Raw genomic sequence first — 57,045 nt, forward strand, 5'->3', positions numbered from 1 at the left:
AAATGACTGTTCTCATCTACTACAAACAACGTGCCGACATCCTCTAAAAACATTGTGACGATGGCATCGTAGACAGATACATGTTCGCGTACAACAACAGGCACCGCCTGATAGTCTTTCACATAGATTTTCATTAAATTTTCCGTAAGAAGCTGGGTGCCGGATTTGCCTGTATAAAAATAGCCGACGCGGGGCCGTGCATCTAAAAAGCCGGCCATCGTTAAGATAGCTAAATCCGGACGCAGCGTAGCTCTTGTTAAATTCAGCCGTTCCGCGATATTTTCACCGGTAATTGGCCCGTTTTCTTTGACAATTTGCAGGATTTTCTCCTGCCGATTATTAAGTTCGATCTCCCTCACCACCTAATGCGCAATAACAGCACAAGTGCCGGCAGCCCGTTACCCCTTTCATTCTTACAGCTGAGCCAACAAGCACCTGTGCCTCCGTCTTTAAAAGTGTTATACCATATAATAAATATTATATACTATTTAACCCGAATGAAAAGAAAAGTTTCATTCGGCCGCTATATTTTGCGCTGGTATAGATGAATGATCAATGAAAGCAAAAAAACAACTGCTCCTTTACTTCACTAAAATTTTATTAAAGTCAGCAAAATTGAGAATAAGCACCGAAAGTTCTCTCATTTGATTTAAACGGTTTTCCCGGACAGCTGCTTCTTCCGCCATAACCATCGTATGGTCAAAATATTGTTCGATCGGCTGCTTTAAGCTTGAAAGCAGAGCAAATTGCTGTTCCGCTGTTTCTGCCGCTTCCAGCCCTTGCTGTACATGAACAAATTCCTTGTATAATGCCTTTTCTTCCTCATTTTCAAAGAGCTGTTCCTTCACTGCTCCTGCAGCGGACGCTTTTTTAGCAATGTTTACAACACGGCTCAATGCTTCCGTCGCCTCTTTAAAGCCGGCTTCTTCCTTATGTGCCATCAGCACAGCTGCTTTTGCAAACAGAGAAGTCAAGGAGCCGATCTGCTCCGCCAGCACAGCGTCAATTAAATCATAGCGAACGTCTCTTTCCTGCAAGCTGTGTTTAATGCGAAGCTTAAAGAACGCAACCAATTCTTCCAAGAGAGCTTCCGTTTCTTTTTCACCGACTTGGTCTGCTTTCACCACATCGATAGCTGCTTGCAGAACCGTTTCAAGCGAAACATCCCACTTCTTCTCTTCCAGAATAAGAACAATACCTGCTGCTTGTCTTCTTAAAGCATAAGGATCTTGAGAGCCGGTTGGAATAATATCGACGGCGAAGCAAGAAACAATCGTGTCCAGCTTATCAGCCAGGCTAACGATGGCTCCGGTAAATGTTTCAGGCGCTTTATCTCCAGCATGGCGCGGTTCATAATGTTCGTTAACGGCCCGGGCCACTTCCGCATCTTCACCTTTTTGCCGAGCATACTTTTCGCCCATGATCCCTTGCAATTCCGGAAACTCATATACCATCTGTGTAACAAGATCAAATTTGCAAATTTCTGCTGCACGATCGATTTTTTCTTTTTCTTCTTTGGCTGTGCCAGTGAGCTCGCCCAGCTTGGCCGCCAAACGGCGAATTCGGCTGACCTTTTCAGCTAGCGTGCCGATTTTTTCATGATATACGATAGCTTGCAGTTTGTTTAAGAAGAAATCAATTTCTTTGCTTTGATCTTCTTTATAGAAAAAGTCAGCATCGGCAAGCCGGGCTCTCAATACCTTTTCATTTCCGCGAGCGACCGTATCAAGCGAACGGCTGTCACCATTGCGGACAGTAACAAAGTGAGGAAGGAGCGTGCCTTCTTTATCTTTTACCGGAAAATAACGCTGATGCTCTTTCATGGATGTAATCAGCACTTCTTCAGGCAATTCAAGAAAATTGCTGTTGAATGATCCGGATAAAGCAGTCGGATATTCTACCAGGTTAGTGACTTCTTCAAGCAAGTCTTCATCGACGGGAATGACCCACTTGTTTTCTGTTTCCAGCTGGGCCAGCTGCTGGCGGATAGACTTTTTCCGCTCCGCCGGATCTGCAATAACAAACTGATTCTTCAGCAGTTCTTCGTAGTCTCCTGGCATCTCCACCGTCACTGAATCTCCTAAAAAGCGGTGCCCTTTTGTTGTCCGGCCGGTAGATACATTTGTGATTTGGAATGGGATCACTTCTGAGCCGAATAAAGCAACCATCCATTTAATCGGGCGAATATACCGCAGGTCATTGTCTGCCCAGCGCATATTTTTTCCAAAATGCAGGCCAATGACAATCTCACGCAGCTTTGGCAGCAAATCAACCGTCGGCTGGCCCTTAATGAATTTATTGACATGAACATATTCTACACCGTTGATTTCTTTAAAATAAATATCATCAACAGTCATCCCTTGACCGCGCGTGAATCCGATCGCTGCTTTGGACCAGGAACCATCTTCTTGAAGGGCGATTTTTTTAGCCGGCCCTTTCGCTTCTTCTTCGATATCCTCTTGCGCTTCCGCCGCCCCTTCTACCAGGACAGCTAATCGACGCGGAGTAGAATAAAGCTTTACTCCTTCAAAAGAGACTTTCTGCTCTTGCAGGAATTCTTCCACTTTCTTTCCAAGCTGATTCATGGACTCCGTTACAAAGCGCGCTGGCATTTCCTCCAGGCCAACCTCTAACAGCATATCTCTCTTATTCATGTTCCGCCTCCCCTTTCTCTTTCAACATTGGGAATCCAAGTTTTTCGCGTTCTTCATAAAATGTTTTGGCAATTTGTCTAGCCAGACTGCGCATACGGCCCAGATAGGCTGTTCTCTCTGTGACTGAAATTGCTCCTTTTGCATCAAGAACGTTGAACACATGAGAGCATTTTAGAACATAATCATAAGCAGGATGAACAAGCCCTTCGTCCATTTGGCGCTTCGCCTCTTTTTCATAAATCGCAAAGAGATTAAAAAGCATGTCAGCATCTGAAGTTTCAAAGGTATATTTCGAATGCTCGAACTCCGGCTGATAGAAGATATCTCTGACAGTGAAGCCTTCTGTCCATTCCAAATCGAACACATTTTCCTTTTCTTGAATATAAGACGCCAGACGCTCAATTCCATATGTAATCTCTACCGAAACTGGCTTACATTCGAGTCCGCCAACTTGCTGAAAATAGGTGAATTGAGTGATTTCCATTCCATCAAGCCATACTTCCCAGCCAAGCCCGGCACAGCCGAGAGAAGGATTTTCCCAGTTATCCTCTACGAAACGGATATCATGGTCAAGCGGTTCAATGCCGAGTGCCCGCAAGGAATCCAAATACATTTCCTGAATGTTATCCGGTGAAGGCTTCATAATCACTTGAAACTGATGATGCTGGTATAAGCGGTTCGGGTTTTCCCCGTAGCGGCCGTCTGCCGGTCGCCGGCTCGGCTCTACATAAGCCACGTTCCAGGGCTCGGGGCCGATCGCCCGCAAGAACGTATAAGGGCTCATCGTGCCTGCTCCTTTTTCTACGTCGTATGCCTGCATTAAAATACAGCCGTGATCAGACCAGTGTTTTTGCAAGGTTAAAATCATTTCTTGAATATTCATATCGATGCCTCTCTTTCTATAATTGGTGAATGGCGCTCCCTGTTGCGAAGAAAACGAAGCACCATTGCTGTACTAAATAACTTAGCGGCTGGAGCATCTGTAACAAACCAAAAAACTCCCGTCTCTATGCACATCATTGTACATAGGGACGAGAGTTACCCGCGGTTCCACCCTATTTGCCGTATACTAAAACACGGCCTCTTTTCCAACATGCTGCTCCAGACCGCCCTTCCATGATGCTCTTTCCCCGGCTTTCACTGTCCCGGGTTCGCTTGTAAAAGAGGAAAATCATGTACTCCATTCCTTCACTGCAGCTAATCATTATTTGGATTGAATATAAAAAACTTAATCGAAAACAGGCCGTTTGTCAATCCTCTTCTTGCTCTTTATTCATAAGAAAAGACTGCATTCTCTCCATCTGGTCAAGAAACCTGCGCGATTTTAAATAAATGCCGGAATACTCATCGTAGTAGAGAGAAATCGCCGTCCGCAATTCTTTTTTTGTCTCTTCCTTCACCTTGATATCGCCCAGTCTTTTCAGATCGAAAAAATAAAACAGCCGCAACAGTTTAATTGCAGCTTGTGATAACGGCAGCAAATATGGATCTACTTCAAAGCAGCGATGGCATAAAAAGCCGTTTTCCCGAATGGAAAAGGCAAAACGGCCTTCCCGGCTCCCGCAATGAGCACAGCCGGACAGCTCCGGGTGCAAGCCGATCACCTGCAGCATTTTCATTTCAAAAATGGCTGTGATAACTTCTGCGTCATACCCCTCGTTCAAGTAATGAAGACATTGCTCAAAAAGCTCATATAAATATGGATTCGGCTTTTTTTCTTCTGTGCTTTTGTCAAGCAGTTCGGCCATGTAGGCCGCATGTGCAGACATAAGCAAATCTTCCCGGATATGGCGCATGGATGTCATCATTTCCCCCTGCTGCAATGTACCGAGACCGCTGCCGGACTGAACAAGAAAGCTTCCATGTGTAAACGGCTGGGTGACGGAAGAAAGGCGGCTGTTGGGCTTCTTTGCTCCACGCGCCATAAAAGCGAGCTTGCCCTTCTCCCGTGTGTAAATGGTTACAACTTTATTAGTTTCTCCATAATCGGATGTTCGAATTACAATCCCTTCAATCTTTTGAAGCATGAGAAGGCCATCCTTTCACCCTCCTCAATTCGTCACTCCGGCAACCGGGAAGTCGGGATCAGCCAATTGTTGCTCTTGTTCAAATGGGGGATAGCTGCGGCCTTGTTCAATCTCCTTATACAAAAGGTACATTTCCACACTTCCTGTCTCCGAAAAGACTTTCCACGTAAAATCTAACATGCTCTTTCCCGCCTTTCTTAATTAGAACTGGCATTTACCTTTGGCTTCCCTATTAGCTTCACCGATTCCTTTTTGATTATGAGGAGCAAAAATTTCTAATTATTGATTGATCAGTATTCATCTTCACGGAACCCGAAGTCACGAAGGTTGGATGCTTTGTTGCGCCAATCTTTTTGCACCTTCACCCACAGCTCGAGAAATACTTGGGAACCCAGCAAATGTTCAATGTCATGCCGGGCCCGCTGGCCGATCTCCTTGAGCAAAGCACCGCGCTTGCCGATGACAATCCCTTTTTGGGAGTCTCTCTCCACAACGATCGTAGCCATAACATTGATAATGTCTTTGTCACTGCGCCGCTCCATTTTATCAATAACCACGGCAATGGAATGAGGCACTTCCTCCCTTGTCAAATGGAGAACCTTTTCCCGGATCAGCTCGGACACAATAAAGCGCTCCGGATGGTCTGTCACTTGATCAGCCGGATAATATTGCGGCCCGGCAGGCAAATTTTCTTCAATTTGTCCAAGCAGGCGCTCTACGTTGTTTCCTTCAAGAGCAGAAATAGGAATAATCTCTGCAAATGAATATAAATCTTTATATCGGTCGATTAATTCCATCAACTGATCTGGATGGATGCGGTCAATTTTGTTGATCACAAGAAAAACCGGCGTTTGGATGCCCTTCAGTTTTTCAATAATAAACTCATCCCCGCGGCCGTATCCTTCTTCGGCATTCACCATAAAAAGAACCAGATCCACTTCCTTTAGCGTATTAACGGCAACCTTCATCATAAAGTCGCCAAGCTTGTGCTTTGGTTTATGAATGCCCGGGGTATCAATAAAGATCATTTGGGCGTCTTCTTTCGTATAAACTCCTTGCACTTTGTTTCTTGTCGTTTGCGGCTTATCACTCATAATGGCAATCTTTTGGCCGATCACCCTATTCAGGAAGGTCGACTTCCCTACATTCGGGCGTCCAATAATGGAGATAAAACCTGATTTATAAGTTGAATTTGTCTCTTGTCTATTCATGTAAATCCTCCGGTGAAAATGCTCCTGGCAATAGTTGTTCAACAGTTGTTTCTTGTACATCTCCCTGCAGGTTCGTTAAGATGACCTTCATTTCAGGCGGACAAAGCTCAGAAATCACCTGACGGCAGGCACCGCATGGAGGTACCGGCCGCTTGGTATCGGCAGCTACCGCCAGCGCAGCGAATTCTTTTTCGCCCTCGGACCAGGCCTTAAATAAAGCGGTTCTTTCCGCGCAATTACACATGCTGTAGGCAGCATTTTCTATATTGCATCCGTGAAAGACCTTTCCATCCTTTGTCAGAAGTGCAGCACCTACTTTAAATTTTGAATAAGGCACGTATGCACGTTCTCTTGCGATGATCGCTTCCTTAACTAATTGTTCTTTTTTCAATGATTCCTGCTCCTCTGCTTTCTATTTTAATATAAAACAGCTTTGTTGTAATCTATTTATGTTTTCTTTTTCTGAAAAATCTAAATTATCTAAAATAAACCAAAGACTTTCGGCAAAAAAATGATTGTTCCGACCAAAGAGGCAAGAAGGGAAAACAATAAAACCGCTCCTGCCGCTACATCTTTGGCCGCTTTAGCCAGCGGATGGCGATCTTCTGTTACTAAGTCGACGGCTTTTTCGATAGCAGTATTGACTGCTTCAAGCGTCATCACTCCAAAGATCATTATTAAAATAAACAGCCACTCGGTTCGCGATAATGAGAAAAATACGCCCGCCGCGACCACTGCGGCTGCCGCGGCCAAATGAAATCGGAAATTAGGCTCTTGCCAAACAATTCGCAGGCCGTTGAGCGCATAGCGGAAGGAAAAGAAGAACCGCTGCAAGCCGATCGCTTTTTTACCGTTCCAATCCATATTCATTTAAGATGTCCCTTTGCTTTTGAAACATGACTTTTTCCTCTTCCTCTGTCATATGATCATAACCGAGCAAATGAAGCAGCCCGTGAACGGCCAGAAAACCCAGCTCCCGTTCAAAGCTGTGTCCATAATCAACAGCCTGTTCCTTCGCTCGCGGCACAGAAATGACAATGTCCCCCAGCATGCGCGGCAGTCCTTCCGCCCCGCTAATTGTTATTTCCCCCTCTCCCATTTCTTCCAAAGCAAAAGAAATAACATCAGTCGGTGCATCTTTCTCGCGATACTCGCGGTTGATTTCCTGAATTCGGGCATTATCAGTAAATGTTACCGAGACCTCGCTTCCTTCAGCCACGCCTTCCTTTTGAGCGGTCATCTCTAGCAATGCCTCCACCAGTTGAAAGGCTTCCGCTGCCAACTCTTCTGTTTCATCCACCATATCTATCACTAAGCCCATTGCTTTCCTCCGTTCTTCACTTTCTTCCTGTCTTTCCTGTTACTATTCAAGCAATTAATTTTTATTTCCGTATAGTATTTATTTCTCTTGTACGTAAAATCATAACAGGTTTCCCCAAAAAAATCATGTACCGCTCAAAGAAAAGAAAAACAGGCAGTCCGCAGACTGCCTGTTAACTATCAAGTTCTTCATAGGCTTGAATAATCCGGGCCACGAGCGGATGACGAACAACATCGCTTTGCTCTAAATAAATAAAAGAGAGAGACGGAACCCGTTTTAAAATTTGCTCTGCTGAGACGAGTCCGGATTGTGCCCCTTTCGGCAAATCAATTTGCGTTCGGTCACCCGTTATCACCATTTTTGATCCAAAGCCAAGCCGCGTTAAAAACATCTTCATTTGGGCTTTCGTTGTATTTTGCGCTTCATCTAAAATAACGAAGGCGTCATCAAGCGTCCGGCCGCGCATATAAGCAAGCGGCGCCACTTCAATCGTTCCCCGTTCAATGAGCCGCTGCGTTTGCTCTGTACCAAGCACATCATGCAGGGCATCGTACAAAGGACGCAAATACGGGTCAACTTTTTCCTTTAAATCTCCAGGCAGGAATCCCAAGCTTTCACCTGCTTCTACAGCCGGCCTCGTCAGCACGATCCGCTTTACTTGTCCCGTTTTTAATGCATGAACAGCCATGACGACAGCTAAATAGGTTTTTCCTGTACCTGCCGGGCCGATGCCGAATACAAGATCATGCTTGCGGATGGCTGTTACATATTCCTGCTGTCCAAGCGTTTTAATACGGATCGACTTGCCTTTCGCATTCTTTGTAATTTCCTGATCATACAGTTCATCTAAATATTCAATCGTTCCATTTTTCGCCATTTGAACAGCGTTCATAACGTCACGCTCTCCAATATTAATGCCTTTGCGGATAATAAGGAGCAAGCGGTACACAATTTCTCTCACTAGCGCTGTATTCGTTTCTGCACCAGCTATATGAAGCGTTTCTCCTCTTGTAATGAGAGACACATCAAACTCTTCTTCTAAAATGGTCAGATTCTTATCCGACACACCGAAGAGCGCAGCTGCTTCATTCGGATTTTCGAGCTGGATATTCATTATGTTTTTTTCTTCTGGCATTCTTTTTGTCTCCTTGAGTGATTGGTTTCTCTACGGCTATATTTTCTAGTACTTGGAAGTGTATAGATAATTTTACTTTACCATTCGTGAACTGTCTCTGCAAAATTTTTTCACCGCGTATCTCTGCTTTCTCGGGGAGCTTTGCTTCAAGATCCCCTCTGGCAATGTCTAATGCCCGAAGTTCAGCTTCTTTTTCGGTATACGACCGGCTTGTCTGCTTGCTTTCATAATAAGTTGTTTCCGCATAGCTGACCGGCAGTTTCATCCCGAGAAACGAAATAGAATGCAGTTGCTCGTCCTTCTTATAATCCGCAAAAGAATGATTTTTAAATCCCCATACCGGCAGTTTAAATGATCCTGCTTCAAGCCGATGTTTTTTCATCTGACGGCCGGTCAACACTTGGAATTCTGTAGAGACGGGCATTTCCACCTTCGCCTTATACCAAGTCTCTGCCCATACTTCACCGTCAGCAGCCACTTCCTTTAACCTGTCTTCTGTGCCGATAAAGCCGGATACAAGCAGCTGGCCTTTATGAACAAATTGGTCTCTTTTGACGGCAGCCTGTCCCTTTTTTACAAACAGCTTGGCGATCACTGCCTCTTTTGCCGCTACAAGATGCCTTGGACCTTTCACTTTCTTTTCCTTTGGAGCAGTTTTTTCCACCACGCGAAAGTGAAAGGTGCTGCCTCTCACTTCTACTCCAACCCACGTCAATCCCTCAATACGGTTCAAAAGCTTATGCTGAACGGTTTCGGGATCGTCTGCGCTAAAGATAAACTTCCCTTTCTCAATGCCCATACCAGCAAGCTCTTTGCGGATTTGGTGCTCCATTTTCGGGCTTGCTCCACCGATATCTATTCGCCAGACAATGTTTGATAGCAGCAGGACGACCACCAGAAAAGCAGCCGCTCCAACTAAAAATCCGGAACTTCTCCACAGTCTTTTCAGCAAAAAAGGGAAGCCTTCTCCCCTGTAGAAGTGCAGATCCCCTTCAAATGTACGTGCCGCCCGTCTTACCTTGTGGATATGCTGAAGGGAACAGGAAAATAAAATGGCCTGTTCGCCTTGTTTGCTTACATTCCAAATGGGAATGCCGGAACGAAGCAAACGGTTAATCAAACGTTCCGCTCCTTGTCCCTGCACCTTCACAAAAATAATCCCTTGAAAAAAAGCAAGCCACTGATTGTTCAAGCTTTTTCCCCCTTACCCATCCAAATAAACGAACTTCTCAATTTTTCCTTCGATTAATATTTCTTCCGGCAAAATAGTCTTAATTGTAAATGACTGGCCTTTAATGAGCAGCTGGCCCTTCGTAAGCATTAACCGCACCTCTTTATCTGAGAAAGCAAGCAATCCTCTATGATTTTCAATATAGATATGAAGCTGGCCAATCATCGTGATCCGGGGAAGGTCCATCATGACATCTTCGGGCAGGTTCAGCGATTTTGTCAGCCAGCTTCTCATTTGCTCTCCCCACTTTTTTGCCATAAAAAGAACCCCCCTCTCCTTTCAAATGTATGAAAGGGGAGGAGGGAACATGTCAGTTTATTTCCGTCTTAATGCTTTAGGAGGAGCAAGAATCTCTGCGAGGATAATTCCCTTTGTTAAATCGTCAGCACCTACTTCTAAATTAGGAACAGAGTCTTTTTTCTGCTCTTTTTTATCTTCTTCCTGAAAACGTCTTAAACGGCCGGAGGTGCTTTCATTTCGGACTGCTTCTTTTCTCGCTTCTTCATTTGTCTGTTTAGGTGTTTGCCGCCGGGCTGTCTGAAGTGCCTCCTTTTTCTGCTCTGCTTGAGCAAACACGTTGGCCCCAGACGGTGACGGCATTTTTTTCTGCTGTGTGTTCTGCTTTTTCGCTTTCTCGTTCTCTCCTTTGAGACGGCCGGTAATCACCGAAATGACACCAATAATAATGGCTATAATAATGGATTCCATGGCGCCCCTCCTTTAAAAAACAAGTGCATTAGCTGTCTTGGCCTTTATTGCCGTCCTTGCCGCCGGCCATCTTGCCGATTGATCCGCGCATGCCAGTATCGGCATCGATATTTTTATAGTTCATATAATCCATCACACCAATATTTCCTGTGCGCAAGGCTTCTGCCATGGCGAGCGGCACATCTGCTTCTGCTTCGACGACCTTTGCCCGCATCTCTTGTACGCGCGCTTTCATTTCCTGCTCATTGGCTACCGCCATGGCCCGGCGCTCTTCTGCCTTGGCCTGGGCAATATTTTTGTCCGCTTCCGCTTGCTCTCTTTGCAGTTCGGCTCCGATATTTTTGCCGATATCTACATCCGCAATATCGATGGACAAAATTTCAAAGGCTGTACCGGCATCAAGCCCTTTACTTAAAACCGTCTGCGAAATCATATCCGGATTTTCAAGTACTTTTTTATGGTTATCACTTGAACCGATGGTACTAACAATCCCTTCACCGACACGGGCAACGATGGTTTCCTCTCCCGCTCCCCCGACGAGACGCTCGATATTGGCGCGCACGGTAATACGGGCTTTTGCCTTCACTTCAATCCCGTCCATTGCCACACCGGCAATAAATGGCGTTTCAATCACTTTGGGGTTAACGCTCATTTGCACAGCTTGCAACACATCACGGCCCGCAAGATCAATGGCCGCGCAACGCTCAAAGGACAATTCAATGTTGGCACGCTGGGCAGCAATTAGCGCATTAACCACACGGTCAACATTTCCGCCTGCTAAGTAGTGGCTTTCAAGCTGGTTCGTTGTAACATCTAACCCTGCTTTCGATGCTTTAATCAGCGGATTAACGACACGGCTCGGGATGACCCGGCGGAGTCTCATTCCAATTAACGTGAAAATACTGATTTTTACTCCTGCTGCCAAGGCAGAAATCCATAGCATAACAGGAACAAACGTAAAGAACACCGATAAAACAATAATACCGATAACAACCGCTGCAATAATAAATCCAAATCCAAGATCCATGACCTTTTCCCTCCTTAATCAATTTCCCGCACGACAATTCGCGCCCCTTCCACTTTGACCACAACCACTTCTTTTCCTGGCGCAATGAAACCGCCTTCACTTACCGCATCAATTCGCTCTTTCTCCATCATCATTGTGCCAGAGGGACGAAATGGGGTTTTGGTGATGCCTGTTTTGCCAAGAAGTTCAGAGCGATTGACGTTGGATACATAGCCGCTTTCTGTGTTCGTAGCATCGTTTAAAATCATCTTTTTAAAAAATTTCATCTTTTTACCAAACACCTTCACCATTAGAATCATTGCTGTGATAGAAATGGCCATTGCTATGACCAAAGAAACGCCCATCCATTTTACATTATCTCCAGCCAGCAAAATACTCCCGGCTAAACCAGAAAAGCCTAATATGCCGGCAATTCCGCCTGGAAGAAACAGCTCAGCAACAACTAACACTGCACCGATGATAAATAACAGCACAGATTCGTATCCTGCAAGACCGGCAACTAAATGACCGTAGAAAAACAGCAGCAAGGAAGCGAGACCAACAGAACCCGGCAAGCCAAATCCTGGCGAATACAATTCCAGAACGAGCCCGAGACTGGCCAGTGACAGCAAAATCGGGACCACAATCGGATTAGTCACAAATCGGGCGACTTTTTCCGCCCAGCTCTCTTCTACCTCTATAACCTGCGCCTCTCCTGCTTTTTCATGCTGTAAAACTTGTTTTAATTCACGGACAGTCGCCTTTGAATAACCGGTTTCCAATGCTTCTTTTGCTGAAAAGGTCAACAATTCGCCTTTCCCAGCCCCATATTCCGGCAAGTTAACCTCCGGATCAGCCATCGCTATTGCGTATTTTGGATCCAGGCCGTTTGTCTGGGCTGCGCTTTTCATCGCTGAGCGCCAATAGCTTTGGGCTTTTTTGTCCGCCATATTTCCCTGCTGGTCAATGATGGCCGCTGCCCCAATCTGTCCGTTCGGCACCATATAAATCGCATCGGTATGAAGAGAAATAAAGGCTCCTGCCGATAGCGCGCGATCGTTAATGAAAGCGACGGTCCGTATATCTGTTTCATCTAACAGCTTGCCAATTTCTCCGGCTGCATCTACTGCGCCGCCTGGTGTATGAATATCGAGGACAATCAGTTGTGCTCCGTTTTCCGCCGCCTCTTCAAATGAACGCTCCATAAAAGCATAAAGCCCTTTTTCCACCTCATGATGCACAGGCACTACATACACCGGCTGCTCCTCAGCCTGCGAGAAAACCGGGAAGCCCAGTCCCATCAACAGGAGCAGCATACCAAATATTAAAGCAAACCACCTTCTTATCAAACTCACCACCCCTCAGCATCCTTTTCCTTCTATACGGTTATTGTAAAGAAAAAGTTTCAAAAATATAACAAAAAACCAGAAATGTCTGAATGGCTTTTGAATAAAAAGGCTCTTTACAGCAGAGAGCAGCTTTTGGTTTCATGCCTGGAATGTCACCTAAAAGAGGATGGCGCTTTCTTGATAAGCATCAGACAAAACACATGATCATACCACCGGTTCATATGGAGCGGCATGATTGTTTAAACGTTTCCCGGCCATCTATGCCAAGGGCCAGATTCTCCGATCAGCGTGTAATTATCGTTCCTGTTTCTTATAGCTGCAATGGTTCCTGCTGAAATTTCGTCATTGGTTAACCATCGGGAACGATTGTTTTCGATCACAAAGCCGAGCTGGACTTGATGGTAGTCACAGTTATCCGGAATACCCAAACTAGCTTTAACCGCATCTGCGTCACGGTTGCTTCCAAGAAGATGATAAAGCTGCCATCTGTTATTATTCTTTGACACTATTTCAGCAACCGTATAAAGGGCACTATTGGCATATGAATGGATCCTAAATCAAACGGGCGCTTCTGTCTTATAGGCGGCAAAAGCGCCCGTCTCCACTCATCCTCATGGCTGTAATCAACGAATATAGGCATAAGTTTCGATGGATTCGCAGATCGCTTGATCATCCGCTCCATTTTGTGCGGATCGCGGGCAACAACCGAAACATAATAATTGTTTTCTGCCAACCAAAGAGACAAACCTGACAGCATACCGGTTCCTCCTATGACTAATGCATGTTTCATCTCTCTCACCCCGTTTAAACAATTGTAAAAATGAGCGGGCCATTCATGAAAACTAGCTCGGTTTATCCTTTTTATATTATGGCTGAGCATGGGCCAAAAATTTATTTTTCATGAACAAAGCGGTCGCTAATATCCTAAAAAGAGCGGCGCTTGTTAAAAACGATCAAATAAAAAAGATGACAGGAGAACCTGTCATCTTTTTTACGAAAGTTTTTGCTGCACGAGCTTATTGACGAGACCGCCGTCAGCCCGGCCTTTTATTTTCGGCATTAATGCGCCCATTACTTTGCCGATGTCTGCTTTAGAGGAAGCATTAACTTGAGCAATCGTTTCCTGAACAATTGCCTCTATCTCTTCGTCTGAAAGCTGTTCTGGCATATATGAGTTCACGTAAGTCAGTTCAGTTTGAATTTTTGAAACGAGGTCAGCACGCCCCGCCTTTTCAAATTCATGGAGGGAGTCTTTGCGCTGTTTCACTTCACGAGAAAGAACCGCCAACTCTTCATCTTCTGTTAATCCTTGGCTGCCTGCTTTAATGGCTTCGTTTTGCAAAGAAGCTTTCAGCATGCGGATTACAGTCAATTTTTCTTTGTCTTTGTTTTTCATCGCTTGCTTGATATCATCATTTAAACGCTCGAGAAGACTCAAAGTAATACCCTCTCTCTCTTTAGAACTTACGTTTTCTAGCCGCTTCTGATTTCTTTTTACGCTTTACGCTTGGTTTTTCATAAAATTCGCGTTTTCTTGCTTCTTGTAAAGTTCCAGTTTTGGAAACAGCACGTTTGAACCGACGTAGAGCGTCTTCAAGCGATTCGTTTTTACGAACAACTGTTTTTGACATATCTCTTTCCCTCCCTCCGAACACTTACGATTACATGTTCCGTAACGGAAATTCCATGTACCAAATAATTATAATACAAGCCGGTATGACGGTCAAGAAATTCCTTTTTAACCACCAATATGTTTATGCGGACTTTTAATAATCTGACGTGCCTTTCAGCCCTTGAACGATTTGCACGCCTGAGCTGGCTCCAATTCTTGTCGCTCCAGCCTTGATCATGTTCAAGGCGTCCTCTTGGCTGCGAACACCTCCGGAAGCTTTCACCCCGATATCCGGGCCGACTGTTTTTCTCATGAAGCGAATATCTTCTTCTGTCGCTCCTCCTGTAGAAAACCCAGTAGATGTTTTTACATAATCAGCGCCGGCTTCAACCGCCAATCGGCAAGCCCGCTCCTTCTCTTCATCCGTTAACAGACTCGTTTCAATGATGACTTTTGTCAGCGCCTTTCCGCGCGCAGAGGCGGTTACTGCTTGAATGTCTTTTAACACCGTTTCATCATCGCCGGCTTTTAAAGCGCCGATATTGATCACCATGTCCACTTCTGTTGCGCCGTTTTCAATCGCTTCTTTTGTTTCAAAAGCTTTCACTGTGGAGGTCGTCGCTCCGAGCGGAAAACCGATTACCGTGCATACTTTTACTTTTGTGCCTTGCAGCTGCTCACTCGCATAAGCAACCCAGACAGGATTAATGCAGACGGAAGCAAATTCATAGGCTCTTGCTTCCTCGCAAAGCTTCTTAACCTGATCCTTTGTCGTTTCCGGTTTTAATAACGTATGGTCAATGATTTTTGCTACATCTCCAAATTGATCTGTTATCAAGTGACTTATCTCCTTTTCAACAAGTTGTACGTACCTCTTTTCCTATCGTACCATCGAATCAGTAAAATGGCGAGTTACTTTAGAAACTTTCACCTTTATTTTCTCTTACCATACCCTTTTTCCGCGAATTTAAAAGCCTTTCATGCACTTTTGCATGAAAGGCCCCAATTTGCCCGCAAAAGAGGTTAAGAGTGAGTAAAATGCTTAGACGGCTCACTCCTGGTTCCATCTCTTCCATCCTATCCAATGAAGGAAATGCCTCCATCGGATAGGATGACGTTTCGAAAACCTCTTCCTCATCTCAAGCGTTTTGTAGGTCTACCCTAACTTTATACACCTGTTGATTGGAATGGAAGGCGCACAGACTCCGGCGGGAGCGGCGGGACAGGCGAGACCCCGCAGGCGCTTGGACGCCCGAGGAGGCTCGCCGCCCGCCCCGCGGAAAGCGAAGCGCCTGGAATGGAAAGTAACAGAACCCATCCGCAAAAAATAAAAAGACCGCTCATTTTCACTCAGCCGCTCGATGACGGCAAGGTTCTTCCATTTCAAACAAATATCGCAAGACGGCTGGCCTCTTCTTTTGCACTTTGTTGATTGGAATGGAAGGCGCGCAGACTCCGGCGGGAGCAGCGGGACAGGCGAGACCCCGCAGGCGCTTGGACGCCGAGGAGGCTCGCCGCCCGCCCCGCGGAAAGCGAAGCGCCTGAAATGGAGAAGCAACAGAACCTATCTGCAAAAAAATAAAAAGACCGCGGACCAACCTCAATTTCATTGAGTTGGTCCGCGGTCTGAGCCCTTCATACGCTTTTGCATGAAAGGCTTTGTTCTGTTATTAAACTGTCGGGTTTAACTCTTCATCCATTACCCGAACGAATTGTCCTTCATTGAACGGATAACCGGCTTTTGTAATTTTTACTTTCACAAGCTGGCCAACCATTTCTTCGGTAGCCGGGAAGACTACCTTTAAATAGTTATCGGTATACCCAGTATACAAGCCTTCTTCAGAGCCTTCTTTAAACGGCTCTTCAGGGATGACCTCCAGTACTTCTCCTTCAAAACGAGAAGCATATTCTTTAGCCAGCTGGTCGGAGAGAGCGATTAAACGGTGAACCCGCTCGTTTTTCACTTCTTCATCAATTTGATCATCCATACGCGCTGCCGGCGTGCCTGTCCGTTTGGAATATGGGAACACATGAAGCTCAGAAAATTTATGTTCTTTAATAAAATGATACGTTTCCATGAATTCTTCTTCTGTCTCGCCAGGGAAGCCGACAATGACGTCTGAAGTAACCGCCAGACCCGGAAGAGCTTCCTTCAGACGGTTTAAACGGTCAGCGAAAAACTCCATCGTATATTTGCGCCGCATTCTCTTTAACACTGTGTTGGAGCCGGATTGAAGCGGTACATGCAGATGTCTGACCACGATATTGGAACGGTCAATCACTTCAATTACTTCATCCGTCAATTGGCTCGCTTCGATAGAAGAAATTCGGATGCGCTTAAGGCCTTTAACTTTTTGTTCCAGATCTGTAAGCAGCATCGCTAAATTATAGTCCTTCATATCCGATCCGTATCCGCCGGTATGAATACCCGTCAGAACGATTTCTTTATAGCCGGCGTCCACTAGCTGCTGAGCCTGGCGAATTACTTCTTCAGGGTCGCGGGAGCGCATCAAACCACGCGCCCACGGAATAATGCAGAACGTGCAAAAGTTATTGCAGCCCTCCTGAATTTTCAGGGAAGCACGTGTACGGTCTGTAAAAGCCGGAACGTCCAGCTCTTCATATACACGGTTTTTCATAATATTGCCGACACCATTGATAGGCTGGCGTTCTCTTTTATACTGTTCGATGTATTCCAGCATTTTTGTGCGGTCTTGTGTACCAACCACAACATCTACTCCGGGAATCGCCATAATTTCCGCCGGAGATGTTTGCGCATAACAGCCGGTTACACAGATTACCGCATCAGGGTTTTTACGTACGGCGCGCCGGATCACCTGGCGGCTTTTTTTGTCCCCCGTATTTGTTACTGTACATGTATTAATAACATACACGTCTGCAGTCGATTCGAATTCTACACGGTCATAACCCTGGCCTTTAAACAGCTGCCAGATGGCTTCCGTTTCATAATGATTTACTTTACATCCAAGTGTTTGGAATGCCACTGTAGGCATAATCGTCACCTCATTAGTTCAAAATGGTAGGAGATTGCAGACAAAGCATAAAGAGGCGCCGTTTCCGTCCGTAGAATCCGCGGCCCAAGCCCGCATGGAACAAATCCGCTGCTCTTTAGCTTTTCTGCTTCCTTCTCTGAAATTCCGCCTTCCGGCCCAAAAACAATCAGCAGTTCGTCGCCCGGCTTCATCTCACTCAGCAAGTGATGAAACGCCGTCTTCTCCCCCTTTTTGCTTTCTTCTTCAAACGCATATAATTTAAATGGATACTGTTCTCCAATTCGAATTAATTCTTGAAAATTCACCGGAACATTCACTTCCGGCACGCGGTTCCGCTGCGATTGTTCCGCCGCTTCTTTGGCAATCTTTGCCCAGCGTTCCGTCTTTTTCGCAGCTTTTTTCTCATCCCATTTAACGATGGAGCGATCCGCATGAAAAGGGACAAACTTGCTTGCGCCAAGCTCGGTTCCCTTTTGAATAACGAGTTCGAGTTTATCCCCTTTCGGCAAGCCGCTCGCAATCGTGACAGCTACCGGCAGCTCTTTTTCATCATGCAGCCATTCCACAATAAAGGCGAGGGCACAGTCGGCAGAAACTTCTTTAATCTCTGCTTCTGCTGATCTTCCATCAGGAAAAACGACAGCAATCCTGTCTCCTTCTTTCGCACGCATCACACGCGCCAAATGATAGAAGTCTTCTCCCGTAATTGTTACTCTGTCATCATTGTCCGGCTTGTCATTTAAAAAATATCGCTGCACAGCTGTCACCCCGTCTGCCAAAATATCGTTCTGTTGAAAATCCATTGACTCATTGTTCGGTTCCTTATTTCTTTCTGGCGATAATGGCCACCCAGTCTTCCATAAGAACCGTTTCTTCTACCTCAAATCCGACTGCCTGCACGGCTTCTTTCACTTGTTCTTTCTTTTGCCCGATGATTCCTGATGAAATAAAGTATCCGCCAGTTTTCACCTTTTTAGCCACATCCCCTGTAAACGAAAGGATGACCTCAGCAAGTATGTTGGCGACCACAACATCGGCCTGTTCAGTAATGCCGTCAAGCAGGTTATTGTGCAATACCGTTACTTTTTCTTCGACCTTGTTTAAGCGAATGTTCTCTTTCGCGGCTTCAACAGCGACTTCATCTAAATCAAGAGCTGTTACTCTTTCAGCTCCAAGCATCGCCGCCCCAATGCTAAGAACCCCAGAGCCCGTGCCGACATCAACCACATAATCTCCCGGATGGACGTAACGTTCCAGCGCTTGCAGGCACATCACCGTTGTTGGGTGCGTTCCTGTGCCAAAGGCCATTCCCGGGTCGAGCTCAATAATGAGTTCATCCGTACTGACAGGTTCATATTGCTCCCAGGTTGGCACAATAGTGAATTTTTCAGAGATTTTAACCGGATGATAGTATTGCTTCCAAGCTGTTGCCCAATCTTCTTCATGTACTTCCGTGATTTTCACTTCATTGCGGCCAATGTCAATCCCGTAACTGGACAGGTTTTTGATCGATTCTTCGATCCCTTCCGCTGTCTCAGCGAGAAAGCTGTTAACAGGCAAATAAGCTTTCACAATTACAATGCCTTCTTCCGGATAATCTTGAGGATTAAGCTCATAAATTTCACCGAACTGATCTTCCCTTTCTCTGATCAGTTCCACTGGATCCTCAATGACAACTCCGCTTGCACCTGCCTCATGCAAAATGTTTGAAATTGGTTCCACGGCTTCATTCGTTGTTTGAATACTAATCTCAGACCACTTCACGCCTTGCCAGCTCCATTCTCATTTAGTCGCGCTTTAACGCACGTTTCACTTTATCAAAAAAGCTGTTTTCCTGCTCATCCAGCACTTCGCCGCTTACTTCAGCAAACTCCCGCAGCAAATGCTTTTGTTTCTCCGTTAACTTCGTTGGAGTAATGACTTTCACTCGAATATGCTGATCGCCTGTACCGTAGCCGCGCACATTAGGCACACCCTTTCCGCGCAGGCGGAATTTTGTATCCGTTTGCGTTCCAGCCGGCACCTTCAGCTTGACTTTACCGTGAATGGTTGGCACTTCAATTTCGTCTCCGAGCGCTGATTGAACAAAGGTGATTGGAATTTCACAATAAATGTCGTCACCTTCCCGCTCGAACAGCTCGTGAGGAAGCACGCGGAAAACAATGAATAAGTCGCCTGCCGGTCCGCCATTGATTCCAGCTTCACCCTGTCCTGCTACGCGCAGCTGCTGGCCGTCATCAATGCCTGCTGGGATTTTCACATGAATTTTTTTGTTTTTCGTGACTGCTCCATCCCCGCCGCAAGTCGTGCATTTGTCTTTAATTAGACTGCCGGTGCCGTGGCAATAAGGACATGACCGCCGGTTAACGATGCGGCCAAACGGCGTGTTTTGTTCAACATTTAACTCGCCGGTGCCGTGGCAGTGGCTGCACGTTTCCGGAGTCGTTCCCGGCTTAGCGCCTGTTCCCTGACATGTGTCGCACGTTTCTTCTTTAGGAATTTGAATATCCGTTTCTTTGCCGAATACAGCGTCTTCGAAGCTGATGGTCATTGTATATTGCAAGTCAGCTCCCTGCCGCGGAGCATTCGGATCTCTTCTGCGGCCGCCGCCGAAAAACGTACTGAAAATGTCTTCAAACCCGCCGAATCCGCCAAAGTCCTGTCCGCCAAATCCTTGATTCGGATCGGTATGGCCAAATCGGTCATATTGCGCTTTCTTTTGATCATCGCTTAATACTTCATATGCTTCCTTTATTTCCTTAAACTTCTCATCTGCACCAGCTTCTTTATTAATATCAGGATGATATTTTTTAGAAAGCTTCCGGTATGCTTTTTTTATTTCCTCTTTTGAGGCGTCTTTTTCAACGCCGAGCACTTCATAATAATCTCGTTTACTCATATCATTGCCCACTCCCCGACTCATTTCACATAAAGGCTATTTTAACATAATTGCTTAGCAATAGTGAACATTATTCATTGAAAAAAGCCAAAGCCAAGAAACCCCTGACTTTGACTTTTCAATGTCTGAAAGGCAGACGTACGCGAAATTATTTCTGATCGTCTACTTCTTCAAACTCAGCGTCAACCACATCATCGCCTTTTTTTCCGGATGCTTGCGCTTCTCCTTCTTGACCTTGCTGTGCTTGTTTCGCTGCTTCTTCATATAATTTTACTGATAAGTTTTGTACAATTTCAGATAGCGCATCTTTCTTCGCGCGGATATCTTCCACTTCATTTTTCTCAAGAGCCGCCTTTAATTCTTCTTTGGCTTCTTCTGCTTTTTTCACTTCATCAGCATCGACTTTGCCTTCAAGCTCTTTTAATGTTTTTTCTGCAGTAAACACAAGCTGATCCGCTTCATTTTTCAATTCCACTTCTTCTTTCAGCTTCTTGTCTGCTTCTGCATTCTCTTCAGCTTCTTTCACCATGCGATCGATTTCTTCATCGGATAAGCCGGAAGAAGATTTGATCGTGATGTTTTGCTCTTTGCCCGTGCCAAGATCTTTCGCGCTCACGTTTACAATTCCGTTTTTATCGATATCAAATGATACTTCAATTTGCGGAATGCCGCGCGGTGCCGGCGGAATATCTGTCAGCTGGAAGCGGCCAAGCGTTTTGTTGGCAGAAGCCATTGAGCGCTCCCCTTGAAGAACGTGAATATCAACGGCTGTTTGGTTATCGGCAGCTGTCGAGAACACTTGGGACTTAGATGTTGGAATCGTTGTATTACGATCAATTAACTTTGTAAATACGCCGCCCATTGTTTCAATTCCAAGTGAAAGCGGTGTAACATCTAGAAGAACGACATCTTTCACATCACCAGTTAACACGCCGCCTTGAACCGCTGCACCCATAGCTACTACTTCGTCTGGGTTTACGCCTTTATGAGGCTCTTTTCCTGTTGCTTTCTTAATCGCTTCTTGAACAGCCGGAATACGTGTGGATCCGCCAACCAAAATGACGCGGTCCAGTTCAGACGCTGAAATGCCCGCATCAGAAAGCGCCTGGCGCACAGGTCCCATTGTACGCTCAACTAAGTCAGCGGACAATTCATCAAATTTCGCGCGCGTTAACGTTAATTCCAAATGAAGCGGTCCTGCTTCACCAGCTGTGATAAACGGTAAAGAGATTTGAGTGGAAGTAACACCAGATAAGTCTTTCTTCGCTTTCTCTGCTGCATCTTTCAAGCGCTGCATAGCCATTTTATCTTTTGACAAATCAATGCCATTTTCTTTTTTGAACTCTTGTACTAAGTAATCAATGATCACTTGGTCAAAGTCATCTCCTCCAAGGCGGTTATCACCGGCTGTGGAGCGAACTTCGAATACGCCGTCGCCCAGCTCAAGAATAGAAACATCGAACGTACCGCCGCCCAAGTCGTACACAAGTACAGTCTGGTCTTCGTCCATTTTATCCATTCCATAAGCAAGCGCCGCTGCTGTCGGCTCGTTGATAATACGCTCGACCTCAAGGCCGGCGATTTTTCCGGCATCTTTAGTTGCCTGGCGTTCTGCATCGTTAAAATAAGCTGGCACAGTAATGACTGCTTTTTCTACCTTTTCGCCTAAATAATCTTCAGCATAAGACTTTAAGTATTGCAAAATCATTGCTGAAATTTCTTGAGGAGAGTATTCTTTTCCCTCTGCCTCTACCTTATGGTTGGTTCCCATATGGCGTTTAACGGAAATAATTGTATTAGGGTTAGTAATCGCCTGGCGTTTAGCCACTTCCCCTACTTGGCGTTCGCCATTTTTGAAAGCGACAACAGATGGCGTTGTCCGGTTGCCTTCCGGATTTGGAATAACTTTTGGTTCTCCGCCTTCAAGAACCGCTACACAGGAGTTAGTTGTTCCTAAGTCAATACCGATGATTTTGCTCATTTGCAATATGCCTCCTTTAGAATATGTAATAGTTATTGATTGACCTTTACCATGGATGGACGAATCACGCGATCTTTCAGCTTATACCCTTTTTGAAATTCTTCAATCACTTCATTAGGGCCGTATTGATCATTGCTATCCGTCATTACAGCCTGATGGACATTAGGATCAAATTCTTTGCCGATCGCCTCGATCACTTCCACGCCTTCTTTCTCAAGAGCTGAAACCAGACCTTTATAGACCATCTCCATTCCTTGGAGAACGGATTGTGTCTGTTCATTCGTCGCTTCCACCTTTAAGGCGCGCTCAAAGTTGTCTAGCAGTGGAAGAAGGTCAGAAATTAAGCTTTGGGCTCGATACTTCTCGCTTGCTTCACGGTCCAGCTGCGCGCGGCGGCGGGAGTTATCAAAGTCCGCAAGGAGACGCAAATAACGGTTTTCCGCTTCTTCAAGCTTTTGCTCAAGCTCATTTATTTTTTCAAGAGAAGCTTCTGCTGCAGGCTGTTCTTCTTCAGCCGGCGCATTTTCCTCTTGTACGGAAGCTTCTGCTGTTACAGGTTGCTGTTCATTTTCTTCTTTCTTCAATTCTTTCTCTTCTGCCATTCGTTTCACCTCCTTTAAAGAATAAAGGGAGGACGGACCCTTCTCGCTTTTTGCACAAAGAGAAGGAAATTAGCCAAAAACCGCTAATTTCCGCCTGCTCCACTTCAGCTATGATAAAAATTAGTTAACGCTTTGGTCATATCATGGCTTAAAAAGTCAACAAGACTGATGACGCGCGAGTATTCCATTCTCGTCGGGCCAAGGATCGCAATCGTTCCGACTTGTTCATTGCCGACGGAATAAGAAGCGGTGATCAAGCTGCAGTGCTGCATAGCAGCATTTTTATTTTCTTTGCCGATCTTGACTTGAATGCCGGCAGGAACACCGCTGATCAGGCGATAGATCCCTTCTTCCTGATCAATCATGTTCATCACTAGCCGGATTTTCTCCACATCATGAAATTCCGGCTGATTCAAAATCTTTGTTTTGCCGCCGAAGAATAGTTTTTCATTCGCATGCAAATCGACAGCTTGCGTAAACATCGCCAGCAAGGCATCATGATTTTGAATGTGCCGGCGAAGCAATACAACAATTTCTTTATATAATTTATCATGCAGCTCAGAAAGAGGTACACCAATAAGCTTTTCATTTAAGATATTGACCATCTTTTCAATATCGGAAGGATGCACCCGCTCCGGCAAAGTAAACGTCCGATTTTCCACATGGCCAGTATCTGTCACGATAATCGCCACAGCGGCATCTTGGCCAAGCGGCACAATTTGCAGCTTCTTCAGCTTATTATCCTTTAATTCCGGCCCTAACACGATGGCCGTGTAATTGGTCAGTTCCGATAAAATCTCTGCTGATTTCTGTACAACTTTCTCAAGCTCATAAATGCGTCCGCCAAAGATAGAGTTGATCGTCTCTACTTCCTGATAGTTCAGCTTTTTGGGACGCAGCAAATGATCTACATAATAGCGGTAGCCTCTTTCTGACGGCACACGCCCCGAGGATGTATGGGGCTTCTCGATGAAGCCAAGGTTCTCCAGCTCCGCCATGTCATTGCGGATCGTAGCCGAGCTAAATGTTATTTCTTCTTTTTCTGCGAGGCTGCGGGAGCCGACCGGCTGAGCAGATCGAATGAAATCATCAATAATTATTTGCAAAATAAAAAGTTGACGATCGGTTAACATCGTTGATCACCTCTGTTAGCACTCGCTTGTTATGAGTGCTAAATCTATAAATAAATTATCAAAATCGGCGGTTAATGTCAACGACAGAGCACCGATTATCCTGCTCTGTTATTCTTCTTCAGCAAGCAAAAATGCTTGGAATACTTCATTCCCTAACAGCTTTCCCTGTGCTGTCAGGCGGATGGACCCGTCTTTATCTGCTGTGAGCAGCCCTCTGGCCGTCATTTCTGCTATCGGCTTCCCGAATAAAGATTGAGGGGACCGGCCAAATTTCTCTTCAAAACGGACAGCCGACACACCTGCTGTCTTTCGAAGACCGAGAAACATCTCCTCTTCCATCTTCTCTTTTTCAGAAAGCTTATTTTCATGAAGCCAAGGGAGGCGTCCTTCCTGTATAGGGGCCATATATTTTTTCAACGGCCCGTGATTGGAGCGCCTGATCCCTTCCATATAAGAATGGGCTCCCGCTCCGAATCCATAATAGTATTCATTATTCCAGTATACAAGATTATGACAGCTTTCAAACTCAGGAATGGCAAAGTTGCTGATCTCGTATTGCTGCAAGCCGGAAGCGGCCATTTCCTCTGCAAGCAGCTCGTACATTGCTGTCTCGGTTTCCACCTTCGGAAGCGGCAATGCATCTTTTCTCATTAAATTATAAAACACGGTCTTCGGTTCGATAATCAGTGAGTAGGCCGAGTAATGGGGAAGCTGCAGGCTCAGAGCCTGCTTCAAAGTATCCCGAAAATCCGCCAGCGTCTGATCCGGCAAGGCATAAATTAAATCAATGCTTATATTAGAAAATCCGGCTTTTTTAGCATTTTCAACTGTGGCAAACACATCGGCGCTCGAATGCGTGCGGCCAATCGCCTGAAGCAGCTGATCATTAAAAGACTGCACCCCAAGGCTCAAACGGTTCACTCCATAATCACTTAGCACCGTCAGCTTCTCTGGCGTTAAATCGCCCGGATTTGCTTCAAATGTAAATTCCCCTTTTTCAAAAGGCAAGTGCTTGCGAATGGCCTGGCACAACTGGTCCAGCTGTGCAGCGGTGAGAGCCGTCGGTGTGCCGCCGCCGACAAAGATCGTATCAAGCCGGTCTGACGGATAACGTTCCATCGTCATACTTATCTCGCCGGCCAATGCCTTAATATAGTCTTCCACGGGCTGATTTTTCAAAAAAACCTTATTAAAATCACAGTAATGACAAATCTGATGGCAGAAAGGAATGTGAATGTAAGCGGAACGTATCATGTAAAAACTCCTCTTTGTTTGTTCAATAACGAGAAAAAGGGGAAGCATCTGCGCTTTCCCTCTCTCATTTCCTTATTTATTATTCTCGTCATCCATCTTCAGAACAGCCATAAAGGCCTCTTGCGGCACTTCAACTGATCCGACTTGCTTCATCCGCTTTTTCCCTTCTTTTTGCTTCTCTAGCAATTTGCGTTTCCGGGAAATATCGCCGCCGTAACATTTAGCGAGAACGTTTTTGCCCATTGATTTAATGGTTGAACGCGCAACAATCTTCTGGCCGATTGCCGCCTGGACAGGAACTTCAAATTGCTGTCTCGGAATGAGGCTTTTCAGCTTCTCAACAATGGCTTTTCCGCGGTCATAAGCAAAGTCGCGGTGGACGATAAAGCTTAAAGCATCAACTTTGTCGCCATTTAGCAAAATATCCATCTTAACAAGCTTCGATGGCTTGTATCCAATCAATTCATAGTCAAAAGAAGCGTAGCCTTTTGTACTTGATTTTAATTGGTCAAAGAAATCATAAACAATTTCTGAAAGCGGAATTTCATAGATTACATTTACCCGGTTTTCATCCATGTATTGCATATCGATAAAGATTCCGCGTTTATTCTGGGAAAGCTCCATGACTGCACCGACATAGTCGTTCGGCACCATAATAGAGGCTTTCACATACGGCTCTTCCACAACATCAATTTTTTGCGGATCCGGCATATTGGAAGGATTATCGACATTAATTTCTTCCCCATTGGTTAAGCGGACTTTATAAATAACGCTTGGCGCTGTCGTAATCAAATCAATTTTAAACTCGCGCTCAATTCGCTCTTGGATGATTTCCATATGGAGGAGGCCAAGGAACCCGCAACGGAAGCCAAAGCCCAGCGCTTGTGAGGTTTCTGGCTCGAATTGCAGCGCCGAATCATTTAGTTCAAGCTTTTCCAGCGCTTCACGCAGGTCATTGAACTTGGATGAGTCAATCGGATAGAGACCGCAATACACCATTGGATTCAGCTTTCTGTATCCAGGCAGCGCTTCAGCAGCCTGATTATGAGCCGAAGTGATCGTATCCCCGACTCTTGTATCTCCCACATTTTTAATGGCAGCAGTCAAGAAACCTACATCTCCAACTGTCAGCTCATCACGAACAGTCGCTTTCGGCGTAAATACACCGACTTCAGTGACCTCGAATTCTTTTCCAGTGGCCATCATTCTAATCTTATCGCCGGCTTTTACCGAGCCGTCTACGACCCGAATATAAGCGACTACTCCGCGGTAGGCATCATATAAAGAGTCAAAGATTAACGCCTTTAATGGAGCGGAAGGGTCTCCTGCAGGAGCAGGAACCTTTTCCACAATTTGCTCCAGAATTTCCTCAATCCCGATTCCGGCCTTTGCAGAGGCAAGCACAGCTTCCGACGCATCAAGACCGATGACATCTTCCACTTCCTGGCGGACACGCTCCGGTTCTGCTGCCGGCAAATCAATTTTATTAATAACTGGAAGGATTTCTAAATCATTATCCAAAGCAAGATAAACATTCGCAAGCGTTTGCGCCTCAATTCCTTGCGCCGCATCTACAACGAGGATCGCCCCTTCACAGGCAGCCAGGCTGCGGGACACTTCATATGTGAAATCGACATGCCCTGGTGTATCGATTAGATGGAAAATATATTCTTCGCCGTCCTTTGCCTGATACTTCAGCTGAACAGCATTTAATTTAATAGTAATTCCCCGCTCGCGTTCAAGATCCATGGAATCGAGCAGCTGGCTTTTCATTTCCCGCGCAGACAGAGCATTTGTATACTCTAGAATCCGATCGGCTAAAGTAGACTTCCCGTGGTCAATGTGAGCAATAATCGAGAAGTTTCTAATATGCTCTTGTCTTCTTTTTTTCTCTTCATTATTCATGTTTTTCTTCACTCCTGTTAGTCGGCGCATGTATACTAGGATTGATTATATCAGCCAGAAAAGCAATTGACAATTCGCAAAAATACAAGAGCCTTTGCTTTCGCCAAGAAAAAACCGCATCCTGAAAAACAGGCATGCGGTTTCTAACTATTAAATAAGGAAGCAGCAGCAAATGTAACGGCTTCAGCCAAAGATTGCCCCGCTTTAGAAAATAGATTAACATTCTCTTCGTCCTGCAGCCTCTCTCGTTTCTTCTGCAGGTCGATTTCCGCTTCATCTTGTTCGAAAAAAGAAAACGGCGGTTCCTCCGTTTGCCCATAAAAGGAAGGCGTTTGAGGATTTTGGCTATGGAAAGAACCGATTAATACACCAATAAAAAAAAGAGAGAGAACAAGGCTTATTTTCAACAGAAAAATTTTCATGGGAAGATCCTTTCTTACCGGCCTTCAGTCAGCTTGTACTGCCTCTGCCTGCCAATAATAGTCTGCGAATACATCCGCGAATGCCTCCGCTGTGCGGTTTAATTCTTCAAATGTATTATCTACCCCGCCAAACTCAATCAGCATGGCTTTATCGGACAGGTCCTGATTGAATTTACCGTTCGTATTTTTCCCCTGTTTTAAGATAACTCCTCTGGATAACCCTTTATATTTCTTCTCTAATAGATTGTGCCATTGCGTGGCCAGCTTGACATTTTTTTCATAGTTTGCATGCTCGCCGCCGACGACAAATACTACCTTCGCATAATCTTTCCCATTTATAGAAGCTGTCGTCACTTCCTTGCGCTGCGAGTCTCTATGAATATCAATAAAATATTGCAAATCTCGATGATTAGACTGCGCGGAAGCAACAAGCGCCCGTGACTCCTGATAAGATTGGCTGTACTTTCTGCCTGACTGGTCCAGCTTAGCAACGATATCCGTTTTGTCGACCGTGGTGCCGATGCCTTTAGCTTCAAGTGCTTTGCGCACCATCTCGCCCACTTTCGTCACGTTTAAGGCAGAGTGATGAGCAGAATCCGCCGAAGACACTCCTTGCAGATGCGGCAAGTATGATTCTCTCGTATGGGTAAAATACAAATACACCCGCTTTTTCCCGCCGGTTGTCAAAGACGGCGGCGGACTGTCTTTCTCTCTGGGAATCTCTTTGGCTGGCTTGACTGCCACATCATTCCCCTTATCAAGGACCCTATCAGGAGGCTCGGATTCAATCGGCATGTTTGTATAGTCGGTTCCTTCTCCGGCTACTAAGATTTCCCCATCATAAATAGAAAAGCCGGGAATTTCTCTTCCTAAAAAGCTGCGCGGGTCCTGAAAGCGGACATTGGTCGCATACCGGAAAGCTACCTCGCTTAATGAAGGCGGCCGCGCGCCCTCAGGCGCATGGGCCGCAAACAGCTTGTTTTCCATTGTATACAAATAATAAAGCGCACCGCCGGGCACATTCTCCGCTGCCTCATTCACAGAGTGGGAAGAGAGGCGATAATTGTAAGTGAGAGACGTTAACATGCCGGCAAATGAAAAAAGTGAGAGGAGAGAGAGTGTAAAAATCATCATTCCCTTTAAGATCGTTGACAAATTAATTGAAAAAAGTTCATACGGCTGATTCTCCTTCATTGCTCCACCCTTTCTGCAAAAGTCTTGTACTATCGTATGACTTCATCAGAAAAAGCAGAACAATTTTTGTTGAGAAGGATGAGAACAATCGTTTCTCTTGGCCGAAGAAAGGCTGCTCTATCGACGGCTAGGAGCCTTGCTCACTTCGTAAAAAACCCAGTATTCCCCTGATCGATTGCCGAGTGCAAAGCAGCATTCAAACAGTTAGCTAACAAGTTAGCGGTGTCCTTAATAAATAAATCAATTTCCTTTGGTGTGACCATCAAATTGTGTCCCAAGGGAGACAACACTTCACGAATCAGCTGCCTCTTTTCCTCCTCAGGCAAGGTGCCGATCATTCCCAGAAAAGACTGTCTCTTCTCCTCATCCGGCAAATGATTCTCCGACAGCCGGTTTCTGCCGAAAGAAAAGCCGGCTGGAGCCAAAGCACCAGAAGGACGGTCCCCTTCTTGGATCTCCTTTCCTAAATGCTTAAGAATAAAATCAATCGTATCACTTGTAATCGATACAGCATCTACCACAGTGGGAACACCGATCGCGATGACCGGAATACCAAGCGTGCTCTCACTCAGCTCTTTTCTTCTGTTTCCTACGCCTGCTCCCGGCTGAATACCTGTGTCGGCGATTTGCACAGTAGCGTTGACCCGTTCAATAGACCGGGAAGCAAGCGCATCAATGACGACTAAAAAGTCGGGCTTTGTTTTTTCTACTACCCCAAACACAATATCGCTCGTTTCAATTCCCGTCATTCCCATCACTCCGGGAATAAGAGAGCTAACGGGCCGGTAGCCTTCCTCCACCCGGTCTGGCTGCAGCTCAAACAAATGCCTCGTTATCATGATTTCCCCGCATACAAGCGGACCAAGCGCGTCGGGTGTAACATCTTCGTTTCCTAAACCAACAACCAGGCAGCTTGCGTCTTCCTGAATGCCTTTCTTTTTTAAAAAAGCGGCAAACTCGCTCGCCAGCACTTTTTCGACTTCATGCTGATGGCTTGTATCATGAGTGCGGATTCCTTGCGATTCTATCGTTAAATAAAGACCGGCTTTTTTCCCCGTTGCCTTTTGCCCTTCCTCATCAATCGTAACGGAAGTGACAGTAATATCATTAATTGTCCGCTCTTCCGTGAAAACGCCCGCTACTTGCTGATTGCCTTGCTGGCGTTCCTCTGCCAGCGTCTTTGCTTCCACAGCTAAATCTGTTCTAACTGCATACCGGCTTAAATCAAGAGATGATTCTTCCATCATATGTGCCCCCTTTTAAATAAACTTTTCTTTTAGTCTGCCCAACTGTGTAAAAGTTCATTCCTTGACACAAATTGCGAATGTAACTATTGCAATCTCCCCTTCTGTTTGATAGAATAACTTTTGTTCTTATAAGGAAAATGGAAGTCGAGTAAAAGATAGAATCTCGATCGCTTTAGGAGGTGACCGGAATGCCAAATATTAAATCCGCTATTAAACGCACAAAAACGATCCAAGATCGTACAGAGCGCAACAACCAGCAAAAATCTGCAATGCGTACAGCTGTGAAGAAATTTGAAACAGCAGCTGCCAACAATGAGGAAAACGCAAAAGATCTTTTCGCTCAAGCAGCAAGAAGCCTTGATAAAGCTGCCGCTAAAGGTTTAATCCATAAAAACGCTGCAAACCGTAAAAAATCTCGTCTATTGAAACAGCTTAACGCGTAATCAATGACCGTTTCGCTCAACAAAAAATCCTTCAAGCCCCGCTTGAAGGATTTTTTGTTTCATTTTCTTTATTCCTCTTTTCCTTGCAAGCCAGGCACCCGCTTGCAAGGAAAACACTCTTCATTTTATGAATTCATTCATCTGCTCATAAGACTTTGCAGCTTAAACAGAAACATTTCAACGATCAGCGGCTTAGCCATTGCACTCGTTTTCATGTCCAGGTCGCTATTGGCCAGCAGCATCATTATAGCTGCAAGCTGCTCATCCGAAAAACTGCGCGCCTGGCCAGCTGCAAGCTTCACCCGGAATGGATGCACTTTTAAAAAGCTGGCTACTTGCTGCTGGCCATATCCTTTTCGCGCCAGCTCCTTCGTCTGATAAATGAGGCGGAACTGATTAGCGATTACAGCAAGGATCTTAATTGGCTCCTCGTTCAACTTCAGCAGATCGTAATAAATACGAAAAGCCTTCTCGGCCTGCCCGGTTACCACCTTATCCACTAAAGAGAAAATATCCTGCTCTAACGAACGGGCTGTCAGCTGATCGACGATATCGACCGTAATCGGCTGTGCACCGGACACGTACAAGGCTAATTTATCCATCTCGGAGGCAAGCATCATTAAATCTGTACCCGCAATCGCAAGAAGATGGTCCAGCGCCTCTTCATCAATTTGCGCTCCGCTGGCTGCTGCCCGGGAACGAAGCCAGGACTTCAATTCTTTATCACTCAGCTTGTTCGCTTCCATGACTTCCGCATTTTTCTTCAGCAGCTTGGTTATTTTTTTGCGTTCATCTAATTTTTCGTAAGGAGCAGAAAAAACAAGGATCGTATAAGGAGCAGGGTTGGCTATGTATTCTTCCAGCTTTTTGATATTATGCTCGATTTTATCCTTCGAACGTTCAGCAGTTAAAAACACTGGATTTTTTAAAATAACAAGTTTTTTTTCTCCCATAAAAGGAAAGATTTCCGCTTCTTCCAGCGCTGTTTCTACAGGGGTTTCCTCAAGGTCGTACGATGAAAAGTTAAAATCCATTTCTTCTTCTGTCAGGACAGATTGAATCAGTCGTTGCTTTGTTTCATGGATTAGAAACGCTTCTGTTCCATACAGCAAATAAAGTGCTGATAATTGTTTTTGCTCTAGTTTTTTCCAAATGGGCATCAATGGCTTTTCTCTCCACTTTCATGTATGATACTCCCATGTTAAAAAAGCTTCTTTCATTTGACAAGGGGAAACTTCTGAAGAAGCCTCCCCGTGATCTATATGAACGCCGGCAACGCTGCCCCGGGAAACAGCTTTACAGACGGTGATCATGTTAATTGTATTTTCACCGAATTTGTCAATCTTATTGCAGTTAACTCTTGTCAAAGCAGGAATTAGCAAGGACAGTCTGGATTTTTTAAAAAGGTTCGTCTATACTATAAATGAAATAGGAGGGGTAGTTGTGAACGAATTTGAAAAAAATGTCCAATCAACGCGTAATGACGCAGTAGATTCTGGAGTAGCTTTTGGTGTTTCTTTCGCTTTTTTTACTATTATCTTCATTATTGCACAGGTTATCAAAGCGATTGGATAACTGCCGCAAAAGCCCGTCAATTGACGGGCTTTTTTCCGCTTCCGACAGCCTCTTGTATAGTTTACGGATAGATGGCTGAAAACGTGCCTGTTTCCCCCGCTCTATACTTATACACCACCTCTCCATGAAGATCTGTACGCCAAATCTCTATTCCATGGGCTTGAAGACGGTCGGTCACTTCTCTGTGCGGATGGCTATACCGGTTGTTTTTTCCAAGAGAGATGACAGCCGTTTCAGGTGCCGCTTTGCTCAGAAAAGCTTCTGTCGTTGACGAACGGCTCCCGTGATGTCCAACCTTTAACACATCAATATCAATAGCTGCATGTTCCATGAGCTGTGTTTCTCCTTGTGCCTCCATATCCCCTGTGAATAGCCATTTCTTTCCCCCAAGCACTGCATAAATGACGAGTGAATCATCATTTCCTTCATACTGCCTGTCTGCAGGCGAAACAATTTGAAAGTAGGCCCCGCCGCTTTGCCAGCTTTCCATGTATTTTCCGTAGCGGATAGAAGCTTTATGCAGGCGCGCCTCTTCGATTGTCTGCTGCATCACCGGTTTTGTTTCTGATCCCGGGCTAATGATGACCTCCCTAATAGAGAAGTGAGGGAATAACTCTTTGGCTGCCCCGATATGATCATAGTCGCTATGTGTCAGAATCAGCTTATCAATACGAGTGACTCCTCTGCCTTTTAAATAAGGAATCAGAACATCGTCACCGATCGAAAAGCTGTTTCTTTGCTTTTGCCATTCCTCCTTCTGAAACGGCAGCAGCCCGCCTGTATCGATCAAATAATTGCCTTTGTTAAACGGAAGGACAATAAAAATCGCATCTCCCTGCCCTACATCGATAAATGACACCTCTCCTGCCGGCGAATAGGTGTGCGCCGTTACAGGAATACCAATGATCATCACCAGAAAAGCGACTACCCGTTTCCCGTCCTGTGTTTTTTCCCATTGCAGAAAAGCTGCCAGCACCAAGAGGCAAATAAGAGTCAACAGAAACTCTCCCGGGCGGCCGGTGACAACGACGGCCCCCGGCCATCTGCTCGCTTCTACCGCGATTTGATCTGCTTTTTCAAGCAGAAGCTGAAGCGGCTCTAATAAAATCACGGCGGAGCTCAGCAAAAAACTTAAAGGAAAAATAATTACAAGCAGGGGCAAAACGAAGAAAGAGTAAAAGGGGACGAAAAATAAATTGGCCGCAAAGGAATAAATAGACACCTCAAAAAAGTGGTACATCAAGACCGGTAAACCGGCTATTTGGGAAACAGAGGTGACTGCCAGCATTTTCCCTAGGAGAGAAGCCGGAGCAGACAAGATAAAAGGAGAGGAAAGAAGCAACGAGAAACTAACGAGGTAAGAAAGCTGAAATCCGGCCTGATAAATCAAGTACGGATCAAGCATCATCACGATGATAAAGCTTGCGCCAAGGGCATCCAGAGGAGTAAATCGCCGCTGAAAGCGAAGGGCCAGCAGGATAAGAATCGTCATTAACGCCGCCCGGACGACAGGGGGAGAGCCGCCGGCTAAGAGCGCATATACCGGAAGAGCGATAAGCAAAGCGATTTGAGCCGTTTCTTTCACTATCCCCACCCGTATCATCACGTAATAAGCCAAAGAAGTCACTAAGCCAACATGAAGGCCTGATATAGCCAGCAAGTGAATGATGCCGAGACGCTGATAAGCGGTCAGCACCTCTTCCTCAGTTAAAGAGCGATCCCCAAACAATAAAGCAGCAGCAACGGGTTGCAAACCTTCAGGAAAAACTGCTTTTAGATGGCTGATTCCTTTTTGCCGCCATTGCAGAATATCCTTCTTGATCGTTTTTCCACCTTTTACACAGGATGATAAGGACAAGCGGTCAACCTTCAGCTGCCAGAAAATATGCTTGTTCTTGAGTAGCGATTGATAATCAAAGCCGTTCCGGTTGCGTTTTCCTCCAGGCTCTTCCAGCTTGCCCGCAACATAACAAACTGTTCCCGGCAGCAATCCCGCCTGAAGCTGTTCCGCTTCTTCAGCAGAAGACAGCCGGTAAACCAGGCGCAGCCTTTCTTTATGATCCGCTGTGACAGTCGCTTTCAGCCGGTCCCCATCAATCATCGTCTCACCCGAAAACGTTACCAGCCATTTCTCTTCATCTCCAGTAAAAGCTGTATTGTTTCGTTCCTCCGCCCATTGTCCGGCTAAAAAGCCGGAGATGGCACAACTAAAAAGAGCTGCCCTTCCCCTCTTATCAAGCTGAATGATAACAAAGAAAACGGCAGCAGTCAGAAGCAAACGAAGGCTTCCTAACGAAGGAAGCGCCCACAATAAACCTAAGAGTACGCCCATTGCCATATAAATAAGCTTTCCGCGCATAACTCCCCCTTCAATAGTTTGATTAAGGTAAATGAACGACTTCGATGTCCTTTAAAAAATGTTTATTCCATTTATTCGGATAAGCATTTCTGTAAACAATCTTTTTGATTCCAGCCTGCGCCAATGTCTTTGCACAGTTTTCACACGGTTCATGCGTGACGTAAGCAGCCGCGCCTTTCAATTTATCCCGCTCTGCGTGCAGAACGGCGTTTAACTCCGCATGCAGGCATCTGATGCAGCGCTTTTCATCTGACAGCAGACAGCCTTCCTCCTCACAATGGGCATGTCCATGAATAGAGCCGTTGTAACCTGTAGAGATGATATGCTTATCCTTCACAATCACACAGCCAACATGCAGACGGTTGCATGTGGAACGGGTCGAAACGACTTGGGCAATATCCAAAAAATATTCATCCCAGCTCTTTCTGTTCATCTGTTCTCACTCTTCCTTCAGCAAATTCATTTTTCTTTAGTGTAGCGGCAATAAAACACTTCCGTCAATCCCTGTTACTGAACAACTACAAGCGGCGCCAGCTTTTCAAAGGTTTTGTCTCCAATGCCCGAGACACTTTTCAAGTCATCCGGCTTTGTAAAGGCTCCTATCGTTTCCCTGTAATCGATAATTGCCTGAGCTTTGGCCTTCCCGATGCCCGGCAGCTGCTGCAGCTCCTCGACGGACGCTTTATTAATATTAAGAGCTGCTCCCCCTCCTGCCGAATGCCCGGCTATGCTCTTCTCCGGGACAGCAGCTCCTGCTGCCTCTTCCGGCGGCGTCTCGCCGACTTTCGGCACATAAATGATCATTTCATCCTGCAGCTTCTGGGCGAGGTTGATGGCTGTCCGGTCAGCCTCCTTTTGAAAACCGCCCGCCTTCGTTATTGCGTCGTTAATTCTCTCTCCGTTTTTTAACGAGTAAATGCCGGGCGCCGCTACAGCTCCTTTAATATCAACCATGAGAACAGCGGGCTCCTGCGGCTCTGACAGCGGAGGTGCCGGCACTGGAGCCATATTTCCTCCGGCCGGCGCTGCTTCTTCCAAGGCTGGTATTTCGGGTGAAGCCTCTTCAGCAGTCAGCTGGTAGAGCCCGAACGCCGCAAGTGCGCCTCCTGCCAAAATGTACATTTTGTACTGGGTGATCCATGTTTTTATATCGATCTTTCTCACCTCTTTCTCATAAACCAGCTTTTTTTTCATACATTGTAAAAGCAGCTTGTATAAGGAGGGAAAATACTGAATGAAAATAGGAGTAGCCGGAACAGGCAATATGGGAAGCATCTTAATTGATGCTTTAGTGGCATCAAAAGCTGTCTCTGCTTCCGACCTGGTCATTATGAACCGAACGCCGGAAAAAGCACAGCAGATTCAGAAAAAGCACCCGGACATTACAGTCAGCAAAGAGTTTGCCGGGCTCGTTCAAGCATGTGAGCTTTTATTTATTTGCGTAAAACCCCACGACATCCATCCGCTGCTTCAGGGCGCCCGTTCTTTGTTTCGCCCTGAACAATGCGTCGTATCTATTACTAGTCCCGTCAGTACCGCCCAATTAGAGTCGGTCCTGCCGTGTTCATGCATGAGAATGATCCCGAGCATCACGAATAAAGTCTTATCAGGAACGGTTCTCTATACCTTTGGAGAAAAATGTGAAGAAAAATGGAAAGTCGAAATGAAAAAGCGGATGGATAAATTGTGCAAAGAGGCTGTGGAAATTGATGAGGCAGTGACACGTGCGGCCTCTGACCTTGTCAGCTGCGGCCCGGCATTTATCAGCTTTCTGACGAGGAAATTCATCGAAGGAGCCGAAACAACCGGAATGGAGGCAGAAACAGCAGAAAAACTGGCAGAATCCATGCTTGCCGGCCTTGGAGAGTTATTTAAACAAAAAGAGTATACACTAGCCGAGTTAGAAGAAAAAGTATGCGTAAAGGGAGGAGTGACCGGAAAAGGGATTGCTGTTTTAGAAGCGGAGACAGGAGATATGTTCACGAAGCTGTTTCAGGCCACCCATAAGAAGTTTGCTGAGGACAAACAGGAAACAGCGGCGCAATTTGGAATCCCTTAATTTATTCGCCGCTGAATTAGAAAATCCTTTTTATTTTTTCGATAGGCGTATAGGCTTTCCCGGCGCTCAATTAAAAAATGGGAGCTTAAGTCCTTTTCATAAAAAGAAAGAGCTGCCCCAAAGGGTCATGAAAAACGACCTTTTGAGGCGGCTCCTTTTCTCTGCCTGTTTTTATTTCAGAGACTTGTTGGACAGGCCTCTCTCCATTTATGGACGGACGGAGCCGCTTGTACAAGAGAAGAAAATTCTCTCACTTGCTTCGTCCGGCGGCTGATCAGTAAAATCGGCTGTTATGGCAATGTTGGTAAAACCAGCTTCCTCAAGCCATGCTTTATACTGTTCAATAGCAAATGCACGCTGGACATGCAGCTCATCAAATCGTTCATATAAACCGAGCTTGTCCTCACGAACGAAAAAGGTCAGTTCATGTTCTACGCTATCGGGATACTCTCCATCAAAACAATTCCAAATATAGGAAACTGAATCATCGACAGCCGTGAATGTACCGTCTTTGAAAATCGCACGCATTTTATATAAGGAGTGAACATCAAATAAAAGCGAGCCGCCTGGTTTCAAGTGCTTTTTCACTCCTTGAAACGCACGCTTGATGTCCTCCTCCTCTGTTAAATAATTAAGGGAATCACAGAAAATCGTGACGGCATCAAAAAGACCAAGATCTTCAAGGCTGCGCATATCCTGCTGGAACAGCGGAATCGTCAGCCCTTTGCTGTCCATTTTCTGCCGGGCCGCCAGCAGCATACTGTCTGACAAATCTGCCCCAGTGACATCCCAGCCGGCTTCTGCAAGCCGCCAGGTAAATTCTCCGGTGCCGCATGCAAGGTCTAACACCTTTTTCCCGGATAAGGCCGATGTATGACGCCGAAAAAAAGCAAGCCATTCTCCGTACGGCACATCCTCCATTAAAAAGTCATACACATAGGCGAAGCGTTCATAGGTCATGAAAGTAATTCTCTCTCCACATCCAGCTCCGGAGCATCTCCCCAAAGGCGTTCCAAGTTATAATAAAGCCGCTCCTCACGATGGAATACATGAACAATAATGTCTCCCAAGTCAATTAATACCCATTGTGCTTCATCAAAGCCTTCCATCCGCTTCACTTCATAACCGAGCTCCTCTGCCTGCTCTTTAATCTCACGGGCAATGGCTTGCACCTGTTTATCAGAGTTTCCATGACAGATCATAAAGTAGTCGGCCATAAGCGAAATTCCCCTCATGTTTAGCACCACAATATTTTCTGCACGCTTATCGTCTGCCGCATTAGCGACCCGTTGTAAAATTTCTGGTTGATCCATTAATTAGCCTCCTCTTTTTTCATCGTTAAATCATTGTACGTATGAAAAGTATCCGGATACACCGGCTGATTTTTCTTCATCAAAAACTGAATCGTGTTTTTTAGTGCCTGAATGAGGGCAGCATCCAAATCTTGCTGTGCCAACTCACGTACTTCCTCGACCCCCGGAAAGCGGCGACCCGGTTCAATATAGTCTGCAACATAAACCACTTTTTCAAGCAACGTCATGCCAATTCTTCCTGACGTATGGTAACGGATCGCATTCAAAACAGCTTCATCCGTCACGCCAGCTTCTTTTTGCACTAAATAAGCGCCTACCGGAGCATGCCATAGCTCTGAATGAAAAGAAAGCAGCTGCGGGTCCATTTTTTGCTGCTTAATGATAGCTGCCATCTCCTCTTTGGGGCGGAACTTAGCATAATCATGAAAGATGGCAGCCAGCTCGGCCTTTTGAACATCAGCCCCGTACTTCTCGGCCAGCGTAATGGCGGTATCTACCACCCCGAGAGTATGTGTATAGCGATGCTCGGTTATTTGATCTCTCACTAGCGAGAGTGCCTCTTCACGCTTCATATAGACGATTCTCCTTTATATAAGCGATTACCTTCTCAGGGAGCAAATAGCGCAGCGTGCCACCGCTTGCAGCCCTTTGTCTGAGCATGGTAGAAGACAGATAGATTTCCGGTGTGTCAACCAACTGCACCGGGTAGGGAGTCTCCACAGAATACCCCGGCCGGCGCACCCCGGCAAATGTAACCATCCGGCTAAGCTCGGCAATTTTGTACCATTTCGGCAAGTATTCAATCATATCGCCGCCGATGATAAAGTAAAATTCCGTTTCAGGCTCCTGCTCCTGCAGCGCCTTCATCGTGTCAAACGTATAAGAAGTGCCTTTACGCTCCATTTCTATCAGCTCAAGTACAAAACGCGGGTGCCCGTCAATAGCAGCTTGGAGCATATGGATGCGGTCTTCATCAGTCACACGATGATCCATCTCTTTATGCGGCGGATGATAGTTCGGCATAAAGCGGACCTCATCCAACTGAAGAGCCTCAAGCACCTCATTGGCTATCATTAAATGGCCCAAATGAGGGGGATTGAATGTTCCCCCTAAAATGCCTGCTTTTTTCTTCATCTTGGCAGCTCGATTTTTTTGCTTTCTCTCGATTCTTTATACAGCACAATAATGCTGCCAATGACCTGCACGAGCTCGGCACGGGCTCCTTTCGCTAATAGCTTTGCCACCTCTTGCTTATCTTCTCCGCAATTTTGCAGCACACTGACTTTAATTAATTCGCGCGCTTCAAGCGCATCGGCGATTTGTTTCACCATATTTTCATTTACCCCGCCTTTTCCTACTTGAAAAATAGGATCCAGATGATGGGCTTTCGAGCGTAAAAATGTTTTTTGCTTAGTTGTTAACATAGTTTCCTCCTAGTTGATGTCGTACAATGTCTGCCATTCGTTCAATATCCGGTGTTTGGCCTGTCCATTTTTCAAAAGCGAGCGCTCCTTGGTAAACAAACATTTTCAGCCCATTTTGTATACGGGCCCCCTGTTTTTTCGCTTCCTGCAGGAGCTTCGTTTCAAAAGGATTATAAATAATATCAGAGACAAAGGCGCCCGTCTTTATATTTTCAACAGACAGCGGAGCTGCTTCAATAAGCGGCAGCATGCCGATTGAAGTGGTCTGGATAATAATATCATATGCCGCCAGCTCCGCTTCCGCTTCCTGCGTTGTTTTTACCGTACCAGCAACAGAATAAGGGCAGCTCTCCGCAAGACTGGCTGCTTTTTCAAGCGTACGGTTGGCAATATCGATCTGATGGACCTTTTCTGAAGCCAGCGTATAATAAATGGCACGCGCGGCCCCTCCTGCGCCGATGAGCAATACCCTCTTGTCTTCAAGCGGCCCGCCGCACTCCTCGCGCAGCCCTTGCACAAAACCTGCTCCATCTGTGTTATATCCCGTCCATCCGCCGTTTTCGCGGACGACTGTATTAACGGCGCCGATTGCCTTCGCAAGCGGATCAATTTGGTCAAGCAAGGGCATAATCGCTGTTTTATGGGGAATTGTCACATTAAATCCTTGCACACCGATCGCCTTCATGCCATGAACAGCAGCGGCTAAATCAGCCGATTTCACATGAAAAGGCTGGTAATATCCGTCGATGCCAAGCTGGGCAAATGCATCGTTATGCATCAGCGGAGACATGGAATGAGCAATTGGATCGCCTATAACCCCAAATAATTTTCTCACGGCTTCTCTCCCCCTTCTAAATTAAGGATTTCCGCAGAAAGACACTAACTCCCTTTGGCACATAAGCGGCTACTTTGGCGCCCGGTTCATTAATGGTCACCCAGCCAAGGCCTGAAAAGACGACATCCATTTTTTCTTCCTTAATCATGAATTCCTGGCGGGTAAATTCCGGAAAGCCTTCCATTTCCTCTCTGCGCGGCGGAGTAAGCAATTCTCCTGCATGAGAAGCATACAATTCATCTGCTTTCTCGAGCTTTGTCCGATGAATCATTAATTCATTGGACAAATAACACGTGAAGGAACGGCGCCCTCCTGAAAGATAATCAAAGCGAGCCAAACCGCCAAAAAATAATGTTTGCTGCTCATTTAACTGAAAAATCTTCGGCTTAATTTCTTTTTTCGGCGTAATGTATTTTAAGTCCCGTTTATCAACAAAGTGAGCCATTTGATGGTGATTAATGATCCCCGGCGTATCCACAAGAAAATGGCCGTCATCTAACGGAATCTCAATCATATCAAGCGTCGTTCCCGGAAAATGAGACGTGGTAATTACATCCTTGTCTCCCGTTCCCTCTTTAATGATACGGTTAATAAACGTGGATTTGCCTACATTCGTGCACCCAACGACATATACATCCTTTCCATTTCGATAATGATCGATCGCCTCCATCGCCTCTTGCATGGAGGCTCCCTTTGCCGCGCTGACAAGCAGCACATCAATCGGCTTTAAGCCAAGCTCTTTAGCTTGTTGTTTCATCCAGTTAATCAACCTGTTTTTCTTCACTGACTTAGGCAAAAGATCTGCTTTGTTGCCAATCAAAAGAACCGGATTCCTCCCGACAAAACGGTGCAAGCCGGGCAGCCAGCTACCATTAAAATCGAAAATATCAACAATTTTTACAATCAAGCTGTCTGTTTGTCCAAGTGTGTTCAAGATGTTTAAAAAGTCGTCATCCGTCAAAGAAACATCCTGAACTTCATTATAGTTCTTCAAGCGAAAACAACGCTGGCAGACAATCTCTTCTTTTTCCAGAGCAGAAGCCGGCGCATAACCAAGGCCGGCCGGATCTTCTGATTGTACGCTGACTCCGCATCCTATACAAATAATCTTTTCGTTATTCACTTACTTTCCTCCCATTGAATTAAACCTTTTCGTTTAAAGAAGTTCATAATCCGCCGTTCAATCCGGCGGTTGAACCGCGTCCAGAAACCATCCGTCTGGGCGACCGGCACCACTAAAATTGTATAAAAGCCATTTCGGTTGCCGCCAAATACATCCGTCAGCAACTGATCACCGATCACGACAGTTTCTTCCTTTTTCGTGCCTAATATTTTTACAGCTCTTCGAAACGCTTTTCCCATTGGTTTGCGGGCTTCAAAGATGTATGGAATATCAATAGGCTGCGAAAAGGTGCTTACGCGTTTTTGATTATTATTGGAAACAATTAGCACTTTAATGCCTACTTTTTTCATTTCCTTGAACCATTCCAGTAATTCCGGCGTTGCATCGGGGCGATCCCAAGATACAAGTGTATTATCCAAATCGGTAATGATGGCTTTCACCCCTTTGGACTTCAAATATTCTGGTGTAATGTGAAAAATGCTTTTAACATGCTCGCTCGGCAAAAATTTCTTTAACAATCCCTACACTCCGTTCTCTAGGCTTTCATTGCCTTTATCATAGCTGATTTTAGCTGTCGTGACAAAATAAAACGTTAAAACACCCAGCAGTAAACTGTAAATTTTTTTAAAAAATGAAAAATATTTTCCGACATTTTTTTCACTTTTAAAATGTGGATAACTTTATACACATTATCCTTTTAGTTTTCTGCCCTTTCCCCCTACTTAAACACAATCTATCCACAATTTATCCACCTAACTCTGTGGATAAAGGAACACTTGTTCTTTTCGTTTATATTTAGTACAGTGGGGTAGTAAACAACTTGAACCTACCATCTTATGCCACTTCACCTATTATAGACCACTTATTTCTTTGGAGGTGAATAAGACATGCACCGCATCTCTGATGATGTTCTTTTAGAAGCTTATGCAAAAGCACGCAAGCTGGATCTTAGCCGTGATTTTATCTTATTAATCGAAGACGAATTAAAAAAGAGAGCTCTTTACTTCCAAGTACAAGCGCACTAATATAGAAAGCACTCGCTCAAGCAGTGCTTTTTTTTATGCAAAAGTGCCGACGGTCTCACCGACTTTTACTTCGCAAGGCACAGCCAATTGTTCATTCAATCTAAATGTACCTGGCTCAAACAAGAGGACAACCGTAGAACCAAAGTTGAAATAGGCTACCTCTTCCCCTTGCTTCCAGGTTGGTCTGTTATGGGAACGCTCAATCGAGTTAACGAACATCGCTCCTACTTTCACTACAGCCAACTTCCCGCCCTCAAAGGTCAGCTCGGTAATTTCACGGTAATTCTTGGCAAGCGGTGCTTTGCCATATTTCAAACCAGGGCTGTTCACAGGATAAGAGTGCCTGCCAAGCGCCCATGTTTCCGTCACCTGTCCATCAATTGGGCTATGGATTCGATGATAATGGCCAGGGCTTAAATAAAAAACAAGAAACGTGCCGTTTTCATAATCAGCAGCTTTTTCTCTGCTGCCGAGCATCTCAGCTACAGAATAAGGCTTCTCCTTGACTACGATCTCACAGTGGCTTGTAATCACCCCTGTTTCTGCGAGCAGGGCATCAACCGGGCTGACCACTTGGTTTTTCCCGTACTCAATCACCCTTGCTTCGGGCAGCAGCTGACGAATAAAGAAATCGTGAAGTGTCTGGTAATGATCAGCCGGATGGGCCATCTCCTCTTCATTGATTCGGTAAGCTTTAATAAAGGGACGGATCATCGGCTTGCTTACAGAAGAGCTTGTATAGCGCTCCAGCAATCGCGAAGACCATCTTTTATTTGTTAACTCAATAAAAAAACGATATAAATGCCGTTGCACGGTTTAACCTCCAAAAATTTAAAAATCCAATCCACTTTATGGTATAATAGATCATCGTTAAAATATTATTATATAATAAACTACCGGCAGATTTCCTGCTAAATTCGAGGAGAGTGTAAATTTGTTTATTTCTCAAGTCATAGACGTCACTATAAAAAAAATAAAAGCTCAAACAGCTAACGTACTCACAATGGGAAACTTGGCTTTAGGCGGCTTTTCCATCCTGATGACGATGCATGGACAACATCATTTGGGCCTGCTGCTTATTTTTGTCGCCGCTTTAGCTGATCGCTTTGATGGAATGGTCGCACGAAAAATGAATATTGAATCTGAACTGGGCAAACAATTGGACTCTATGTGCGATATTATTTCTTTTGGTGTGGCCCCCGCTCTACTATTATATACCGGCGTATTATCTGAATTCGGCTTCCCCGGCTGGTTTTTCACGGTATTTTATATTGGTTGCGGTGCCTTTAGGCTGGCACGCTTCAATATTTCCGAGAATAATGGCTATTTTCATGGCTTGCCGATCACAGCAGCCGGCTGCTTGCTAACCCTCAGCTATTTAGCCATTCCATATCTCCCAATGCCTTTATTTATGGTTATTATTATTTCATTATCCTTATTAATGGTCAGTCCTTTCAAATTGAAAAAAGTATAAAAACCGGATTCTCCGGTTTCAGTTTATCACCAAACAAACGGGGTTCGGAATGAAATCATTCCGAACCCCGTTCTTTTTTCAAAATAACTTTCAAGCCACCTGAGACAAAAATAAGCCTCTCCAGGTCACTTATTCGGGTCATTTCTAGCCCCTGCCAAATCCATCTGGCTATTGTCTTTAGACTCATGACAGCGGAGATGATCGGCCTCTTACACATCTGCCTCATTCATGTGTAACAAATATCCTTTTAATCACACCAACAGGAGCCATGCTTACAGGGCTCATTTTCGCGTACACCGCTTCCGCCAAGTCATCAATAAAAGCGGCAGCAATCATTCGCTTGAAAGCCCCTTCCTCACCTCAAGCGTTTTATACAGCTATCCTCTTTTTATACAACCTGTTGGTTGGAACGAAAGGCGCGCAGACTCCGGCGGGAGCTGCGGGACAGGCGAGACCCCGCAGGCGCTTTTCGCGCCGAGGAGGCTTGCCGCCCGCCCCGCGGAAAGCGAAGCGCCTGGAATGGAAAGAAACTGGACCCTTCCTCAACAAAAGAAAAAAACGGCTGATTTTTCATTCAGACGTTGGATAACGGCACGATTATTCCAGTTTCAAATAGATATCTCTATACAGCTATCCTCTTTTTATATACCTGTTGATTGGAATGAAAGGCGCGCAGACTCCGGCGGGAGCTGCGGGACAGGCGAGACCCCGCAGGCGCTTTTCGCGCCGAGGAGGCTTGCCGCCCGCCCCGCGGAAAGCGAAGCGCCTGGAATGGAAAGAAACTGGACCCTTCCTCAACAAAAGAAAAAGACGGCTGATTTTTCATTCAGACGTTGGATAACGGCACGATTATTCCAGTTTCAAATAGATATCTCTATACAGCTATCCTCTTTTTATATACCTGTTGATTGGAATGGAAGGCGCGCAGACTCCGGCGGGAGCTGCGGGACAGACGAGACCCCGCAGGCGCTTTTCGCGCCGAGGAGGCTTGCCGCCCGCCCCGCGGAAAGCGAAGCGCCTGGAATGGAAAGAAAAAACTATCCATTCACTCACAAGCTAAAAAGACAGCGGACAGCTTTAATTTTCGTTGACTTCAGCTGCAGTCTGCAACCGGAGTTCTCCGGTTTTTTATCCCCATTTCATGTAAGAGCCGACCCGCTCCTCCCGTTTTTCTCTGGAAATATCCAAGGGACAGGCAAATCAGCCGCTCCTTCCTCATACACTTAGGACAATACCAGATTTATTAAAGGAGGAGGTTCAATGCTCGGCATTCTTGCTGCTTTGTCCTACGCAGTAAAAGAATTACTATTTTTCGTCTCTTACGTAAAAAACAACGCCTTCCCTCAGCCTTTATCTCCTAAAGAAGAAAAAATGTACTTGGAGCAAATGGCGAAAGGGGATGCAGAGGCCCGCAACAAGTTGATCGAGCACAATCTTCGGCTCGTGGCGCACATTGTTAAAAAATTTGAAAATACCGGCGAGGATTCTGAGGACTTGATCTCTATTGGAACCATCGGTTTAATTAAAGGCATTGAAAGCTATTCGGGAGGAAAAGGCACAAAACTGGCTACATACGCTGCACGATGTATTGAAAATGAAATTTTAATGCATTTGCGTGCCTTAAAGAAAACAAAAAAAGATGTATCGCTCCAAGATCCGATCGGCCATGACAAGGAAGGAAACGAAATTAATTTGCTCGATATTTTAAAATCGGAAGACGAAGACGTGCTGGAGCACATTTTATTAACGATCGAACTGAAAAAAGTACTGAAATTTTTGCGCGTTCTGGATGAGCGCGAGCAAGAAGTGATTATTGCCCGCTTCGGCTTAAATCAAAATGATGAAAAAACGCAACGTGAAATTGCTAAAGAACTCGGCATCTCCCGCAGCTATGTATCACGCATTGAGAAGCGGGCCTTAATGAAAATGTTTCATGAGTTTTATCGGGAAGAAAAAGGGAGAGGGCATTAAACAATGAAAAAAACGGCTTCCAGTGCGGAAGCCGTTTTTAATTTCTGTCAAAGTCTTTACATCTTTTTTGCTGCCGCGCTGGCGGCTTAGAGACATTCCATTCAGCCAGGAAGCTGAAGAACACTCGCCCGCCGCCTAGGGCGCCTTCTGCTCTTCTGTTTAATCGATTGTAACTGATACTAATATTCCCATAATTGTAGCAAGCAGCAACCCCATAATCATCATGACCATTCTTCCTCACTCCTTACACAGTCAAAAAAGCTATTTGTTATTAATGTACCACAAAAAGAATAAGTTGTAGCACGCTTTTCACAAATTCTTCACAATTCACTGCCGGGCGAGCCGGTCAACGATACTCACAACAAGATTGGCGGAATGACGGGCTGCTTTCGGCAAAAATTGTTCAAACGAAATGTCGGACTCCTTGCCGGCGATATCCGAGATCGAACGAATGACTACAAATGGAGTGCCAAACTGATAAGCAACCTGGGCGATAGCCGCCGCTTCCATTTCAACGGCCTGTAAGCCGGTGAATTTTTCGCCGATCGCCAGCACACGCTCTGGATCGCTCATAAATGAATCTCCCGTTGCAATCAATCCTTTAACCACTTGTTCCTCTCTGTCTTCTGCTGCGCACTCTGCAGCGATATTCACAAGCTTCTCATCTGCTGCAAAAGCGGCAGGCAGCTGCGGAACTTGGCCATATTCATAACCGAATGCCGTCACGTCCACATCATGATGGCGCACTTCTGCAGAGATCACGACATCGCCTACATTCAGTTCAGGATTTAATCCGCCTGCGGAACCGGTATTAATCACAGCATCTGGCCGAAAGTGCTGCAGCAAAATAGCGGTCGTCATGGCGGCATTTACTTTCCCAATGCCGGAACGCAATAAAACCACATCAGCTCCGTTTAATGTGCCCGTTGTAAACTCGCTGTTGGCAATCGTTTCTACCTTCCGATTTTCCATTTGCTCACGCAAAATAACTACTTCTTCTTCCATTGCTCCGATAATGGCTATTTTCATTTTATATTCCTCCGTTTTTTGCACTTACCTGTCCCATTTTAACATTTTTTCGCCAAAATCGCTTGCCACTTCTGCCTCCTATCTTGTATACATAAAACAGAAGCCAGTTCAACCCGAAAGGAGAAAAACTATGCAGTTCCATCTAGATTTAATTGAAGATAAAGTTGAATTTTTTGAAGCCAGCAGTTTGGCGGCTCTAGAAAAGAAAATCGCTGAAAAAATTGAACAAAACCGAGCGATCCTCCTCAGCGTCCACTCTGTTACTCATCAAATGCAAATGGATGCAGACGGGCATAAACACTTTTCCGCAGTCGTTCACTTTAAAGCGAAGTAACACGGCCCTGACAAAAAAAACGGGCTGTCCCAAAAGGTCATGAAAAATGACTTTTTGGGTCGGCCCCTTTTTCTCGATCTGTTTTTATTTTAGAGACTTATTGGACAGTCTCTCTTGCGTCTTACCGCCCTTTATCGTTATGCTCCAGCTTATACATCTTTTGAGGTTTCCAGCCTTCGCCCTCTACCCAGTTAATGTATACGCGGTAAGCATTATCCTGGTCGCTTTTCTTGGAGACTGTTCCAATTGCCCCTTTAGGGCCGTCTCCGCTAATATACCAAACGACCATCTCTTCTTTAGGAATGCCTGTCGCATAAGATAATGCATCTTTTTTCTCTTCCCAGTCTACTGAACCTGTATCAAAGGAAGAAGTATGCTGTCCTGATTGTGAAGTGCCGATGCCTGTCCAATTTGGATCAATGATTTCTTTTTCAACATTCGGCTCATCACTTTCTTTTTCAATGACTTCGCCCTTGTCTTTCTGTTCTTTATCCTTTTGTTCTTTATCTGTTTGATCTTCTTTATCAGCCTTGTCTTCATCCTCTTCTTTCACATCAGAGGTTTTAACATCGGTGGATGGCTCCTCTTTTTCCTTGGCTGCAGACTGCTGTGTTTCTGTTTTCGGCTTCGGCGGCTGCGGATCTTCATCTTTTCCACCGCCAGAAAAAATAGTAAAGCCTACAACAACAATTAAAAGAACAACGACAGCAATGGCGGTATTTAAAATTCGATTGGTTTTTCTTCGCTTAGATTTTCTTTCTGTACGCGATGATTGTGCCATGTTACGACTCCTCTCTCTTCGGCATCATTCACATTTTATCATGACTGCACTGGAACATGAAGCTATTTTAACCGAAAGCTCCGTGAAAGTGTAGTGTTGTTTTTAGAGCCATTCAAATGCCAAACATCTATAAAGAAAGAAGCGAGAAACGGATGGCCCTTTTTCAGCCCTCAGCTTCCCCTCTGTATCACAAGATGGTCATTGAATGATCGGATTGAAAAAAAAGCGCTAAAGGCCTAGTTGCCTTTAACGCTTTTGGTACGTCTATTATTTAATTGAGACGATTTTCACTTTCATCTCGCCGCCAGGTGTTTGAACGATGACTTCATCGCCCACTTCTTTGCCGAGCAGGCTTTTTGCAATAGGAGAATCATTGGAGATTTTTCCTTCGAACGGATCAGCTTCGGCGCTGCCGACAATTGTGTAAGTTTCTTCCTCTCCATCCGGCAGCTCAATGAATACGACCGTTTTTCCTAAGGAAACCACGTTGCTGTTGTCCTCTTCAATAATCTCAGCATTGCGGATCATTGCCTCAATCGTACCAATGCGCCCTTCTACAAAGGCTTGCTCTTCCTTAGCAGAATCATATTCGGAGTTCTCCGATAAATCACCAAAGCTGCGGGCGATTTTAATTCTCTCCACAACCTCTTTGCGCTTAACGGATTTTAAGTACTCTAGCTCCTGCTCTAACTTTTCTTTCCCCTCTTTAGTCATTGGGTATACTTTTTCTGTTGACAAGTCCCTTCCACTCCTTTTCATCTCGACGCCTTCCTTGGTGCAGGAAAACAATAAACATGAGCAGGCTGTCTCATTTAGAGGAGCTTTACTGCATTCATATATAGAGAAAGCGTTTTCCTCTATATATGAGCGCGCCAATTAAGCCCGCTACAATGGTTGAGACAGCCTTTGTTTTTAAAAGATTATGTCTGTTTCATAAAAAGATACTATAAAATGGCTTTTTGTTCAAGAACCGTTTGAATTTTTGTTACCATCAAATCGATGGCCACATGGTTTTGGCCGCCTTCCGGAATAATAATATCCGCATAGCGCTTCGTTGGTTCAATAAATTGGTTGTGCATCGGCCGGACGACATTTAAATATTGGTCAACAACAGACTCAAACGAGCGCTCCCGCTCTTTAATATCGCGGATCATGCGGCGAATAATGCGCAAATCTGCATCTGTGTCGACAAAGAGCTTAATATCCATTAAATCCCGCAAGCGTTCATCTTCGAGCACAAGAATGCCTTCTAATATAATGACATCTTTCGGCTCCATCCGGACTGTCTCAGCTGAACGGGTATGACGGGCATAATCATATATCGGCTTTTCAACGGCTTCATATCGAATCAGCTTCTCGATATGGCGGATAAGCAAATCATTGTCAAATGCAAGCGGGTGATCATAGTTAGTTTTCAGCCGCTCTTCAAACGGCAAATGGCTTTGATCTTTATAATAGTAGTCCTGCTCAATCACCATAACCGAATGCCCTCGAAAATGTTCGGCTATTGACTTTGTAACACTTGTTTTGCCGGAGCCGGAGCCGCCGGCAACACCGATAACAACTGGCTTCTGGTCCATGAAGTTTATTCAAGCCCCTTTCGCATCATGTTATTCGGATATACCGGTTTGGCTGTTTGAAAACGGATCACTTGCAGCGGATGACGGGCAGCGTCCAATTCATTTCCTTGCTCATCCCAAATCGTGCCCACCGTTTGGGTAAAGTTATCAATTTCCGGTCCGAAAAATTCAATTTCATCTCCAGGGCGGAAAAAGTTGCGCTGCTGTAAAGTGACCATCCCTGTCTCTTCTTCATAATCAAGAACAAGACCGGCAAAATCATGGGAAGCTTTTTTGCCATGCACACCGAATAGCTGCTCTTCAACACCAGGCGTTCCTTCAAAGAAGGCAGGAGCCGCCGGGCGGTTCGCACACTTTTCAAGCTCATCCAGCCATTCTTGGCGGATTTGGAAATTATCCGGGTCTGCACAATACGTATCGATGACTTTGCGGTACACACTGACAACAGTCGCTACATAATGAATGGACTTCATGCGTCCTTCAACTTTTAAGCTGTCGATCCCCAATTCAATAAGCTTGGGAATAGACTCAACCAGCTTTAAGTCTTTTGGACTCATTGCAAAAGGAGAATCATCCTTAGAAAATAGAGCTTGTTCGCCGTTCTCTTCTAAAGAATACAAATCATAATCCCAGCGGCATGACTGACAGCATCCGCCCCTGTTCGAATCACGGGCAGTCATATGATTGCTCAGCACACAGCGGCCAGAATAGGCGATACACATAGCTCCATGAATGAACGTTTCAATTTCGATATCTACTTTTTCCTTCATTTCGCGCATTTCTTCACTCGTTGTTTCCCGCGCAAGGACGACACGATGCAGCCCTTCTTCTTTCCAATATTGCACAGCGCGCCAGTTAGATAACGACTGTTGTGTACTTAAATGCACTTCTACTTTCGGGGCCACACGACGGCATGTCTCAATGATGAGCGGATCGGCTACAATAATACCGGTGATGCCGGCATCCTGCAAACCGCGCAAGTAATCTTCCAAACCGTCGATATTTTCATTATGCGCATAAATATTTGTTGTTACGTAGACTTTTGCCCCATACTTTTTGGCAAACTCCACGCCCTCTTTCATTTGTTCCAATGTAAAGTTTCCTGCATTGGAACGGAGCCCATATTCCTGGCCGCCGATATATACGGCATCCGCTCCATAGTGAATGGCAATCTTTAATTTTTCCAATGTGCCTGCCGGCGCCAGCAATTCCGGTTTTTTTACAATAACCCGCTTTCCATCGACAGTCGTTGAAATTTTCTCGTTTATAACCGCACTCACGAGTGTTCCTCCTTTTTTAATAAACTGTTTCCTTGAAGAAGAAGCCTGTATCTAACGGGCGGTGTGCCGGCTGTAAATCTTCAATCTTCTCTAGCAGCTCGTCCTTAATCTCCTCGTACTCTTCTGGACATTCTGCACACAAATCGATCGCCTGGCGGTAAAGCTTCGTCACTTCGAGCAAATATTCGGGTGAGTGAAGGATTCCGTCAATTTTACAGCTGTCAATTCCTGCTTCAATCAGTTCGGCCAATTCATCAATGATGCATATATCATTAGGGCTCATGATGTGTGTGCCATTTGCATCTTCGAAAATTGGATACTTGTTTTCACGTTCTTTATCGTACAGAAGCATATTTTTCGCATCTTTGCGATTTTCAATTTCCATTACTTTGCCCTGGTATTCGAAATAATGGCCTAATAACGGCCGCTTCGATTGGAACATGCATGTCATGCCATGCACCTGTACCTCAATCGCTACCTCGGCATGCTCTTTAACTTCAATAATCTCTTCCATGCTTAATTCCCTTGCAAGAACTGCTCGCACTGCTCCGCGTTTTCCCCAGTAGTTGCAAGTAAAGTAATTTGTTGCTGTAGTTTCAGTATTCCAGTGAAGCGGCATATCAGGAGCTGCTGCACGAACAGCCATTAGAACAGCCGGGTCTCCAAAAACAATGGCATCAGCTCCCGCTTCTTTCACGAATGCGATATACTCATCTAGTTCATTGGCAATGTCATTATGAAAAATCGCATTCACTGCTACGTACACTTTCTTTCCTTTAGCATGAGCCTTCTCAATCACTTGTGCAATATCTGTTCTGCTAAACTCGCCTGCAAGACGCAGTCCGTAGCGCTGTTCTCCAACAACAAAAGCATCGGCTCCCGCTTCTGCAAGAAGATCAATCGCAGCAACACTATGCGGCGTAACAAGTAATTCTGGTTTTTTCACGTTATTTTCCACCTCTTTTGCGGCTGACAGCTAAACCATCGCCTACCGGAAACAATGCCGTATCAAAATCCGGATGATTCATCAGCCATTCATTGTAAGATTGAATTTTTTTTACTAAATTAATAATCCGTTTAGATTCAGCCGGAACACCCGCAACGTAGCCTTTAAATAAGACATTGTCGGTATAAACCGTCCCTTCGGCTGTTAAACATGCGGAATAGCGTTCAAAAAATTTAGTGTATTGTCCTTTGGCCGCATCAATGAAAATAGCATCATACGGCCCCTTTTCTCCAGCTTTATCCACTAGTTCAAGTGCATCCCCGAATAAAACCTCTACCCGGCTTCCGTACTCAGAACGGCCAATATAACTCATCGCCTGGCGATAACGCTGCTCATCCCGTTCAATGCTTACAACCTCCGCATCCGGCAAAGCAGCAGCCATGCGCAAGGCAGAATAGCCGATAGCTGTGCCAATCTCCAGAATCCGCTTGGGCTGCTGAATACGCATAATTTGGAGCAGTGCTTCTATACCAGCCGGCTCCATAATCGGGACACGATGTTCCCGGGCAAAAGCTTCCATTTCGGCAAACAGCGGCTCCCTGGTTTTAATTAACGATTCTATATAATGATCGATCCTGTTTTCCATCATACTCTCCTTTTCGAAAAGGCTTTATGTCAAAGCAAAAGCGCCTTACTTACCCATGGTCTGCCTAAGGAAGCAAATATATTGTCCCCGCGGCAAGCCCATCACGGTCTCGGCAGGAAAGCTTAATCTTCAAAATAGAAGAAGCAAGGTTGCTTTCATCGACAAGAAAAAGAAGAAAGCCCGCCAGCTTTCTGCTTTATGATCAGTTATCGACTTTTCTTCCCAAAAATACTTGAACTATTTTACCACAAAGGCACAGAAAAAGCGATGCTTCTGCCTATTGGTTTTGCTTCTCATAGTGACCAGTAATGTATTTTTCCTTTAGCTTATTATGTTCTTCCAATGTTTTCGCGTAATATACATCCCCTGCTGGAGAAGCAAGGAAATAAAGAAAATCAGTGTCTGCAGGATTTAAAGCAGCTTCCATTGATGAAACACCGCTATTGCCGATTGGTCCTGGCGTCAGTCCCTTTACCTTGTAGGTATTATAAGGAGAATTTACTTCTAGATCCTCATAAAGAACCCGTTTTTTATGTTTGCCGAGCGCATATAATACGGTCGGGTCTGTTTGCAGCGGCATCCCTGCTGCCAAGCGGTTGTAGAATACACTTGAAATCTTATGGCGGTCTGCCTTTTCCGTTGCTTCCTCTTCTATCAAGGAAGAAAGGGTGAGCAGCTTATGCGTACTCATTTGCTTGGCTGCCATCGATGTCCGGTACTGGACAAGCACGCTGTCCGTTTTCTTGAGCATATCTTCTACTATTGCCTTAACCGGCTTTTTCTTGTCTGCATAATGGTAAGTAGCCGGATAAAGATATCCTTCAAGCGGATAGCGAATTTTTTCAGCAAATACCTCCTCCGTCAGCAGCTCGGGATATTTGCTCATCATTTCTTTAATAAATGCCCGATCGTTCATTACTTTGAGCACATCGTTAGCGGAACGGCCTGTCTCTTTCCCGATCGCGGCAGCAATCTGTGTTAATTGGAATCCTTCTGGTATCGTGATTTTCACTTTTCCTTGTCCAATTACCTTTCCCGTTTTCAAGCTTTTAATCAATTCATCCATCGTCATGCTTGGAGTAAATGAATATTCACCCGCTTGAAAGTCGCCTTCCCCTTTATACTTCACGTAATATTTAAAAATTTCTGCATTCTTTACGATTCCTTCGCTTTCTAGTTTTTCAGCAATCACAGATAAGCTTGAACCGATAGGAACATTTATCTGGATCGGATGATGATCTGTTTTGTCAGCAGGCTCTAAGGCAGATTGAATGAAAAAGTAACCGCCTGCTGTCAGTCCGCCAAGAATCAGCAGCAATGAAAGAACGGCAAAAAAAATAGCTTTTTTCAACCGTCTCTTTTTACCCGGCGGCTGGATATAGGATTGTTTCGACATACACTTACTCCTTTCAACAAATAACGACCCTCTCTTTTCTTTTTTATTATACTACATCTTTTAAGAAAAAGGAGAAAGGAAAAAGCCGGGAAGCAATAGCATCCCGGCCTCTTTTGATGATTGGATTATTCTTCTTCTTCCTCAAGAAATGTATTTAGCATTTCTTCAATCATTTCCCACTCTTCATCTGTTTCAATCGGTTGAAGCTCGCCGTCTTCACCGTCTTCTCCAGGAGTAAAAGCAGACGCGTGAATTTCAATTTCTTCGTTGTCGTCTTCTTCCGCCCCAACTGGGAAATATAGCACATAAGACTTGTTAAAGTCATCAGCATCAAATGTGAAAAGCACTTCACATAGCTGCTCGTTGCCGTTTTCATCAATAATTGTAATTTGTCTTTCTCCGTGTTCCATTCTCTTCACCTCATTATTTTTGGCTGTCCAAAAACCCTTGCAAAATCATTGAGGCAGCCATCTTATCAATCACTTTTTTGCGTTTCTTGCGGCTTACATCTGCTTCAAGAAGCACTCTTTCCGCTGCCATTGTCGTCAAGCGTTCATCCCAGAGAACAACAGGCAGCGAAAAGCGCTTTTCTAGCTTTTCAGCGAAGGCTTTTGAGGCCTCTCCGCGCGGGCCAATCGTGTTATTCATGTTTTTAGGCAGCCCGACGACAAATTTTTCAACGCCGTATTCTTTGCACAAGCTTTCAATGCGTCCTAAACCAAAATCATACTTTTCTTCATTGATCCGAATCGTTTCCACGCCCTGCGCGGTCCAGCCTAATTCATCGCTGATGGCGACACCGACTGTTTTCGAGCCGACATCTAAGCCCATAACCCTCATAAAGATTTATTCCTCTCGCTGCTGTTTTAAATATGTTTTCACAAGCTCTTCAATAATTTCATCACGCTCAAGCTTACGAATCAAATTACGTGCATCGTTGTGCCGCGGGATATATGCGGGGTCGCCGGAAAGCAAATACCCGACAATTTGGTTGATCGGATTATACCCTTTTTCCTGAAGAGCCTTATACACTTTAAAAAGTACCTCTTCCACGTTCTGTTCAAACGGTTCCTCCGGAAAATTAAATTTCATCGTTTGATCAAAAGAGCTCATTAATAGCACCTCGCTTTAGGCTTGAAAGTGAAAACTCCCTATTGTACAAGTTATTCCCATTGTACAATAAATTTTCATGGAATCAAACGGATTTAATCCAGTCTTCCACAAAATTAAGTGCTTCCTCTATTTTTTCCGGGTCCTTTCCGCCCGCTTGTGCCATATCCGGACGTCCGCCCCCGCCGCCTCCGCAGCGCGTAGCTACCTCTTTGACCAGCTTGCCGGCATGGTATCCTTTCTCAACTAAATCTTTCGTCACCGCAGCAACAATATTCACTTTATCTCCCGTAGAAGCAGCGAGCACGATAATGCCGGATGAAAGCTTTTGCTTTAACTCATCAGTCATTGAGCGTAAATTGTTCATATCTGTTGCTTGTACACGAGCAGCAAGGAACTTGACTTCATTTGCTTCCTGTACCCTGTCGAGAAGGCTTCCTGCTTCTATATTGGACAATTTTTGGGAAAGTGATTCATTTTCGCGCTGTAATTCTTTAATTTCCGCCTGTAAACTTTCTACTTTTGCCAAAATATCTTTCGGATTCGCTTTTAGCTTATTTGCCGCCTCTTTCAAAAGTGCTGTCTGGCTGTTCAGGAATTTATAGGCTGCTTCTCCGGTCACCGCTTCAATCCGGCGTGTTCCGGCACCGATTCCGCTCTCTGAAACGATTTTGAACAGGCCGATGACGGAAGTATTTGGCACGTGGCAGCCGCCGCAAAGCTCTAAGCTGTAGTCGCCGACAGAAACAACGCGGACAACATCTCCGTATTTTTCACCGAACAAGGCCATTGCCCCCATTTTTTTCGCTTCATCAATTGATTTGTGGGCAATTCCTACAGCCAGACTGTTCCAAATTTTTTCATTGACGATTTCTTCAATTTGCTCCAGTTCCTCAGGTGTCACCTGGCCAAAGTGAGAGAAGTCAAAGCGCAGGCGGTCCGGTTCAACAAGCGAGCCGGCCTGATTAACGTGTGTGCCGAGAGTATCCTTCAATGCTTGATGAAGCAAGTGAGTGGCTGTATGGTTTTTAATAATTTTGTTGCGTGAAGCCGCGTCAACACGGGCAGTAACTGTTTGACCGGTTGTTAATACGCCGCTCTCGATGATGGCATGCTGGATGTTCTGCCCATTTGGCGCTTTTTGAACATCTTGAACAGCAGCGCGCACACCTTCCGCTTCAATCACTCCTTTATCCGCTGTTTGACCGCCGCTTTCAGCATAGAAAGGAGTGCGGCTTAGTATGAATTGAACGGCCTCGCCTGCTTGCGCGCTATCCACAATTTCGCCATTGGCAATGATTACTTCAACTGTAGCTTCAGCTGTCAGCTCATCATAGCCGGTAAATTCACTTTTCACTTTAATCTCACCAAGCACTCCGCCCTGCACTTGCATGGACCCGACATCTTGACGGGCTGCACGCGCACGTTCGCGCTGGTTCTCCATTTCTTGTTCAAAGCCTTCATGATCAATCTCCATGCCTTCTTCTTCGGCATACTCTTCTGTTAACTCAACCGGAAAACCGTATGTGTCATATAAACGGAATACGTCCGCTCCGGCAATTGTATTGGAGCCGTTGTTCTTCGCTGACTGAATGACCGCTGACAAAATGGTTAAGCCTTCATGCAAGGTTTCATGGAAACGTTCTTCTTCGTTTTTAATCACTCGTTGAATGAACTCTTGCTTGTTTTTCACTTCCGGGTAAAAGTCGTTCATAATTTCACCCACTACAGGAACAAGCTCAAACATGAATGGACGATGAATGTTAATTTGCTTCGCGTAGCGGACAGCACGGCGCAACAGGCGGCGAAGAACATAGCCGCGGCCCTCGTTTGATGGAAGAGCTCCGTCCCCGACGGCGAAGGCAACTGTCCGAATATGGTCGGCAATTACCTTAAAGGCTACATCCTTTTCAACTGTTTCACGGTACTTCTCCCCAGAAATAGCTTCTGTCGCTTCGATGATCGGCATAAACAAATCTGTATCGAAATTCGTTGGCACTTCCTGCATAACCGATGCCATCCGCTCAAGCCCCATGCCTGTATCAATGTTTTTCTTTGGCAGCGGCGTATATGTACCATCAGGATTGTGATTGAATTGAGAAAATACCAGGTTCCAGATTTCTAAATAACGTTCATTCTCACCGCCAGGATAAAGCTCCGGGTCGTTTTCATCATTTCCATAGGATTCACCGCGATCATAGAAAATCTCTGTATTTGGTCCGCTTGGTCCTTCGCCAATATCCCAGAAGTTCCCTTCCAGACGGATAATTCTCTCTTCCGGCACGCCCATTTCCTCATGCCAAATCTTAAAGGCTTCGTCATCCTCAGGATGAATGGTGACGGATAGCTTTTCCGGGTCTAAAGCCATCCATTTTTTATCGGTTAAAAATTCCCAAGCCCAATGAATCGCTTCTTTCTTAAAATATTCGCCAATTGA

64 protein-coding genes and 1 pseudogene (2 of these 65 only partly in view) are annotated in these 57,045 nt (G+C 45.3%); 7 read left to right on the forward strand and 58 right to left on the reverse strand.

The features are described from left to right. From ccpN to gpr, 33 genes and pseudogenes are all read right to left on the reverse strand, one after another. Positions 1-362 carry the 5' portion of a transcriptional regulator CcpN gene (gene ccpN / locus B1A98_RS05095; protein ID WP_041097289.1) on the reverse strand. It extends 274 nt beyond the left edge of the window, so only the first 362 of its 636 coding nucleotides appear in the window; the start codon lies at positions 360-362; its stop codon lies beyond the left edge, outside the window. Between the two features lie 219 nt (positions 363-581). Then, a complete protein-coding gene (gene glyS, locus B1A98_RS05100; protein WP_063385540.1) occupies positions 582-2,654 on the reverse strand; it encodes a glycine--tRNA ligase subunit beta in 2,073 nt (690 codons plus the stop codon). Beyond that, entirely contained in the window at positions 2,647-3,537 is an 891-nt protein-coding gene (glyQ, locus tag B1A98_RS05105) for a glycine--tRNA ligase subunit alpha (protein ID WP_041097293.1), read from the reverse strand. Before glyQ ends, glyS begins: the two co-directional genes overlap by 8 nt. Positions 3,538-3,904: 367 nt before the next feature. Next, positions 3,905-4,681 carry a DNA repair protein RecO gene (gene recO, locus B1A98_RS05110; RefSeq protein ID WP_063385539.1) on the reverse strand — a complete coding sequence of 259 codons (777 nt, stop codon included), beginning with the start codon at positions 4,679-4,681 and terminating at the stop codon, positions 3,905-3,907. A gap of 24 nt (positions 4,682-4,705) precedes the next feature. Then, positions 4,706-4,861, reverse strand: a complete 156-nt coding sequence (locus B1A98_RS05115; RefSeq protein ID WP_065849526.1) for a YqzL family protein — start codon at positions 4,859-4,861, stop codon at positions 4,706-4,708. 110 nt (positions 4,862-4,971) lie between these two features. Further along, the gene (era, locus tag B1A98_RS05120; protein ID WP_063385538.1) at positions 4,972-5,892 is read right to left on the reverse strand and encodes a GTPase Era; all 921 of its coding nucleotides are present in this window, start codon (positions 5,890-5,892) and stop codon (positions 4,972-4,974) included. After that, entirely contained in the window at positions 5,885-6,283 is a 399-nt protein-coding gene (locus B1A98_RS05125; protein ID WP_063385537.1) for a cytidine deaminase, read from the reverse strand. Before B1A98_RS05125 ends, era begins: the two co-directional genes overlap by 8 nt. Before the next feature lie 89 nt (positions 6,284-6,372). Continuing rightward, entirely contained in the window at positions 6,373-6,762 is a 390-nt protein-coding gene (locus tag B1A98_RS05130; RefSeq protein WP_276204924.1) for a diacylglycerol kinase family protein, read from the reverse strand. Further along, entirely contained in the window at positions 6,740-7,213 is a 474-nt protein-coding gene (gene ybeY / locus B1A98_RS05135; RefSeq protein ID WP_063385536.1) for an rRNA maturation RNase YbeY, read from the reverse strand. The genes B1A98_RS05130 and ybeY overlap by 23 nt, the downstream gene beginning before the upstream one ends. A gap of 172 nt (positions 7,214-7,385) precedes the next feature. Next, positions 7,386-8,348, reverse strand: a complete 963-nt coding sequence (locus B1A98_RS05140) for a PhoH family protein (protein WP_041097306.1) — start codon at positions 8,346-8,348, stop codon at positions 7,386-7,388. After that, positions 8,299-9,540 carry a sporulation protein YqfD gene (gene yqfD, locus B1A98_RS05145; protein WP_063385535.1) on the reverse strand — a complete coding sequence of 414 codons (1,242 nt, stop codon included), beginning with the start codon at positions 9,538-9,540 and terminating at the stop codon, positions 8,299-8,301. The genes B1A98_RS05140 and yqfD overlap by 50 nt, the downstream gene beginning before the upstream one ends. 12 nt (positions 9,541-9,552) lie before the next feature. Beyond that, a complete protein-coding gene (gene yqfC, locus B1A98_RS05150; protein ID WP_041097310.1) occupies positions 9,553-9,837 on the reverse strand; it encodes a sporulation protein YqfC in 285 nt (94 codons plus the stop codon). A 57-nt stretch (positions 9,838-9,894) separates the two neighbouring features. Then, on the reverse strand, positions 9,895-10,287 hold the full coding sequence (locus tag B1A98_RS05155; RefSeq protein WP_063385534.1) for a hypothetical protein: 393 nt from the start codon (positions 10,285-10,287) through the stop codon (positions 9,895-9,897). Positions 10,288-10,315: 28 nt separating this feature from the next. Continuing rightward, complete coding sequence (floA, locus tag B1A98_RS05160; RefSeq protein WP_063385533.1) at positions 10,316-11,314, reverse strand: flotillin-like protein FloA; 999 nt, start codon at positions 11,312-11,314, stop codon at positions 10,316-10,318. A 14-nt stretch (positions 11,315-11,328) separates the two neighbouring features. Beyond that, a complete protein-coding gene (locus B1A98_RS05165) occupies positions 11,329-12,609 on the reverse strand; it encodes an NfeD family protein (RefSeq protein ID WP_063385532.1) in 1,281 nt (426 codons plus the stop codon). Positions 12,610-12,881: 272 nt separating this feature from the next. Beyond that, positions 12,882-13,148 carry a Rossmann-fold NAD(P)-binding domain-containing protein gene (locus B1A98_RS05170; RefSeq protein ID WP_082821798.1) on the reverse strand — a complete coding sequence of 89 codons (267 nt, stop codon included), beginning with the start codon at positions 13,146-13,148 and terminating at the stop codon, positions 12,882-12,884. Next, complete coding sequence (locus B1A98_RS05175; RefSeq protein ID WP_125474380.1) at positions 13,148-13,432, reverse strand: Rossmann-fold NAD(P)-binding domain-containing protein; 285 nt, start codon at positions 13,430-13,432, stop codon at positions 13,148-13,150. Before B1A98_RS05175 ends, B1A98_RS05170 begins: the two co-directional genes overlap by 1 nt. Positions 13,433-13,633: 201 nt before the next feature. Further along, positions 13,634-14,080, reverse strand: coding sequence for a GatB/YqeY domain-containing protein (locus B1A98_RS05180; protein ID WP_041097319.1), 447 nt, complete (start codon positions 14,078-14,080; stop codon positions 13,634-13,636). Between the two features lie 19 nt (positions 14,081-14,099). Next, complete coding sequence (gene rpsU, locus B1A98_RS05185) at positions 14,100-14,273, reverse strand: 30S ribosomal protein S21 (protein WP_041097322.1); 174 nt, start codon at positions 14,271-14,273, stop codon at positions 14,100-14,102. Between the two features lie 135 nt (positions 14,274-14,408). Next, positions 14,409-15,092: a deoxyribose-phosphate aldolase gene (gene deoC / locus B1A98_RS05190; protein ID WP_082821796.1), complete on the reverse strand. Its 684-nt coding sequence runs from the start codon at positions 15,090-15,092 to the stop codon at positions 14,409-14,411. Positions 15,093-15,924: 832 nt separating this feature from the next. Next, positions 15,925-17,268 (reverse strand): tRNA (N(6)-L-threonylcarbamoyladenosine(37)-C(2))-methylthiotransferase MtaB, encoded by a 1,344-nt coding sequence (mtaB, locus tag B1A98_RS05200; RefSeq protein ID WP_041097326.1) that lies wholly within the window; start codon positions 17,266-17,268, stop codon positions 15,925-15,927. Between the two features lie 5 nt (positions 17,269-17,273). Then, on the reverse strand, positions 17,274-18,026 hold the full coding sequence (locus B1A98_RS05205; protein WP_063385848.1) for a 16S rRNA (uracil(1498)-N(3))-methyltransferase: 753 nt from the start codon (positions 18,024-18,026) through the stop codon (positions 17,274-17,276). Between the two features lie 64 nt (positions 18,027-18,090). Continuing rightward, positions 18,091-19,032, reverse strand: coding sequence for a 50S ribosomal protein L11 methyltransferase (prmA, locus tag B1A98_RS05210; protein WP_041097328.1), 942 nt, complete (start codon positions 19,030-19,032; stop codon positions 18,091-18,093). A 22-nt stretch (positions 19,033-19,054) separates the two neighbouring features. Next, the gene (gene dnaJ, locus B1A98_RS05215) at positions 19,055-20,167 is read right to left on the reverse strand and encodes a molecular chaperone DnaJ (RefSeq protein ID WP_063385530.1); all 1,113 of its coding nucleotides are present in this window, start codon (positions 20,165-20,167) and stop codon (positions 19,055-19,057) included. A 148-nt stretch (positions 20,168-20,315) separates the two neighbouring features. Then, positions 20,316-22,148: a molecular chaperone DnaK gene (dnaK, locus tag B1A98_RS05220; RefSeq protein ID WP_041097332.1), complete on the reverse strand. Its 1,833-nt coding sequence runs from the start codon at positions 22,146-22,148 to the stop codon at positions 20,316-20,318. Positions 22,149-22,180: 32 nt separating this feature from the next. Further along, complete coding sequence (grpE, locus tag B1A98_RS05225; RefSeq protein ID WP_041097334.1) at positions 22,181-22,750, reverse strand: nucleotide exchange factor GrpE; 570 nt, start codon at positions 22,748-22,750, stop codon at positions 22,181-22,183. A gap of 104 nt (positions 22,751-22,854) precedes the next feature. Then, the gene (gene hrcA, locus B1A98_RS05230) at positions 22,855-23,883 is read right to left on the reverse strand and encodes a heat-inducible transcriptional repressor HrcA (RefSeq protein ID WP_063385529.1); all 1,029 of its coding nucleotides are present in this window, start codon (positions 23,881-23,883) and stop codon (positions 22,855-22,857) included. A 108-nt stretch (positions 23,884-23,991) separates the two neighbouring features. Further along, positions 23,992-25,137: a radical SAM family heme chaperone HemW gene (gene hemW, locus B1A98_RS05235; RefSeq protein WP_063385528.1), complete on the reverse strand. Its 1,146-nt coding sequence runs from the start codon at positions 25,135-25,137 to the stop codon at positions 23,992-23,994. Between the two features lie 72 nt (positions 25,138-25,209). Then, positions 25,210-27,042 (reverse strand): translation elongation factor 4, encoded by a 1,833-nt coding sequence (gene lepA / locus B1A98_RS05240; RefSeq protein ID WP_041097340.1) that lies wholly within the window; start codon positions 27,040-27,042, stop codon positions 25,210-25,212. Positions 27,043-27,185: 143 nt separating this feature from the next. After that, positions 27,186-27,464 (reverse strand): hypothetical protein, encoded by a 279-nt coding sequence (locus B1A98_RS05245; protein WP_063385527.1) that lies wholly within the window; start codon positions 27,462-27,464, stop codon positions 27,186-27,188. Between the two features lie 24 nt (positions 27,465-27,488). Continuing rightward, positions 27,489-28,658 carry a stage II sporulation protein P gene (gene spoIIP / locus B1A98_RS05250; RefSeq protein ID WP_063385526.1) on the reverse strand — a complete coding sequence of 390 codons (1,170 nt, stop codon included), beginning with the start codon at positions 28,656-28,658 and terminating at the stop codon, positions 27,489-27,491. Positions 28,659-28,687: 29 nt separating this feature from the next. Further along, positions 28,688-28,771: pseudogene (locus B1A98_RS20985) on the reverse strand (hypothetical protein); the annotation flags it as partial. Between the two features lie 27 nt (positions 28,772-28,798). Further along, positions 28,799-29,902 carry a GPR endopeptidase gene (gene gpr, locus B1A98_RS05255; RefSeq protein WP_063385525.1) on the reverse strand — a complete coding sequence of 368 codons (1,104 nt, stop codon included), beginning with the start codon at positions 29,900-29,902 and terminating at the stop codon, positions 28,799-28,801. A 191-nt stretch (positions 29,903-30,093) separates the two neighbouring features. Between gpr and rpsT the strand changes: the two genes are divergently transcribed. Beyond that, complete coding sequence (rpsT, locus tag B1A98_RS05260) at positions 30,094-30,348, forward strand: 30S ribosomal protein S20 (RefSeq protein ID WP_041097348.1); 255 nt, start codon at positions 30,094-30,096, stop codon at positions 30,346-30,348. 137 nt (positions 30,349-30,485) lie between these two features. On the opposite strand, the gene holA is transcribed toward rpsT, so the two are convergent. Beyond that, positions 30,486-31,508, reverse strand: coding sequence for a DNA polymerase III subunit delta (gene holA, locus B1A98_RS05265; protein ID WP_063385847.1), 1,023 nt, complete (start codon positions 31,506-31,508; stop codon positions 30,486-30,488). Positions 31,509-31,791: 283 nt separating this feature from the next. Here holA and B1A98_RS05270 point away from each other — a divergent pair, with 283 nt between their 5' ends. After that, a complete protein-coding gene (locus B1A98_RS05270) occupies positions 31,792-31,923 on the forward strand; it encodes a YqzM family protein (RefSeq protein ID WP_041097350.1) in 132 nt (43 codons plus the stop codon). A gap of 61 nt (positions 31,924-31,984) precedes the next feature. Here the strand turns inward: B1A98_RS05270 and B1A98_RS05275 are convergent, their stop codons facing one another. The 3 genes from B1A98_RS05275 to B1A98_RS05285 all read right to left on the reverse strand — a co-directional run bounded on the left by B1A98_RS05275 (position 31,985) and on the right by B1A98_RS05285 (position 35,446). Then, positions 31,985-34,282, reverse strand: coding sequence for a DNA internalization-related competence protein ComEC/Rec2 (locus tag B1A98_RS05275; protein WP_063385524.1), 2,298 nt, complete (start codon positions 34,280-34,282; stop codon positions 31,985-31,987). Positions 34,283-34,304: 22 nt separating this feature from the next. Beyond that, positions 34,305-34,715 carry a deoxycytidylate deaminase gene (locus B1A98_RS05280; protein WP_041097354.1) on the reverse strand — a complete coding sequence of 137 codons (411 nt, stop codon included), beginning with the start codon at positions 34,713-34,715 and terminating at the stop codon, positions 34,305-34,307. 74 nt (positions 34,716-34,789) lie between these two features. After that, positions 34,790-35,446: a helix-hairpin-helix domain-containing protein gene (locus B1A98_RS05285; protein WP_158286016.1), complete on the reverse strand. Its 657-nt coding sequence runs from the start codon at positions 35,444-35,446 to the stop codon at positions 34,790-34,792. Positions 35,447-35,516: 70 nt separating this feature from the next. On the opposite strand from B1A98_RS05285, the gene comER reads away from it, so the two are divergent. Beyond that, positions 35,517-36,341 (forward strand): late competence protein ComER, encoded by an 825-nt coding sequence (gene comER / locus B1A98_RS05290; RefSeq protein ID WP_063385523.1) that lies wholly within the window; start codon positions 35,517-35,519, stop codon positions 36,339-36,341. Between the two features lie 207 nt (positions 36,342-36,548). On the opposite strand, the gene B1A98_RS05295 is transcribed toward comER, so the two are convergent. Genes B1A98_RS05295 through B1A98_RS05330 form a run of 8 tightly spaced genes read right to left on the reverse strand, consistent with a single transcriptional unit; the run spans position 36,549 to position 41,554 of the window. Beyond that, positions 36,549-37,301, reverse strand: coding sequence for a class I SAM-dependent DNA methyltransferase (locus tag B1A98_RS05295; RefSeq protein WP_063385522.1), 753 nt, complete (start codon positions 37,299-37,301; stop codon positions 36,549-36,551). Next, the gene (rsfS, locus tag B1A98_RS05300) at positions 37,298-37,654 is read right to left on the reverse strand and encodes a ribosome silencing factor (protein ID WP_041097361.1); all 357 of its coding nucleotides are present in this window, start codon (positions 37,652-37,654) and stop codon (positions 37,298-37,300) included. The genes B1A98_RS05295 and rsfS overlap by 4 nt, the downstream gene beginning before the upstream one ends. After that, positions 37,654-38,226, reverse strand: a complete 573-nt coding sequence (yqeK, locus tag B1A98_RS05305; protein WP_063385521.1) for a bis(5'-nucleosyl)-tetraphosphatase (symmetrical) YqeK — start codon at positions 38,224-38,226, stop codon at positions 37,654-37,656. The genes rsfS and yqeK overlap by 1 nt, the downstream gene beginning before the upstream one ends. Beyond that, complete coding sequence (locus B1A98_RS05310) at positions 38,216-38,788, reverse strand: nicotinate-nucleotide adenylyltransferase (protein WP_063385520.1); 573 nt, start codon at positions 38,786-38,788, stop codon at positions 38,216-38,218. The genes yqeK and B1A98_RS05310 overlap by 11 nt, the downstream gene beginning before the upstream one ends. Then, the gene (yhbY, locus tag B1A98_RS05315) at positions 38,785-39,078 is read right to left on the reverse strand and encodes a ribosome assembly RNA-binding protein YhbY (protein ID WP_063385519.1); all 294 of its coding nucleotides are present in this window, start codon (positions 39,076-39,078) and stop codon (positions 38,785-38,787) included. The genes B1A98_RS05310 and yhbY overlap by 4 nt, the downstream gene beginning before the upstream one ends. Further along, positions 39,065-39,913, reverse strand: coding sequence for a shikimate dehydrogenase (gene aroE / locus B1A98_RS05320; protein ID WP_063385518.1), 849 nt, complete (start codon positions 39,911-39,913; stop codon positions 39,065-39,067). The genes yhbY and aroE overlap by 14 nt, the downstream gene beginning before the upstream one ends. A gap of 16 nt (positions 39,914-39,929) precedes the next feature. Continuing rightward, positions 39,930-41,036, reverse strand: a complete 1,107-nt coding sequence (gene yqeH / locus B1A98_RS05325) for a ribosome biogenesis GTPase YqeH (protein ID WP_063385517.1) — start codon at positions 41,034-41,036, stop codon at positions 39,930-39,932. Then, entirely contained in the window at positions 41,033-41,554 is a 522-nt protein-coding gene (locus B1A98_RS05330; RefSeq protein ID WP_063385516.1) for a YqeG family HAD IIIA-type phosphatase, read from the reverse strand. Before B1A98_RS05330 ends, yqeH begins: the two co-directional genes overlap by 4 nt. A gap of 369 nt (positions 41,555-41,923) precedes the next feature. On the opposite strand from B1A98_RS05330, the gene B1A98_RS05335 reads away from it, so the two are divergent. Then, positions 41,924-42,061 (forward strand): sporulation histidine kinase inhibitor Sda, encoded by a 138-nt coding sequence (locus B1A98_RS05335; RefSeq protein ID WP_061786744.1) that lies wholly within the window; start codon positions 41,924-41,926, stop codon positions 42,059-42,061. A gap of 33 nt (positions 42,062-42,094) precedes the next feature. Here the strand turns inward: B1A98_RS05335 and B1A98_RS05340 are convergent, their stop codons facing one another. Continuing rightward, positions 42,095-42,874, reverse strand: a complete 780-nt coding sequence (locus B1A98_RS05340; protein ID WP_041097375.1) for a phosphatidylserine decarboxylase — start codon at positions 42,872-42,874, stop codon at positions 42,095-42,097. 121 nt (positions 42,875-42,995) lie between these two features. Here B1A98_RS05340 and pssA point away from each other — a divergent pair, with 121 nt between their 5' ends. Then, a complete protein-coding gene (gene pssA / locus B1A98_RS05345; protein ID WP_063385515.1) occupies positions 42,996-43,535 on the forward strand; it encodes a CDP-diacylglycerol--serine O-phosphatidyltransferase in 540 nt (179 codons plus the stop codon). Positions 43,536-44,795: 1,260 nt separating this feature from the next. Further along, positions 44,796-45,506: an RNA polymerase sporulation sigma factor SigK gene (sigK, locus tag B1A98_RS05355; RefSeq protein WP_063385513.1), complete on the forward strand. Its 711-nt coding sequence runs from the start codon at positions 44,796-44,798 to the stop codon at positions 45,504-45,506. 327 nt (positions 45,507-45,833) lie between these two features. Here the strand turns inward: sigK and mtnN are convergent, their stop codons facing one another. After that, entirely contained in the window at positions 45,834-46,535 is a 702-nt protein-coding gene (gene mtnN / locus B1A98_RS05360) for a 5'-methylthioadenosine/S-adenosylhomocysteine nucleosidase (protein ID WP_041097383.1), read from the reverse strand. A 130-nt stretch (positions 46,536-46,665) separates the two neighbouring features. On the opposite strand from mtnN, the gene B1A98_RS05365 reads away from it, so the two are divergent. Then, positions 46,666-46,869, forward strand: a complete 204-nt coding sequence (locus B1A98_RS05365; RefSeq protein WP_041097385.1) for a DUF2536 family protein — start codon at positions 46,666-46,668, stop codon at positions 46,867-46,869. A gap of 121 nt (positions 46,870-46,990) precedes the next feature. Here the strand turns inward: B1A98_RS05365 and B1A98_RS05370 are convergent, their stop codons facing one another. The 11 genes from B1A98_RS05370 to alaS form a co-directional block, all read right to left on the reverse strand. Further along, complete coding sequence (locus B1A98_RS05370) at positions 46,991-47,650, reverse strand: YrrS family protein (protein ID WP_063385512.1); 660 nt, start codon at positions 47,648-47,650, stop codon at positions 46,991-46,993. A gap of 267 nt (positions 47,651-47,917) precedes the next feature. Continuing rightward, complete coding sequence (gene greA, locus B1A98_RS05375) at positions 47,918-48,388, reverse strand: transcription elongation factor GreA (protein ID WP_041098219.1); 471 nt, start codon at positions 48,386-48,388, stop codon at positions 47,918-47,920. 206 nt (positions 48,389-48,594) lie between these two features. Further along, on the reverse strand, positions 48,595-49,230 hold the full coding sequence (udk, locus tag B1A98_RS05380; protein WP_063385511.1) for a uridine kinase: 636 nt from the start codon (positions 49,228-49,230) through the stop codon (positions 48,595-48,597). A gap of 5 nt (positions 49,231-49,235) precedes the next feature. Further along, positions 49,236-50,498 (reverse strand): peptidase U32 family protein, encoded by a 1,263-nt coding sequence (locus tag B1A98_RS05385; protein ID WP_370511055.1) that lies wholly within the window; start codon positions 50,496-50,498, stop codon positions 49,236-49,238. Positions 50,499-50,526: 28 nt separating this feature from the next. After that, positions 50,527-51,456: a peptidase U32 family protein gene (locus tag B1A98_RS05390; RefSeq protein ID WP_063385509.1), complete on the reverse strand. Its 930-nt coding sequence runs from the start codon at positions 51,454-51,456 to the stop codon at positions 50,527-50,529. 1 nt (position 51,457) lies between these two features. Next, on the reverse strand, positions 51,458-52,105 hold the full coding sequence (locus B1A98_RS05395) for an O-methyltransferase (RefSeq protein WP_063385508.1): 648 nt from the start codon (positions 52,103-52,105) through the stop codon (positions 51,458-51,460). A 274-nt stretch (positions 52,106-52,379) separates the two neighbouring features. Beyond that, complete coding sequence (gene mltG / locus B1A98_RS05400; protein WP_063385507.1) at positions 52,380-53,498, reverse strand: endolytic transglycosylase MltG; 1,119 nt, start codon at positions 53,496-53,498, stop codon at positions 52,380-52,382. A 125-nt stretch (positions 53,499-53,623) separates the two neighbouring features. Further along, positions 53,624-53,908: a DUF1292 domain-containing protein gene (locus B1A98_RS05405; RefSeq protein WP_041097400.1), complete on the reverse strand. Its 285-nt coding sequence runs from the start codon at positions 53,906-53,908 to the stop codon at positions 53,624-53,626. A 13-nt stretch (positions 53,909-53,921) separates the two neighbouring features. Next, entirely contained in the window at positions 53,922-54,338 is a 417-nt protein-coding gene (gene ruvX / locus B1A98_RS05410) for a Holliday junction resolvase RuvX (RefSeq protein ID WP_063385506.1), read from the reverse strand. 6 nt (positions 54,339-54,344) lie between these two features. Beyond that, a complete protein-coding gene (locus B1A98_RS05415; RefSeq protein WP_041097404.1) occupies positions 54,345-54,611 on the reverse strand; it encodes an IreB family regulatory phosphoprotein in 267 nt (88 codons plus the stop codon). Between the two features lie 82 nt (positions 54,612-54,693). Beyond that, positions 54,694-57,045: the 3' portion of an alanine--tRNA ligase gene (gene alaS / locus B1A98_RS05420; protein ID WP_063385505.1), read on the reverse strand. Its footprint extends 282 nt past the window's final position; the window shows 2,352 of its 2,634 coding nt (coding positions 283-2,634); its start codon lies off the right edge, out of view; the stop codon is at positions 54,694-54,696.

The organism is Pseudobacillus badius, assembly GCF_002189605.1.
GTDB lineage: Bacteria > Bacillota > Bacilli > Bacillales > Domibacillaceae > Pseudobacillus > Pseudobacillus badius.

Bases quoted from the DNA above. Each gene is read 5' to 3' on its own strand.
- B1A98_RS05245 (WP_063385527.1), bottom strand. From the start codon at position 27,464: ATGAAAATTTTTCTGTTGAAAATAAGCCTTGTTCTCTCTCTTTTTTTT.
- era (WP_063385538.1), bottom strand. From the start codon at position 5,892: ATGAATAGACAAGAGACAAATTCAACTTATAAATCAGGTTTTATCTCC.
- dnaJ (WP_063385530.1), bottom strand. From the start codon at position 20,167: ATGAGTAAACGAGATTATTATGAAGTGCTCGGCGTTGAAAAAGACGCC.
- ruvX (WP_063385506.1), bottom strand. From the start codon at position 54,338: ATGAGGGTTATGGGCTTAGATGTCGGCTCGAAAACAGTCGGTGTCGCC.
- B1A98_RS05405 (WP_041097400.1), bottom strand. From the start codon at position 53,908: ATGGAACACGGAGAAAGACAAATTACAATTATTGATGAAAACGGCAAC.
- comER (WP_063385523.1), top strand. From the start codon at position 35,517: ATGAAAATAGGAGTAGCCGGAACAGGCAATATGGGAAGCATCTTAATT.
- lepA (WP_041097340.1), bottom strand. From the start codon at position 27,042: ATGAATAATGAAGAGAAAAAAAGAAGACAAGAGCATATTAGAAACTTC.
- rsfS (WP_041097361.1), bottom strand. From the start codon at position 37,654: ATGGATCAACCAGAAATTTTACAACGGGTCGCTAATGCGGCAGACGAT.
- B1A98_RS05365 (WP_041097385.1), top strand. From the start codon at position 46,666: ATGCAGTTCCATCTAGATTTAATTGAAGATAAAGTTGAATTTTTTGAA.
- B1A98_RS05335 (WP_061786744.1), top strand. From the start codon at position 41,924: ATGCACCGCATCTCTGATGATGTTCTTTTAGAAGCTTATGCAAAAGCA.
- B1A98_RS05130 (WP_276204924.1), bottom strand. From the start codon at position 6,762: ATGAATATGGATTGGAACGGTAAAAAAGCGATCGGCTTGCAGCGGTTC.
- holA (WP_063385847.1), bottom strand. From the start codon at position 31,508: ATGCCCATTTGGAAAAAACTAGAGCAAAAACAATTATCAGCACTTTAT.
- B1A98_RS05310 (WP_063385520.1), bottom strand. From the start codon at position 38,788: ATGAAGAAAAAAGCAGGCATTTTAGGGGGAACATTCAATCCCCCTCAT.
- mtnN (WP_041097383.1), bottom strand. From the start codon at position 46,535: ATGAAAATAGCCATTATCGGAGCAATGGAAGAAGAAGTAGTTATTTTG.
- sigK (WP_063385513.1), top strand. From the start codon at position 44,796: ATGCTCGGCATTCTTGCTGCTTTGTCCTACGCAGTAAAAGAATTACTA.
- udk (WP_063385511.1), bottom strand. From the start codon at position 49,230: ATGGACCAGAAGCCAGTTGTTATCGGTGTTGCCGGCGGCTCCGGCTCC.
- glyQ (WP_041097293.1), bottom strand. From the start codon at position 3,537: ATGAATATTCAAGAAATGATTTTAACCTTGCAAAAACACTGGTCTGAT.
- B1A98_RS05295 (WP_063385522.1), bottom strand. From the start codon at position 37,301: ATGACCTATGAACGCTTCGCCTATGTGTATGACTTTTTAATGGAGGAT.
- B1A98_RS05395 (WP_063385508.1), bottom strand. From the start codon at position 52,105: ATGATGGAAAACAGGATCGATCATTATATAGAATCGTTAATTAAAACC.
- gpr (WP_063385525.1), bottom strand. From the start codon at position 29,902: ATGGAAGAATCATCTCTTGATTTAAGCCGGTATGCAGTTAGAACAGAT.
- B1A98_RS05175 (WP_125474380.1), bottom strand. From the start codon at position 13,432: ATGAAACATGCATTAGTCATAGGAGGAACCGGTATGCTGTCAGGTTTG.
- yqfC (WP_041097310.1), bottom strand. From the start codon at position 9,837: ATGGCAAAAAAGTGGGGAGAGCAAATGAGAAGCTGGCTGACAAAATCG.
- B1A98_RS05155 (WP_063385534.1), bottom strand. From the start codon at position 10,287: ATGGAATCCATTATTATAGCCATTATTATTGGTGTCATTTCGGTGATT.
- B1A98_RS05275 (WP_063385524.1), bottom strand. From the start codon at position 34,282: ATGCGCGGAAAGCTTATTTATATGGCAATGGGCGTACTCTTAGGTTTA.
- yqeK (WP_063385521.1), bottom strand. From the start codon at position 38,226: ATGAAGCGTGAAGAGGCACTCTCGCTAGTGAGAGATCAAATAACCGAG.
- mtaB (WP_041097326.1), bottom strand. From the start codon at position 17,268: ATGCCTACAGTGGCATTCCAAACACTTGGATGTAAAGTAAATCATTAT.
- B1A98_RS05415 (WP_041097404.1), bottom strand. From the start codon at position 54,611: ATGAGCTCTTTTGATCAAACGATGAAATTTAATTTTCCGGAGGAACCG.
- B1A98_RS05140 (WP_041097306.1), bottom strand. From the start codon at position 8,348: ATGCCAGAAGAAAAAAACATAATGAATATCCAGCTCGAAAATCCGAAT.
- hemW (WP_063385528.1), bottom strand. From the start codon at position 25,137: ATGATACGTTCCGCTTACATTCACATTCCTTTCTGCCATCAGATTTGT.
- ybeY (WP_063385536.1), bottom strand. From the start codon at position 7,213: ATGGGCTTAGTGATAGATATGGTGGATGAAACAGAAGAGTTGGCAGCG.
- B1A98_RS05165 (WP_063385532.1), bottom strand. From the start codon at position 12,609: ATGCTGCTCCTGTTGATGGGACTGGGCTTCCCGGTTTTCTCGCAGGCT.
- grpE (WP_041097334.1), bottom strand. From the start codon at position 22,750: ATGGCAGAAGAGAAAGAATTGAAGAAAGAAGAAAATGAACAGCAACCT.
- rpsU (WP_041097322.1), bottom strand. From the start codon at position 14,273: ATGTCAAAAACAGTTGTTCGTAAAAACGAATCGCTTGAAGACGCTCTA.
- spoIIP (WP_063385526.1), bottom strand. From the start codon at position 28,658: ATGAAGGAGAATCAGCCGTATGAACTTTTTTCAATTAATTTGTCAACG.
- yhbY (WP_063385519.1), bottom strand. From the start codon at position 39,078: ATGTTAACAACTAAGCAAAAAACATTTTTACGCTCGAAAGCCCATCAT.
- dnaK (WP_041097332.1), bottom strand. From the start codon at position 22,148: ATGAGCAAAATCATCGGTATTGACTTAGGAACAACTAACTCCTGTGTA.
- B1A98_RS05280 (WP_041097354.1), bottom strand. From the start codon at position 34,715: ATGAACAGAAAGAGCTGGGATGAATATTTTTTGGATATTGCCCAAGTC.
- mltG (WP_063385507.1), bottom strand. From the start codon at position 53,498: ATGTCGAAACAATCCTATATCCAGCCGCCGGGTAAAAAGAGACGGTTG.
- B1A98_RS05370 (WP_063385512.1), bottom strand. From the start codon at position 47,650: ATGGCACAATCATCGCGTACAGAAAGAAAATCTAAGCGAAGAAAAACC.
- B1A98_RS05115 (WP_065849526.1), bottom strand. From the start codon at position 4,861: ATGTTAGATTTTACGTGGAAAGTCTTTTCGGAGACAGGAAGTGTGGAA.
- rpsT (WP_041097348.1), top strand. From the start codon at position 30,094: ATGCCAAATATTAAATCCGCTATTAAACGCACAAAAACGATCCAAGAT.
- glyS (WP_063385540.1), bottom strand. From the start codon at position 2,654: ATGAATAAGAGAGATATGCTGTTAGAGGTTGGCCTGGAGGAAATGCCA.
- floA (WP_063385533.1), bottom strand. From the start codon at position 11,314: ATGGATCTTGGATTTGGATTTATTATTGCAGCGGTTGTTATCGGTATT.
- recO (WP_063385539.1), bottom strand. From the start codon at position 4,681: ATGCTTCAAAAGATTGAAGGGATTGTAATTCGAACATCCGATTATGGA.
- hrcA (WP_063385529.1), bottom strand. From the start codon at position 23,883: ATGTTAACCGATCGTCAACTTTTTATTTTGCAAATAATTATTGATGAT.